Origin of the sequence: Mangrovibacterium marinum (genome assembly GCF_003046625.1) — a bacterium.
In the GTDB taxonomy this organism is placed as follows: domain Bacteria; phylum Bacteroidota; class Bacteroidia; order Bacteroidales; family Prolixibacteraceae; genus Mangrovibacterium; species Mangrovibacterium marinum.
In genome coordinates this window covers 346,029-403,699 of record NZ_QAAD01000001.1, presented here as the reverse complement: position 1 = coordinate 403,699, position 57,671 = coordinate 346,029, and the positions used below count along the sequence as shown (strand labels likewise).

Sequence of the window (57,671 nt, the reverse complement as noted above, 5' to 3'; positions counted from 1 at the left end):
GCCAATCAAAAAGCATCGCTGCTGAGCTCAACGGTTAACGAAGGTTTCACAGGCACTTACATTGGAATGTACGCAAGCTCGAACAAGAAGCAATCGAATAATCACGCCGATTTTGACTGGTTTGATTATAAAGCATTGAGCTAAAGATTTAAAAGCAATGGTAAACAGACTATCTTGCATATTGTTTTTCGCACTGGTTCTCCTGTTGCTCTCCAACAAAACGTTGATTGCCGGAGGACTCGATGACCTGGTTTTGTTTGAAAGAAATGAAGCCGGATTTGTCTTGTCTGATGAAGCTCAGACGGCTCCCATCTTTTTGGGCGAGAGTGAATATGAGGGTGTGAAGTATGTTGCCAACCTTTTCGCGGAGGATTTGAAGCGAATTGGCCTGGCTGAGCCGAAGCTGATCATTGGCGATATTTCAACTGAGAAGAATATTGTATTGATCGGAACTGTTGGGCAAAATCCGGTGCTGGATAAATTGGAGAAATCCGGTAAACTGGATTTGTCGGACCTGCGGGGGCAGTGGGAAAAAAGCCTGGTACAGGTTGTTGAAAATCCCTTCCCCGGAGTTGACAAAGCACTGGTTTTGGCAGGTAGCGATAAGCGCGGAACCATTTATGCCATGCTGAATTTGTCACGTGATATGGGGGTTTCCCCCTGGTACTGGTGGGCCGATGTACCGGTTGATCAGCATTCAGTGGTGTCCATCAATGTCGGTCGTTTTGTAACAGAAAGCCCGAAAGTGAAATACCGTGGAATTTTCCTGAATGACGAAGAGCCTGCTTTGGGAGGCTGGGTGCGCGAGAATTTTGGTGATTTCAATGCCAAATTTTACAGCCATCTGTTTGAACTGATCCTGCGTTTACACGGGAACTACCTTTGGCCGGCCATGTGGGGAAAAGCCTTTTTTGATGACGATCCGGAGAATGGCCGCCTGGCCGACGAACTGGGCATTGTCATTGGAACTTCTCACCACGAGCCGCTTGGCCGGGCACACGACGAATGGCGTCGCTACGGCTCGGGCCCCTGGGACTACAGCAAAAATGCCAAAGTGCTTACCGCGTTTTGGACCAAAGGCATGGAGCGCATGAAGGACTTCGAAACCATTGTAACGGTAGGCATGCGCGGCGACGGTGATGAAGCGATGAGCGAAGGAACGAACATTGCTTTGCTGGAAAAAATCGTTCGCGACCAGCGGAAGATCATCAGTAAAGTAACCGGGAAGAAAGCAGAAGATACACCACAAATGTGGGCCTTGTACAAAGAAGTGCAGGACTACTACGATAAAGGCATGCGCGTGCCTGATGATGTGACATTACTATTGTGTGACGATAACTGGGGCGATGTGCGCAAACTTCCGAACATGGATGCGCCGAAACATCCCGGAGGATACGGCATGTATTATCATTTCGATTATGTTGGCGGGCCCCGAAACTATAAATGGATGAATGTGAGTCAAATCCAACGGGTTTGGGAACAAATGAATCTCACCTACAGCCATGGTGTTGATCGGGTTTGGATTGTGAATGTCGGTGATCTGAAACCGATGGAATACCCGATCAGTTTCTTTCTGGACATGGCCTGGAATCCTGAGCAATTCAATGCGCAAAATCTGTTTCAACATACAGTCGATTGGTGCGCCGAACAGTTTGGAGAAGCCTATGCGGAAGAATCTGCCCGGATCATCGACTTGTACACCAAGTACAACCACCGGGTGACGCCCGAACTGCTGGATGAAAATACCTTCAGCCTGGAAAATTACAATGAATTTGAGCGTGTTCGCAACGATTATCGCGATCTGGCGATGGACGCTTTGCGTTTGTACAACTTGATTCCGATTGAATACAAAGATGCCTTCGACCAGTTGGTGCTGTTCCCGACAAACGCTAGCTCAAACCTATACGAAATGTATTACGCGGTAGCGAAAAACCACCAATTGGCTGAAGCAAATGATCCCGCAGCAAACAATTGGGCCGATGAAGTCCAAAAGTGCTTTGATCGCGATTCTTTGTTGACCGCCCACTACAACCAGCAAATTGCAGGAGGAAAGTGGAATCACCAAATGGATCAGATTCGGATTGGCTACACCTATTGGCAGCAACCTGAGGTGCGCAAAATGCCCGAGGTTTTCCGCGTTGAGGTTCCCGAAATGCCAAATTCGGAGAAAGTTTTTGTTGAGGGCGATGGCTACGTGTCCATCGAGGCGTCGAACTTTCAACAGTCAAAAGGCAGCGACAAAATTCACTGGAACGTGATTCCTGGATTGGGAAGAACCGGCTCGGGCATCACCACTTTTCCGCAAAATGAATATCCGGCCGACACCGATTCAGTTTATCTGAAGTATGCTATCCGGTTTAATACAACCGGAAAGCTGGATGTACATGTATTGGTTTCGCCGAGTCTAAATTTCAATGCCAATAAAGGATTGCGCTATGCCATTTCGATTGATGGTGGCGAAGAGCAAATTGTCAACATCAATGGGGAGTATCGCGGAGAGTTGGGGCAGTGGCAGGCTGAGCGGATTATTGAGAAAACAACAGCACACGAAATAACGACAACCGGAGTGCATCGGTTGCGGATTCGGCTGCTGGAGCCGGGAATCGTGCTTCAAAAAATACTAATCGATTGTGGCGGACTGAAACCAAGTTTCCTGGGTGCGCCGCAAAGTGAACTGAAAAAGCCGGAATAGATGAAACAAAGAAACATTAAAATCTGGATGCTGCTGATTGTGTTGCTTGGGCTGGGTTTGTCAACTCAGGCAGCCGTGAGACTGCCCCGTTTGGTCAGCAATGGCATGGTGCTTCAGCGTGATATGCCTGTTAAGATCTGGGGATGGGCAGATGCGGGAGAACGGGTGAATGTTGAATTCAGAGGACAAAGCTACAAAACGAAAGCGGACAAGCAGGGGAATTGGGCAATAGACCTCGCTGCTAACGCAGCTGGTGGACCGTACTCGCTGAAAGTGAATGAAATTGAACTGACAAATATTTTGATTGGCGATGTGTGGTTGTGCTCGGGGCAATCGAACATGGAATTGCCGATTCGCCGGGTCATGGATTTGTATAAAAATGAAATCAGGAAGGTGGACAACCCGCAAATTCGACTGTTTAAAGTGCCGATGCGCTACATTTTTACCGAAACTAAAACAGATTACGAAGGGGGCGATTGGAAGACAGCGACCGCCGAAAACATACTCGATTTTTCTGCGGTTGCTTATTTTTTTGCAGCCGATTTGTATCAGAAGTATCAGGTGCCGATTGGGCTGGTTAGCTCTGCCGTTGGCGGTTCACCCGCCGAAGCCTGGCTAAGCGAAACAAGCTTGAAGAAATATCCCAACTACTGGCAGACTGCCCAGCAATGCTGCTCCGCAGCTTTTGTTGACAGTGTGAAATCGGCCGATCAAAATCGAATCCGGGAGTGGCATAAGGAGCTGAATAAAAAAGATCAGGGAGTAAATCATTGGTCGACTGGTGACGTTGACGTTTCCGACTGGTCCGAGACTTCCCTGCCCGGTTATTGGAGCGAGCAAAATATCGACTTTAAAAATGGCTCGCTTTGGTTTTGCAAAGAGTTTGAATTGACAGATGACTTGGCGACCGAGGATGCTGTTCTCCGGCTAGGACGAATTATTGATGCGGATTCAGCCTTTGTGAATGGCAAATTCGTCGGAAACATTACTTACCAATATCCACCGCGGATTTACAATGTTCCTGCGTCGGTTCTGAAGCCCGGCAAAAACCAGTTGATGGTTCGGGTGATCAGCCAAAGCGGCAGGGGTGGCTTTATGCCGGATAAACCTTATGCACTGCGGTTTCCGAATGACACGATCGATTTGACCGGACAATGGCATTACCGGATTGGTGCAGAGATGCCGCAGTTGGAATCGCAAACCTTCTTTCAATATAAACCTGGCGGACTTTACAAGGGAATGATCAATCCGGCGCTGAATTACACGCTGAAGGGTGTGATCTGGTATCAGGGCGAATCGAATACGGATCGGCCGGGAGAGTACCGGCAGTTGTTTGGCGATCTGATTCGGGATTGGCGAACGCAATTCCAGCGTCCCGTATTACCCTTCCTGTTTGTGCAGTTAGCCAACCTGGGCGAGCCTCAAAAATTGCCGGCCGAAAGCAATTGGGCGGAATTGCGCGATGCCCAGCGCCGCACGCTTGAGCTACCCAAAACCGGGATGGCTGTCATTTACGACATTGGCGAGTGGAACGATATTCATCCCCTAAATAAAAAAGAGGTGGGGCATCGCTTGTCACTGCTGGCGCAGTCCGTCGCTTATGGAGATAGTAGCGTGGTCTACAGCGGACCGCTTTACCAATCGATGGAAATTGATGATAGCAGCATCGTTCTGACTTTCGCCTCGGTAGGATCTGGTCTATTCACCAATAGTCTCCTTCAGGGATTCCAGATTGCCGGAGAAGATGGCCGGTTTGAATGGGCTCATGCCGTCGTTTTGGATAAAAATACGGTGAAAGTGTCGAATGAAAATGTCCCGCACCCCACTACGGTTCGGTATGGCTGGGCGAATAACCCGGCTGATGCGAACCTGAAAAATAAGGAGGGCCTTCCGGCTTCTCCGTTTACAACGAGCAATTAAAACACAAACCCAATAAACACAAACCTGATGTCAACGAATTCACAAAAAATCTCTGTTTTGGAAAAGATCGGTTACAGCCTTGGTGATCTGGCTGCGAACCTGGTTTTCCAAACCTTAATTACCTATTTAGCCTTTTTCTATACCGATATTTACGGATTGAAAAACAACGATGCCTCCATCATCATGTTATCGGTGGGCTTGGTCGCTGCTTTTCTTTTCAACCCCATTATCGGTGCCATTGCCGACCGTACAAAATCGCGCTGGGGGAAATTTCGGCCCTGGATTTTATTCACCGCTGTTCCGCTTGGGGTGATGGCTTTGCTGGCCTTTTCAACGCCTCATTTTGCCTACAAAGGAAAGCTGATTTATGCAGCTGCAACTTACAGCTTGTTATTGTTGCTTTATGCTTCAAACAACTTGCCTTATTCTGCTTTAAGCGGTGTAATAACCGGCGATATGGGCGAGCGAAACAGTATTTCTTCCTATCGTTTTGCGGCAGTTATGTTTGCTCAATTTTTTGTGCAGGTGTTTATGTTGCCGATTATTGAATTTGCCGGTAAAGGTGACAAAGCTGTAGGGATGGAAACGGTGATGACCTGGTTAGCCATCGTTGGAACGGTAATGTTGCTGATTACTTTCTTCACAACTAAGGAGCGTATTGTTCCTACTGACGAGCAAGCTTCAAGTTTGAAAGAAGATCTTTCGGATTTGATTAGAAACAAACCTTGGTTGATCATGCTGACGGTTACGATTTTGATTTTTGTGACGCTGGCCGTTAAAGGCGGGGCGCACGTGTACTACTTCAATAATTACGTGGACGCCGTAGCCCTCGAAGATTTTATCAGCCCGATATTGGCTGCTTTGTCGGGCATAGGATTAAACTTTTTTGGCAATGACCCTGTTTCTGCGGGCTTCGGTTTATTCAATGCCGGAGGGATCATCTTTATGATGGTTGGAATTGCGCTATCGAAAAAGTTGGCCGACAAATACGGAAAGCGTGATGTTTACATGACCGGACTTTTTATATCCACCTTATTTATTTTGATCTTTTACGTCTTCCCGCCCAAGAGTGTGCTGTTAATGTTCACTTCCCAGATGTTGTATGGACTGTTTTATGGTGTTACCATTCCTGTATTATGGGCTATGATTGCAGATGTGGCTGACTATTCGGAGTGGAAGAACAACCGCCGGGCTACAGCAATCATTTTCTCAGCGATGATGGTAGGATTGAAAGCAGGGCTTTCAATTGGTGGAGCATTGGTTGCCTGGATTTTGGGCTTGTACGGCTACCTGCACCAGGATGCTGTCGCAACAGGACAGGAACTTATTCAGCCGGAATCGGTTGCAACGGGTGTTAAAATGCTGATGAGTGTGTATTCGGCTGTCCCTTTCCTGATCGCATTTACACTGCTTTTCTTCTATGTGATTAATAAGAAGATGGAAGTGCAGATTGAAAAAGAATTGATTGAAAGACGTAAATAGAAAGGACAGAAAAATGAGTAAATACATTTTATACACCGGACTGTTGGCTATTGTCGCTTATTTGGTTGCCTGTACTCCGGCAAAAAAGGTAGAAGAAGTTCCCACTTTGAAGGACGCTTATGCCGGTAAATTTTATATCGGCGCGGCTTTGGATTCAGTTCAGATAAAAGGGAAAGACACGGCTGCAATGCGCGTAGTGAAAGAACAGTTTAACGCGATTGTCCCTGAAAATTGTATGAAAAGTGAGAATATTCAGCCACAGAAAGGCGTGTTCGATTTTATGCTGCCCGATAAATTTGTAGAGTTTGGAGAGCAGAACGGAATGTTTGTTACAGGGCATACGCTGATTTGGCATTCGCAAACTCCTCCCTGGTTATTTGTCGATAGTCTGGGCAATGACATTTCGCGCGAGGAGATGATCGCGCGAATGAAAACGCACATTCAAACAGTTGTTGGTCGCTATAAAGGGCGCATCAAAGGCTGGGATGTGGTGAATGAAGCAATTCTGGATGACGGCTCCTACCGGCAAAGTAAGTTTTATCAAATCGTTGGTGAGGACTTTATTCGGCTGGCTTTTGAATTTGCACACGAAGCTGATCCTGATGCCGAGTTATACTACAACGATTATTCAATGGCAAATCCTGAAAAACGGGACGGTGTTGTTGCCATGGTGAAGAAGTTGCAGCAGGAAGGTGTTCGCATTGATGGAATTGGTATGCAGGCACATATTGGATTGACACAGCCGGATATCAACGAGTTTGAAAAAAGCATCGAAGCATTTAGTGCACTTGGGGTGAAGGTGATGATTACTGAATTGGACCTCACGCTTTTGCCTTTTCCGGATCAGAATGTGGGGGCCGAAGTGTCGGCAAGTTTCGACTATCAGCAGAAAATGGACCCTTATACAGACGGATTACCGGATTCTGTTAATGTTCAGTTTGAACAGCGCTATCTCGATTTTTTCAAACTGTTCTTGAAGCACCAGGATGTGATTTCACGAGTTACGCAATGGGGGGTGAATGATACTCAAAGCTGGCGTAATTACTGGCCAATAGAAGGCCGTACAGACTATCCGCTGTTGTTTGACCGCGATAATAACCCGAAGCCGGTGGTGGCAAAAATTATTGAATTAACAAGAAGCCCCCTCTGACTCCCCCGGAGGGGGAGAAAAAGAATCTGACCCCCTTTTTTTAGACTGGTTCAAATTGAACAGATTATCCGAAAGTCAAGTTGTTAAGAAGTAAAATAAATAATTCAACACTCCTAGTTCCCCTCCGCCGGAGGGGGTAGGGGAGGCTAAAATTTATAAAAATGAAAAAAGCAAGATACCTCGTTCCGCACTTGTACACAGCCGATCCGGCAGTGCATGTATTCAATGGTAAACTGTATATCTACCCTTCACATGATGTTGAATCCGGTATTCCGGAGAACGACAACGGTGATCACTTCGACATGCGTGATTACCACATTTTCTCGATGGAGGACATCGAAGGAGAAGTAACTGATCACGGCGTTGGACTGGCGGTGAAGGATATTCCCTGGGCTGGCCGTCAGCTGTGGGATTGCGATGCTGCGTACAAGGATGGTAAGTATTACATCTATTTCCCGTTGAAGGACCAAACCGATATTTTCCGTATTGGTGTAGCCATAAGTGACAAACCGGAAGGCCCGTTCATTCCGGAAGATGCCCCGATGAAAGGCAGTTACTCGATCGATCCTTGCGTTTTTTGCGATGATGATGGTTCGCATTATATGTACTTTGGTGGTTTGTGGGGCGGGCAGCTCCAGCGCTATCGTGACAATAAAGCATTGGAATGTGCGGCTTTCCCGGCCGATGATGAGCCGGCATTGCCTTCGCGCGTGGTGAAGCTGCGCGACGACATGATGGAGTTCGGTGAAGAGCCACGTGCGCTGGTCATTTTAGATGAAAATGGCGATGTGATCAAAGCAGGCGACAACGATCGTCGTTTCTTCGAAGCTTCCTGGATGCACAAATATCAGGGTAAATATTACTTCTCCTACTCAACCGGTGATACGCATAAATTGTGTTACGCGGTGGGCGACAACCCTTACGGACCGTTCACCTACCAAGGTGTGATTCTTACTCCTGTAGTGGGATGGACGACGCACCATTGTATTGTCGAATTCAAAGGAAAATGGTACCTATTCCATCACGACTGTGTGCCATCGGACGGAAAAACCTGGCTGCGCAGCCTGAAAGTTGTGGAGATGGAATACAACGAAGACGGAACTATAAAAACGATAGACGGAGGAGGCGAATAGGAACTCGGTCCGGATTTTAGAAATATTGTTTTATTGGAGATAAGTGGATCTACGGCTTGGGTCGTTCATCCTGATTTGAAAAAGGGAAATGCCGCTGGTGTTTCCCTTTTTTTGCAACCAGGTATTGAGGTGGTAATTGCGCTGGAATGCTCGCTCTTGTTCGGTCTTTTTAGTGTTCCATTTTCGATAAAACCAGAAAGGTAATGTGCTAAGTGTTGTTCTGATGTCGAAGTATAAAAAGATTCTTAAATCTTTTAAATGCGTCCAACTTTTCAAATTTTAATTTGTTGATTGTTCCTGTTGTTGCGATGCTCAGTCGGTTGAAATGTAACGGAAACGGGACTTAAGCACAGGAACATACTAAACTGGGCAAACGAATTAGACGAAGCAGTTGCTTGAATTGGTAAACTGAATGGTGGAGGGACTTCTGGTTTTTCTATCCTGGAGTTGTTTTTTGTCGACTAAAAATAGAAAGATGGGGTTTACTGTTGACATAGTGGACCTTCGATTTGCAAGAAAAATTGGATTAATGTATGAATTCATCAACTAGAAAGAAAGGGATTGGAATTTTGAAAGGAATGCTGTTCCTGCTCACGGCGGCAATTCTCGGAGGGTGCAAAAAAATGGTTGTACTTGAGCCGAGCGGACCGGTCGGAGAGCAGCAGGCATTTCTGATTAAAGTGGCATTTTTATTAATGCTGATTGTTGTTCTTCCGGTATTTGTCATGGTTATTTGGTTTTCCATTCGTTACCGGGCTTCAAACAAAAAAGCGACCTACAAACCCAAGTGGACGCACTCCAATGCGATTGAAGCCGTGGTGTGGGGAGTACCGGTGGCCATTATTATTGCCTTGGGTTACCTGACCTGGGACAGCACACACAAGCTGAATCCTTACAAACCTTTGGAGTCGGAAAACAAGCCGTTGAAAATCGACGTGATCTCCACCGACAGCGACTGGCTGTTTGTGTATCCGGAGTATAATGTTGCTGTGGCAAACCAATTGGTTTTCCCGGTCAACACGCCGTTGAACTTCCGCCTGACTTCGGGGTCGGTCATGACCTCGTTCTTCATTCCTGCTTTGGGAAGCCAGATGTATGTGATGGCTGGTATGCAAACAAGGCTACACCTGATGGCCAGTGAAGTCGGTGTATTTCGCGGGCACAATATGGAGTACAGCGGTAACGGTTATGCCGGCATGCATTTCAAAGCCATTTCAACCACCGATGCAGGTTTCGAAAACTGGCTGAAAGGCGTAAAGGAAGCGACCGATACCTTAACTGTTGCACGGTTTAAAAAGATCAATGCGATGTTTCATCAGAATCACCCCGTGACCAGCTTTTCGTCGGTTGAGCCGAACCTGTTCAACACCATCATGATGGAGTATATGCAGTGGATGCACACACCGGAGCATGGCGAGATGGAGATGAAACACGGAACCGGGCCGGAAGGGCATAAGCACATACATGGCCATGGGACAATGCATTAATGACGCTGTAAAATTGGAGGAATAAATATATGTTAGGAAAGTTAAGTTGGTCAGATATCCCGTTGCACGATCCGATTATTATGGGCGCCCTGGGTAGCTCAACGATCGGTGCAATAGCGCTTCTTGGCCTTGTAACCTATAAAAAATGGTGGGGATACCTTTGGAATGAATGGTTTACCACAGTCGATCATAAGAAAATTGGGATCATGTACATCATCCTGGCCGGGGTGATGATGTTGCGCGGTTTTGCCGATGCCGTGATGATGCGCGCACAACAGGCCATTGCAGCCGGCGGTAACGAAGGTTACCTGACGTCACATCACTTCGACCAGGTATTCGGCGCGCACGGTACCATCATGATTATTTTCGTGGCCATGCCGTTCATCATTGGCTTGATGAATATTATCGTTCCCCTGCAAATCGGGGCGCGCGATGTAGCCTTTCCGGTGATGAACTCGGTGAGTTTCTACCTCACTGTTGCCGGTGCCGGGCTGATGATGATCTCGTTGGGCGTGGGCGAGTTTGCCAACACCGGATGGACCGGTTTGGCGCCTTTGTTTGAAAAAGAATTTAACCCGGGTGTCGGGGTCGATTACTGGGCCTGGGCCTTCCAGCTCTCCGGTATGGGAACCTTGCTCGGGGGGATCAACTTTGTGGTGACCATCCTGAAAATGCGTGCACCGGGCATGAGCCTGATGAAGATGCCACTTTTCACCTGGACCTCGCTGACCTCAAGTGTTCTCATCATCTTCTCGTTCCCGGTTATTACCGGTGCGCTGACTTTGCTGACGCTCGACCGTTACCTGGGCATGCACTTCTTTACCAACGATATGGGCGGTAACATGATGATGTGGAACAACCTGTTCTGGATGTGGGGTCACCCCGAAGTGTACATCGTTATTCTGCCGGCTTTCGGTATCTTTTCCGAGGTCGTTGCGACCTTCTCAAGTAAACGTCTGTTTGCCTACAAGTCGCTGGTTTGGGCCACCGCTGTGATCATGATCCTTTCGTTCACGGTGTGGTTGCACCACTTCTTTACAATGGGTAACACGGTGAATGTGAATGTATTCTTCGGCATTACGACCATGTTGATTGCCATCCCAACGGGGGTGAAGGTTTACGACTGGCTCTTCACCATGTACCGCGGGCGGATTCGTTTTACCAGCCCGATGTACTGGACGCTCGGCTTCCTGACTGCTTTCGTTATCGGAGGGATGACGGGGGTGCTGATGGCCATTCCGGGGGCTGACTATGTGGTGCACAACTCGGTGTTCCTGGTGGCGCACTACCACAACATGTTGATCCCGGGTGCGCTGTTCGGCTATTTTGCCGGTTTCAGCTACTGGTTCCCGAAAATGTTTGGTTTCAAACTGGATGAGAAATGGGGTAAGCGCGCTTTCTGGGGCTGGATGATCGGCTTCCTGGTCGCCTTTATGCCACTTTACGCGGTTGGTTTCATGGGGATGCCGCGACGAGCTGCACACTACGACGATCTGAGCTGGCAGCCTTATATGATTACGGCCGCAATCGGTACGGCAATCGTCGGACTGGGTATTGCCTGCCAGGTGATTCAGATTGTGGTGAGCATCCGCAAACGCGAATCGCTGGTGGATGCGACTGGCGATGCCTGGGACGGACGCACGCTGGAGTGGGCCACGGCTTCACCGCCGGCTGAGTACAACTTTGCGGTTGTTCCGGTTGTTGGCGACCTGGATGCTTTCTGGGAAATGAAAGAAAACGGAACCGCTTACAAGCACTACCCGGTTTATGCCGACATCCAGATGCCGAAAAATCAACCTTACGGGGTGATCATCGGAGGTTTGGCGCTGGCCTTTGGCTTTGCCATGATCTGGTACATCTGGTGGTTGGCCATCGCCAGTTTGATCGGTATTATCGCGACCATTATTATTTCCGGGTCGAATGACAATGATGGTTACCTGATTCCGGCGTCGGAAGTGAAACGCGTTGAGGACCTGCGTTTCGACCGGATGAAACAGGCTGCTAAAGAAGAAGAGAACGAAAAATCAAGCAAAGAAGAAGTTTATGAGTACAGTGACAAAAACAACTAATATCGCACACGATCACGATCATGGTCACCACGACCAATCGGAAATCAAGTCGTTCGGTTTTTGGGTTTACCTGATGACCGACCTGATCCTGTTTTCGACCTTTTTCGCCACCTTTGCCGTCATCGGTAAAAACTACGCTGGAGGTCCCGGGGCCAAAGAGCTTTTCGAGCTGCCCTTCCTGTTTATCGAAACCATGTTGCTGCTGGTAAGTAGTGTGACTTTCGGTTTCGCGATGATTGCCATGAAACAAGGGAAAAAGCAACAAATGCTGAGCCTGCTGGTTGTTACCGGTTTGCTGGGCGCCGGCTTCCTGGGGATGGAATTGTACGAATTTGTACACATGATCGGCGAAGGCGCAGGCCCCGATCGCAGCGGCTTCCTCTCGGCCTTCTTTACCTTGGTCGGTTTCCACGGCCTGCACGTTACCTTCGGGATCGTGTGGCTGACGGTCATGTTCATCCAAATCGTCAAAATGGGATTCACCACCGGCGTGCAATCGCGCCTGGAACGCCTGAGCTTGTTCTGGCACTTCCTCGACATCGTTTGGGTGGGTGTATTCACCTTCGTTTACCTGTTCGGGTTAATTTAACCCGGTTTTGTTAGTCATTTTAAATTGAAAAGAGATATGTCGAATCATACACATACAGAAGTTGCCGGGGCTGCCCACACGGGCGTGAAGTCGTACATCATTGGCTTTGTGCTGGCCGTGGCCTTCACCCTTATTTCATTTGCCTTTGTGATGATGGAAGAAGTGCCTAAGAAAGTCGCTTTTATCGGCCTTTCCATTGCCGCCTTGATGCAGATGCTGGTGCATTTGCGCTATTTTCTGCACCTGGACAGGTCGAAAGCACAGCGCTGGAATGTTGTTTTCATCGCCTTTACCGCCGTACTGGTCTTTATTTTCGTTGGTGGTACTATTTGGGTGATGGTAACGCTGAACTCGCGCATGATGTAAGATCAACACTTCGTCTGAATTGCTCTGAAGCAATGTCGGTAGTTCCCGGAAATCGCTATTCCGCTCTGCCAGCATTGCTTTTTTATTTTGCGAAGAACTGGATTAAGACAAAGTTTTGAACCACATAGGCACAGTAGGTCACAAGAGCGTATGTTTGTGCGTATCCATCTCCTGGTGTTTATTTGAGCCCTTTGTGAAACTCTGTGTCTAACTCTGTGCCCTCTGTGGTTAGAAAGAAAGACTGGCCACATTAAACCAGAACGATGTGTTCTGTGTGCCTATGTGGTTCACCACAACGAGGACTGCGCTTGATCAATGCCTGGCGAATCGCGAAGCGGTGAAGAGCAGATAGGCCATCAGGGTACAAGCCGCCATGATGGTTCCCATGGGGATCAAGTCGCCGGTGTGAAATACGGCTAACAACGAGCCAACCGCGCCGCTAAAGGCAAAGCGAATAACGCCAATCACAGCATTGGCCGATCCCGAGATCTCGTGAAACTGATTAATAACCAGCGCAACCGTGTTCGAGAAAATTAGTCCCAGGCTGCCAATAAAGGAAACCATCAGCAGAAATACCAGCCACAAGCTTGGTTCGGCCGCGCGTACAGCAAAGAAAAGCAAAAGACCGGAAACCAGCTGAAGAAGCAGCCCGACATGCAGAATCTTGGCCGGCTCGATGGTTTTCACCAGGCGGAAATTCAGGAAGGTGAGCAGTACGTTCATCACTACATTAGCGCCAAAATAAATCGGGAAAAGGCTCACATCAACTTTGAAAAATCCGATGTATAAAAAAGAAGAACCGGTCAAAAAGACGAACATACCCGCTACGGCGAAACTATTGGCCAGCACCAGGGCCACTGCTTTAGGCGAACTGAATATTTTGCGGTACGATCCGATGAGTTGCGTTGCGGTAAGCCGGTGGGTAATATGTTGCGGGTGCCGCGACTCGGGCATAAAAAGGATGAACAGGAAAAAGGTGAGCATCGCCACAGCTGACATAAAGACAAAAATCGATTTCCAGCCCAGGCTCAGTAGCAGGAACGAGCCAATAACCGGAGCGGCCAGGGGCGCCAGCATCATAATCATCCCGATCAGCGACGAGATCCGGGCGACATCCTTGCCTTCAAACCAATCGCGCACAAAAGCCATGTTCACCACCGAGGCAGCGCCACCACCAATGGCTTGTATAAAACGCAAAAGCCATAAGATCCGCACATCGGTTATGAAGATCGCCAGCAAACTGCTGATTGAGAATAGCAGCACACCGCTTAGGGCGACTTTCTTGCGCCCGAACGAATCGGATAGTGGCCCGCCAAAGAACTGACCCACAGCAACCCCAATGAAATAAACCGTCAGCGATACTTCCAGTAGATTAATCGGTACCCCGAAAAAATCGGACATGGCCGGCAGGGCCGGAATATAGGTGTCGGTTGCAAATGGCGAAAGGGAGGTTAGCAGGGCAAGCAAAAAGGTGATTTGGGCAATAAAAAAGCGGTTGTCCCGCGAAATCAAGAATCTCTTCGTCATAAATCAATACGTGTTTACGACACAAAAATAGCAATAACAGACAGTCGTACAGTCGAGTGGCCCTAAACCTTAACGAAATGATGATGTTTTAGTCAAATTGTAGAAAATACAATTAACTCTGTGAAAATTCCTTGCTTTTTCGGAAATTAGCCCGTCAAAAGCATGATAAACTAAAACCAGTTAAACCATTATTCTATGGCCAAAAGCTTATATTTACTCCTTTTGAGTGTGGCTTGTTTATTCCAAAGCTGCACTTCCCAAAACAAAGAACTCATGATTAATCAGGAACTGAACAGTGGATGGCAGTTTGCCGAAAGTGGCACCGATGATTGGCTGCCGGCTATCGTGCCGGGCTGTGTGCACACCGATCTGCTGGCCAACGGCAAGATTGAAGATCCCTTCTACCGGTTGAACGAACGCAAACTGCAATGGATCGATAAAAAGGATTGGGTGTACAAAACCACTTTTGATGCCGATGCGGCCCTGTTGCAACACGACCGGGTGATGCTCGACTTTAAAGGACTGGACACCTATGCCGACATTCGCATCAATGGCGACCTGGTTGATTCAACCGATAACATGTTCCGCGAGTACCAGCTCGATGTAAAGCCTTTCCTGAAAGAAGGCAACAATGAACTGGAAATTACCTTCCGTTCGCCCATCAACGAAGGAATTAAAAAATACGACGCTTATACCTATGTCGTTCCGGTTTCGGCAAACGACCTGGCTGAAATTGGCGAGGTTGAAGGCGGCAAGCGTGTGAGTGTTTTCACCCGCAAGGCCGGTTACCATTTTGGCTGGGACTGGGGTCCCCGCCTGGTGACCAGCGGGATTTGGCGCCCGGTTTACCTGAAGGCCTGGGATGAAGCTAAAATTAACGATCTGCAAATCGTACAACACGAGGTGACGAAGGACAAAGCCACTTTTTCGGCTCTGGTTGAGTTGGATGTTGAGGAAGCCAAACCCGCGACCATCACTGTCCTGGCGGATGGAGTTGAACTTGCTTCTTCCGAATTTGAACTGAGCAAAGGCATCAGCCTGAATAAGCTGGAGTTTGAAATTGCCAACCCGAAGCTGTGGTGGACCAATGGCTTGGGCGAACAACCGCTCTACAACATTACTGCCCGTCTCGATATCGATGGGCAAACAACCGAACTGAGCCACCGCATCGGTATTCGTACGCTGGAGCTGGTTCGCGATCAGGATGAACAAGGCACTTCGTTTTACTTCAAACTAAATGGTGTGCCGGTGTTTATGAAAGGCGCCAACTACATTCCCAACGATGTTTTCCCCTCGCGGGTAACGCACCAGATGTATCAAAACGTGGTGAACACAGCCAAAGAATCGAACATGAACATGCTGCGGGTGTGGGGCGGCGGTATTTACGAGAATGACGAATTTTACGATTTGTGCGACGAAGCCGGGATTTTGGTTTGGCAGGATTTCATGTTTGCCTGCGCCATGTTTCCGGGCAATCCCGAGTTTTTGGATAATGTAAAGGCTGAAGCCGAGGACAATGTGAAGCGCCTGCGCAATCACCCGAGTTTGGGTGTGTGGTGCGGCAACAACGAAATTCTGGCGGCCTGGTTCGACTGGGGCTGGAAAAGGGCTGAGGAAGCCAAAAGTCAGGACAACGCCGATAGCATTTATGCGACCTATCAGAAAATTTTCCACGAAATTTTGCCCGATGCAGTGCAAAAATACGACGCACAACGATCCTACTGGGCATCAAGCCCTTCGTCGGGAACCGGTATCCCGGCCGACCTCAAAAATGGCGACGAGCACTATTGGGGCGTTTGGTGGGGCAAGGAGCCCTTTCCGAACTACGCCACACACATTGCCCGTTTTATGAGTGAGTACGGCTTCCAGTCGTTCCCCGAGCTGAAGTCGGTGAAACAGTACGCTACGCCCGAGGACTACGATATTTTGTCGGAAGTGATGAACTCGCATCAACGCTCGTCAATCGGCAACGAGACTATTGAATACTATATGCTGCAGGACTATAAAAAGCCGAAGGACTTTGAGTCGTTCCTGTACGTGAACCACCTGTTGCAAGCGGAAGGTATTAAGTTTGCCGTCGAAGGGCACCGCCGCGCCATGCCGTATTGCATGGGTAGTTTGTACTGGCAAATCAACGATGTGTGGCCGGTTGCTTCGTGGAGCTCAACCGACTATTACCAGCGCTGGAAAGCCCTGCAATACTATGTGAAGAAAGGTTTTGCCCCGGTTTTGGTATCGCCGTACCTCACGGGCGACCAGTTTAAAGTGGGCGTGGTGAACGACAAGCTGGAAGACATTCAGGCGGAGTTGAAAATGAAGGTGATCGATTTTGACGGCAAAGTGATTTGGGAAGAAAACAAGCCTGTTACGGTAGCAGCCAATTCGTCGGCTGATTACTTCGACGTGAACGAGAAAGCCTTCCTGAAAGATAAGGACAGCAAAAACCAGCTGTTTGTGGTTGAGCTGTACGATGGCGGTCAGTTGTTGTCATCCAACGAGTTTTTCTTCAGCCCGGTAAAAGATCTGAACCTGCCCAAACCAACGGTTGAATCATCAATTGCAGCGGTTGACGGTGGTTACGATATCACGCTGAAATCGGATAAACTGGCCAAGAACCTGTTCCTGACCATCGGCGACGAGGATGGTTTCTTCTCCGATAATTATTTCGATTTGTTCCCCGGCCAGGAGGTGACGGTGCACCTGAAAACAGCCATCTCCAAGGAAACGCTCAACGACGTGTTGACCCTGCAAACACTCGACAGTTCGTATTGATTAAATACCGGATAAAATGGAAAGATCCGATCTTGGGAAGAGGTCGGATCTTTTTTTCTTCTTATTAGTCTTGGCACTACTTCACCCAACCAACTTCAACCACAGAAAGTAAAGAGCGAACAGCGAAAGAACGATGATTCCGAACCACGAGAAGAGTCTCATAAATCGACTCGGCTGGTATTCACTGGAAACATGTGCCGCGGTGACCGCTTTCAGGTTCAGCACGGCTAAAACGGGCGCGGTGATAAACGAGAGCGTGGTGGCAATGTCGACCAGTAATTTCATTTGGTCGGCGAAGACTGAGATGAGCAGCACAGCGCCGGTAATCAGGATAGCCATCCAAAGAAATTTCAGCTTGTTTTCCGACAACTTCGACTCGACTCGTGGGATGAAAACTTCCAAAATCGGCGTTAGCACCCGCGGGTAGGCATCGAGCACCGTCAGCGTGGTACTAAACATGGTGGCAATAGCCGCAACGGCCAAAATCGGGTACGACCAGTTGCCGATGGAGCTGGTGTACAAAGCCAGCAACTGGTTCGAAAACTGCACGCCCCCGTTGGCAAAACTTTCACCCGAATGAAACATCACCAGGGCTCCCAGCCCCAAAAAGGCGAGCGACAACAGGGTGGTGCCGATGTAGCCGATATTAAAGTCGAGCAAGGATTCTTTCAAGCTTGGGCGATAACCGGTGGCTTTCATTTTGGCGAGCGTCCACAGCGAACTCCACACCGAAATGTCGATCGCGGTGGGCATCCAGCCAATCAGGGCAATCAGGAAGGCCACGTTCCCAACTGAAAACTCAAACGGAGCCTGGTTATCGATGACGGTCTGCACATCGCTTTTCAGAAAGGCTGCAATCAGTGCGGTGACGGTGCATAGCGACAGGATGACGACCACAAATTTGATCAGGCGGTCGAGGGTTTTGAAATGACCAATGAGCACGACGACCGCGCAAAGCAACAGCAGTAAAATGGCGAACTGGATGTAGCTCAATGGAGAATGAAAAACCGAGCTGATCAGCCCCACCGTTACGGAAGTGACAGCTGCCTGGATGGTAAACATGGTGCCGATGGTGAGCAGCAGAAACAAGGCAACCACCCATTTGCCCATGCGCCGGTAGCCGTCAATCAGGCTTTCGCCGGTGGCAATGGCATAGCGCGAACCGTATTGAAAAAAGGGGTATTTCAGGATGTTCGCGATAATTACCACGCCAACAAGTTGAAATCCGTAGTCGGCGCCGGCGCGGGTACTCTGTACCAGGTGCGACACGCCAATAGCAGCAGCAGCCCAAATAATTCCGGGGCCAAGGGCTTTCCAAAAGTTTGTTTTCATAAACTGATTTTTCGTTGCTGGGAACTGAACCGCAAAAATGGCGAAAAATTTACGGATGCACCGAAATTGCGCCCGAAGATTCGGTTTTGCCGGAGGGAGCTGTATTTTTTGTTTCAGAACTTTGGCGGCCAAAGCGCCGGCGTTCGCGATATACTTCGTACTTTTGAGTCTTAAATATTGAATGGACTTGACGATGAGTTTGAACGATCTAAAAGTGATTGCCTTTGATGCGGATGACACCTTGTGGGAAAACGAGAATTTCTTCCGCGATGCCGAGAAGGCGTTTTGCAAGGTGATGGCTGAATTTGAAGAACCCGATAAAACCATGAGTGCGTTGTTTCGGGTTGAAATGCAAAATATGGAGCTTTATGGTTATGACATTAAAGCCTTCACCTTGTCGTTGATTGAAACGGCGCTGAAGGTTTCGCAGCAGCAGGTTCGGCCCGAACAGATTGAAGCCATCATTGCCATTGGCAAACAGATGTTGCAAAAGGATGTGATTCTACTGGACGGCATCGTCGATCTGCTGGATAAGCTCTATGGCAAGTACCGTCTGGTGGTGGCTACCAAAGGCGATTTGCTCGACCAGGAACGAAAGCTGAAGAAATCGGGCCTGCTGAAGTATTTTCACCATATCGAAATTATGACCCACAAGCGAGAGGAGAATTACCGCGAATTGCTCAACCACCTGGATATTCCGGCAGAGCAACTGTTGATGGTCGGCAACTCGCTGAAATCGGATGTGCTGCCGGTGATTGAGCTGGGCGGCTATGCGGCTCATATTCCGTATTACACCACTTGGATTTTTGAACAGATGAACCCGGAAGACATTCAAAGTGACCGCTTCTTTGAACTGAAACAAATTCACGACGTTTTGGATTTGTTTGAAAAAGCGGAGGAGTAACATGTAGCGTCTTCCTTTTACCTTTTTACTTGTAATTTTTTGCCTTTAAACTATGGAATACCAAGGAAATATATTGAAGATGCGTGCTGAGTTGGCTGATCCGGTTCAGTACTTTTTTCGCATCGGTGATCAGGAAATCGATATGAACGCCCTTCTGGGCAAATATATCCGCATGCAGTTCGACGGGCAGATCAACTGCATATCATGTGGGAAAAAAACAAAAACTTCGTTCGGCCAGGGATTTTGTTACTCCTGCCTGCAAACAGCCCCCGAGGCGAGCGAAACGGTTATGCGCCCCGAGTTGTCGAAAGCTGAATTTGGCCTGGCCCGCGATCCGGAATGGGCCAAAGAGCACGACCTGATTGACCATTTTGTGTATTTGGCTGTATCGCGCGAGCTAAAGGTTGGTGTTACGCGCCATCATCAGGTGCCAACACGTTGGATCGATCAGGGCGCTTCGTATGCCATTCGCCTGCTAAAAACACCCAACCGCCATATTGCCGGTGTTGCCGAGGTTTTTCTGAAAAAGTATTTCACCGATAAAACCAATTGGCGCGATATGTTGAAAAATCATGTCGCCGAAAACCTGGAGTTAGTTGAAGAAAAGGAGAATGCACTCCGTTTACTGCCCGCCGAACTGCAGCAATATCGGAGTGAACAGGACGAGGTCGTTCATCTCCAGTATCCGGTGCTCGAATATCCATCAAAAATAAGCAGCCTCAGCTTCGACAAGCAGCCCGTTATTGAAGGAAATTTACAGGGGATAAAGGGGCAATATCTGTTGCTGGATGGCGGCCGGGTGCTCAATATCCGCAAGCATAACGGCTATTTTCTGACGCTCACTTTCGAATCGTAGGCTGAAGTTTTGCTTTTATTTCGAATCGAAGCCAGGTGTGGCTGCTTGCTTTCATATTGCAACTGCTTGTTTTAGAGTTCTTTTCTAAAACATTTAATTTTAAGGCGAATAAGGACTTTCGATCTTCCTTGTCAACTTTTTTTTTCGTTTATTTGATTGTTGATTAAGGGGCCCTATAATATTATAGTAACTATGGAAAATATCGATTGGAAAAATATTGGTTTTGGTTATCGAAAAACCAATTTCAATATTCGTTGTTGGTTCAAAGATGGTCAGTGGGGACCATTGGAAGTGAGCGATTCGGAACATATCAATTTACACATGGCCGCGACCTGTTTGCATTACGGACAGGAAGCTTTTGAAGGCCTGAAGGCATTTATGGGAGAAGACGGCAAGGTTCGTGTTTTTCGCATGGAGGAAAATGCCCGCCGGATGCAATCGTCCAGCGAAGGTATTTTGATGGAGAAAGTGCCCGTTGATCTTTTTTGCGATGCTGTTCGTCTGGCCGTGAAAGAAAATATGGAATTTGTGCCTCCTCATGGATCGGGAGCATCCTTATATATTCGTCCTTTGCTGATCGGGACAGCTCCCGAGATCGGAGTAAGACCTTCTCCGGAGTATTTGTTCATCATTTTTGTAATGCCGGTAGGGCCTTATTTTCCCGAAGGATTTAAACCCACCGAGTTGGTGATTTATCGCCAGTTCGACCGGGCAGCACCGCTTGGAACCGGTAAATATAAAGTGGGGGGCAACTACGCCGCCAGTCTTGTTGCCGGTAAAAAAGCCAAAGAGGGGCATTATTCGGCGGTACTTTACCTGGATGCCCGCGAAAAGAAATATATTGATGAATGTGGCCCGGCCAACTTCTTTGCCATTAAAGACAATACTTATATTACTCCAAAATCGGAGTCTATTTTGCCCTCCATTACCAATATGAGTTTGATGCAGCTGGCGGAGGATTTGGGCTTGAAAGTGGAGCGGCGCAGAGTGCCCGTGGAAGAGCTGGAAACCTTCGAAGAAGTTGGCGCCTGCGGAACAGCAGCCGTTATTTCGCCGGTAAAGCGAATTTACGACGAGGATCAGGATAAAGAGTACTTATATGGCTTCGATCCGGGACCCTGGAGCACCAAGCTTTACCACAAACTGCAAGACATCCAATATGGCGACGAAGAAGATGTGCACGGCTGGGTAACCATTATTGAATAACGAATAAAAACAAATGATAAGTGAGCCTCATCCCTGGTGGATGGGGCTTTTTATTTGACATTATGGGGTGTTGCTTTCGACAGAAGCCGAGGGCTTGTGATGGCTGCTGGTGCTGTTTGTTCGATTTAATTAGCTCTTTATTAGTTGTGTTTGAAAATTTATCCGTAAATTGAATAACACTTCTTTTGAAGGTTGTTGCGATAAACAAGAATCTGATAAATGAAATTGCGAATCGAAAACACCAACGTTCATGGCTGTCACTTCCTGTAAATATCATTACGACCCGAACGATCAAATCCTGTATAAGGTTTACACAGGGCCCGTCAGTTTCGAATGTTTGGTCTCGTCCTGGATCGATGCATTTCAGTCGGGAGAGGTTTCCCCGGGAATTAAACGGTATGTAGTCGATTATACGGCCGCCACGCTCGAGATTAAAGTGTCAGAGTACACCAGGGTTGCCCGGTTTTACAAAGAAAATGAGGCTTATTTCGGGGGAGCCCGCATTGCGGCAATTGTCACAACACCGCGGAATATTGTTGTCCCGATCCTGATTGAGACCCAGGATGATGGTTATCACTCTAAGGCATTTACCACACTTGACGCTGCCCGAAAATGGCTCTTAAAATAAAGATCGATTTGATTGTTTCTCTGTCGGAGTCCCCCCGAAAATCCGTAGAAAATGCCTGGTCGCCGCCGTTGATGCAAACACGCCGCCGAAAGTTGGCGTGGTTATTCATTAAGCTTTACAGTAGCCTACCCACCGCGATCGGTTTCGCCCGGCATACCGTGACTTTCACTCAGGGTGCTAATATTTCGGGAAGCTACGATGTAAAACTGCTCAAAAACACTTGTTTTCTACAGCATGAAGCGTTCTATAAATGCCTGAATTATTCTAATTTGACTGGCAATTACTGATATAAAACGCATAATTATGAAGACAAGACATCCTGATCGTGAGATTTTTCCCATTGAAATTTTTGCGGGTACCAACATTCAGGCCAGCCTGCTGAAGAGTATGCTCGACGACGCGAAGATCTATTCGTTTGTGAAAAATGAATACGTTGGTACTTTGGCTCCATGGTATACCGACTCGGGTGGTGTCGGCCCGGTTTCTGTCATGGTGGCGAGTGCCGATGCTGATGAAGCGCGGCTGATCGTCGAAAATTTTGTGAAAAACAGCAAAAGTAAGGAGGTTCATTAACGATTCGTTCTTTGGGAAGTGAAACCGGTGTTCGCCAAATGTTGTTTTGCCCGAAAGTTGCCAGACTATGAATGTGTTTGGAAAAAAGCCATTTCAGCTCTGCTCCGTAACTACAGGCGTATGTTTTTTTGTTCCCCGATTCGCCGGTTTTGACTTCGGTTTGTAACTTTGGACGGATCTAAATAATAAGGTCAGCTTGATTGAGCAGCGCTTCGGATGGAAGGTTTGCTTGATCAAGCTGAATTTTTGATCCCTGTTCAAACGTAAAATATCGAGCAATGAAAAAGTTAGTCGTCTTATCCGGAGCGGGTATGAGTCAGGAGAGTGGCTTGCGCACTTTTCGCGATATGGGTGGTTTATGGGAAGAGTATGATGTGTCGGAGGTTGCCACTCCCGAAGCCTGGGAACGAAATCCGGAGCTGGTGAACCGGTTTTACAACGAGCGGCGCCGACAGCTGCAGGATTGTGAGCCCAACCAGGGACACCGGCTGCTGGCCGAGCTGGAGCATGATTTTGATGTCCATATCATCACGCAGAATGTTGATGATTTGCACGAACGTGCCGGAAGTTCAAAGGTGCTTCACCTGCATGGCGAATTGAAAAAGGTGCGAAGTTCGGTCGATCCGAATCTGATTCTTGAGCTGGATGGCTGGGAGCTGAAACTGGGGCAGAAATGCCCCAAAGGAAGTTTGTTGCGCCCGCATATTGTCTGGTTTGGCGAGGCCGTGCCGGCGATGGATCAGGCCATCGACATTGCCTCGCAGGCTGATCTGTTTTTGGTGATCGGCACCTCGCTGAATGTTTACCCCGCAGCCGGACTGGTGCATTACACGCCATCGGCCTGTCCGCTTTATGTGGTGGATCCGGAACGGCCGCCAATATCGATGAAAGGGGTAACTTTTATCGAGGAGAAGGCCGGTGCCGGCATGGTGAAGCTGAAAAAGTTGTTGGTTGGCCAATAAGGGGCGTGGCTCCTAAAATTGCAGCCACCATACTGCTCAGGCTATAGCCAGCGTGAGCACGCTGACACGCGCATTGCAGCGCGAGAGGATGGCTGTGGCGCATGCTTCGAGTGTGGCGCCGGTGGTCACAACATCGTCGATCAGAATGAGATGCTTGCCCTCAAATTGTTCCGGCTTTTGCAGCTCAAAAATACTTTCCACATTCTGCCATCGTTCCCAGCGCGATTTGCGCGTTTGGGTTGAGCTGTGCGTGCACCTTCTCAGGTTGCTGTTGTTGATCGGTATGCCCAACGATTGCGATAGTCCCACTGCAATATGATAGCTCTGGTTGTAGCCCCGCTTTTTTTCTTTGCGGGGGTGAAGGGGCACCGGGCAAATCAGATCGGCCGAGCTGATCGAGGCATCTTCTTTTAAGCTGGTTCCAAACAGCACGCCGATATATTCGCCAAGCTGCTTTTGTCCGCGATACTTTAGCTCGTGCAGGATTTGTTGGTATTGGCTTCCCTTTTTAAATTCAAAAAACGAACAGCCGCGTTCAATTGGTACTCGGCCGTAGAACAACTGTTCCATCACATTTTCGCGTTGTTTATGGTGGTTGGTGCGGGGCATCTGAAGCAGGCATCGCAAGCAGAGGTATTGTTCGCTTTGGATGAGTTTGCATTGACAAACCACACAGCTTCGCGGAAATATGAGTTCGATAAATTGTTGGGCGCTGTTTTCTAGAATGTTGGTCATACGGTTTTGGGTATGATGGCGAAAAGCTTAAGTTACGAAAAAAACGGATGTCGACAGCAGACAGATTCGATTTACGATCGTTAAAGACGGCTTGCTGCACAGATGATTGTGTATCTTTTGCCGGATGAATTTGTTAACGGTGTGCTAACATTCAATCGTCTTCATTTAACAGATTATTGATTTTTATATCATTTTGAGTTTAAATAGTTTCGGTTGAATGTTTCTATTTTTGAAACTGTTAGCAAGTGGTTTGGCCTTAGTCGCTTACGAAGGCTCCCAAAAAAACTTCTTGTTGATTGGTCTGGAATGATGCTGCCCCGGCAGGTTGTTCGGCATTTTCCTCTTTCCCTTTTCCGATATTCCCGAAGGTTGCTGTTCCCAGGCAACCTTTTTGTTTTTTGCTGAGCCCTTGAAACTTTCGCCCATGTTAAATGCGTCTTCTTAAGCCTCGGTTCCGGAAGTGGTCATCAAATTTTTCCTATATTTGTGCAATTTTTAAAAAATAGGTCAAAATAGGATTCTAATGAGCGATAAATTCCGTGAATACAAGCAATTAGATCTCTCTCAAATCAATAAGGATGTACTGAAGAGATGGGAAGAAGATGATACCTTTCATAAAAGTATTTCAACCCGGGAAGGAAACCCGACTTTTGTTTTTTATGAAGGGCCGCCATCTGCCAACGGAATGCCGGGGATTCACCACGTGATGGCCCGCGCCATTAAGGATACTTTTTGCCGCTACAAAACCATGAAAGGTTTCCGTGTTCACCGCAAAGCCGGTTGGGACACACATGGTTTGCCTGTTGAGCTGAGCGTCGAAAAATCGCTTGGCATCACCAAAGAAGATATCGGTAGCAAAATTACCGTTGAGGAATATAATGCAGCCTGCCGTCGCGAGGTGATGAAATATACCAAAGAGTGGGAACAACTGACCCGCCAAATGGGCTACTGGGTGAATATGGACGATCCGTATATCACTTACGACAATCGTTACATCGAGTCGGTTTGGTGGTTGCTGAAACAGTTGTTCGACAAAGGTTTGCTGTACAAAGGTTACACCATTCAACCTTACTCGCCTGCTGCCGGAACTGGTTTGAGCTCGCACGAGTTGAACCAGCCGGGGTGTTACCGCGATGTGAAAGACACCACCGCGGTTGCACAGTTTTCGGTAATTCGCGACGAGAAATCGGAGTTTTTGTATGAAGGGGTAGACTCACCTCTTTACTTCATGGCCTGGACAACAACACCATGGACCTTACCATCGAACACCGCGCTTTGTGTTGGACCGAAAATCACCTACGTAAAGGTGAAATCGTTCAACCCGTACACCGGCGAACCGATGACTGTGATCCTGGCAAAAGATCTGTTGGCTTCGCATTTCAACCCGAAAAATGCGGAAATTCCGTTTGACGATTACAAGCCCGGCGATAAGAAAATTCCTTACCAAGTGTTGGAAGAATATACAGGAGCCCAGCTGGCCGGTGTAAATTACCAGCAGCTAATTGATTGGGTGAAGCCTGATGGCGATGCGTTCCGCGTAATAACCGGCGATTTTGTAACCACCGAAGACGGTACCGGTATTGTGCACATTGCTCCGACTTTTGGTGCCGATGACGACCGTGTTGCCAAACAAAACGGCATTGCGCCCCTGTTGGTGATCGACAAGGATGGCAAAAAGCAGCCGCTGGTCGATAAAAGAGGCCGTTTCTATACCATTGAAGAAATGGATTCTGCATTTGTTGCATCGAATGTGAATGCCCAATCCTATGGCGAGTGGAGTGGCCGCTATGTGAAAAACGAATACGACGAAACGCTGGACGAAAGTTATTCGACGGTAGATGTTGATCTTTCGGTCATGCTGAAAAAGGATAATAAAGCATTCAAAGTTGAAAAACACGAGCACAGCTATCCGCATTGCTGGCGGACCGACAAACCGGTGTTATACTATCCGCTGGACAGTTGGTTTATCCGCACAACAGCAGTAAAGGATAAGCTAATTGCACTGAATAATACCATTAACTGGAAGCCGCAATCGACTGGTACCGGCCGTTTTGGCAACTGGTTGGAAAACCTGGTTGACTGGAACCTGAGTCGTTCGCGTTTCTGGGGAACACCGCTGCCTATATGGCGTACCGAAGATGGCGCGCAAACCAAATGCTTCGGTTCGGTGGAAGAACTGTTTGCCGAAATTGAGAAGGCTGTGGCTGCCGGTGTAATGGATAAAAACCCGTATGCGGGCTTCGAGCCCGGTCAATACGAGCCAGCCAATTACGATAAAATTGACCTGCACCGTCCGTATGTGGACGACATTGTTCTGTTGGCCGATAACGGCGAAAAAATGTTCCGCGAGCCCGACCTGATCGATGTGTGGTTCGACTCGGGAGCGATGCCTTACGCGCAAAACCATTACCCTTTCGAGAACAAAGAGAAATACCAGCCTGCTGAAGGTCGTGGGGTGTTCCCGGCCGACTTCATTGCCGAAGGTGTGGACCAGACCCGTGGTTGGTTCTTCACCCTGCATGCCATAGCGACGATGATTGATGAGTCGGTTGCTTTCCGCAACATCATCTCAAACGGTCTGGTGCTCGACAAAAACGGCAATAAAATGTCGAAACGTTTGGGGAATGCCGTCGATCCTTTCGACACGATCGAAAAGTATGGCTCCGATCCGCTGCGTTGGTACATGTTGACCAACTCGGCACCGTGGGATAACCTGAAGTTTGATGTGGGTGGTGTTGACGAAGTTCGCCGGAAATTCTTCGGTACATTATATAATACCTATAACTTCTTTGCGCTTTATGCCAATATTGATGGCTTTAGCTTTGAGGAAGACGAAATCGCGGTGGCAGAACGCCCTGAGCTCGACCGCTGGATTATCTCCTTGCTAAACTCCTTGGTTAAAGAGGTTAGTGAAAGCCTGGAAAATTATGAGCCAACCCGCGCCGGTCGGGCAATTTCGGAATTTGTAAACGAGAACCTGAGTAACTGGTTTGTGCGTTTGAGCCGCAAACGTTATTGGGGAGGCGAATACGATAAAGACAAACTTTCGGCTTACCAAACGCTGTACACTTGCCTGGTAACTGTGGCAAAATTAGCGGCACCATTGGCACCTTTCTATTCCGATCAGTTGTATACCGATTTGAATAAACTGACTGGTCTGGAGCCTGACCAAAGCGTGCACCTGGCCGAGTTTCCAACGGCCAACGACGCATTGATCGACAAAGATCTGGAGCAGAAAATGGATATTGCACAGCGTGCTTCGTCTATGATTTTGGGACTGCGCCGTAAAGAGCGACTGAAAGTGCGTCAGCCATTGGCCAAAATTATGGTGCCGGTGTTGAATGGTCGCTTCAAAGAGCAGTTCGAGGCGGTTGAGAATATCATTCTTTCCGAAGTTAACGTGAAAGAAGTGGAATACCTCACCGACACAGCAGGCATTATCAAAAAGAAAATCAAGCCAAACTTCAAGACCCTCGGGCCGAAGTATGGAAAGATTATGAAACAAATTGCAGCTTCGGTAGCGCAGTTCTCACAAACAGACATTGCCGAGCTGGAGAAAAACGAAAACTTTAGCCTGAACGTGGCCGATCAGCAGGTGGAGCTGACTCCTGCCGATGTTGAAATTACAACCGAGGATATCCCCGGCTGGCTGGTGGCAACCGAAGGGGAGCTGACCATTGCATTAGATATTAACATTAGCGATGAGTTGAAACAGGAAGGTATTGCCCGTGAGTTCATCAATAAGATTCAGAATATTCGCAAGGAAAGTGACTTTGAAGTTACCGACCGCATCAATGTGAAAATTATGAAGCATGATTTTTATAATCAGGCAGTTGAGAATTTCAAGGACTATATCGGTAGTCAAACACTTTGCGAAGAATTGCGTTTGGTCGATTCGTTGAAAGATGGAGAAGGACAGTTGGTAGAAATTGATCAGGATGTTGAAGCAGGGATTGTTGTTGAAAAAAACAGATAATTCGGCTGTTTGCTGACCATATAAAGCAGCCGGATATCAAATATATTTTTTAATTTAGGAACCGAATGAGTTGTCATTCGAATACAACTAACGAACTAAAATTTATTGGTATGACTGAGAAAACCAGATATTCGGATGCTGAGTTGGCGGAATTCAAAGATTTGATCTTGACAAAACTTGCAAAAGCACAAAAAGATTACGAATTATATAAGAATTCCATTACGCACAGCGATGGGAACGATACCCAGGATACATCGCCAACATTTAAAGTGTTGGAAGAAGGAGCTGCAACATTGTCGAAGGAGGAAGCCGGAAAGTTGGCTGCCCGACAACTCAAGTTTATTCAGCATTTGCAGGCTGCTTTAATCCGTATCGAGAATAAAACTTTTGGCATCTGCCGCGAAACCGGCAAGCTGATCTCGAAAGAGCGTTTACGCGCGGTACCTCACGCAACATTGAGTATCGAGGCGAAGAACAATCAAAAATAAGAAAGACGAAACACGATACGATTGGGAGATTTATTCTTCCAATCTTTTTTATGAATTAGAAAAATCATGTCAAAACTACAAAAGTCGGTTCTGATTATTGTTGGGGTGCTTGTGATCGACCAGCTCCTGAAATTCTGGATAAAAACCAATATGTATTTGGGAGAAGAATTCTCGGTGATCGGAAACTGGTTTCTCATTCACTTTGTTGAAAATAACGGAATGGCGTTCGGCTTCGAATTTGCCGGAGGTTACGGAAAGATCTTTCTAAGTTTGTTTCGTATAGTGGCCGTGGTCGGTATTGGCTGGTACCTGCTGAAGCTGGTCAAACGCAGCGATATACCGATGGGCTTCATTGCTTGCGTGTCGCTTATTCTGGCCGGCGCTGTCGGAAATATTATCGACAGTGCTTTTTATGGCATCATCTTTAGCGATAGCTACGGGCGCGTTGCCGAGCTTTTTCCCGATGGCGGCGGATATGCTTCCTTCCTGCACGGCAAGGTGGTCGATATGTTTTATTTTCCGCTCATATCGGGGCATTACCCAAGCTGGATCCCCGGAGTAGGAGGGCAGGAATTTTTGTTTTTCCGCCCTGTATTCAATATTGCTGACTCGGCAATTACCGTCGGGATCTTTAGCGTGATCATTTTTTACTGGCGTCTGTTTAGTAAATTGGACCAGGAGCGGTCGAAGGTTACTCCGGAATCCGGAAAAGACAACGACTAAGCTAACGAAACCGCTCGTGAAAGTTGAATTTTTGTTTGTCTTTCTAGTCCGAATGTCGTAAACTTGCAAACCGAAAAAATGACTGAGAAATACAGTCGCTGGATATTTTATTGAAAGCCTATAGCTCAGTTGATTAGAGCATCCCGATTAAAATCGGGAGAGTCGCAGGTTCAGATTATTGGTAGAAGAAACGAAGTATTAGAGATATTTCAGAGCCTATAGCTCAGTTGGTTAGAGCATCCCGATTAAAATCGGGAGAGTCGCAGGTTCAGATTATTGGTAGAAAAAACGAAGTGTTAGAGATATTTCAGAGCCTATAGCTCAGTTGATTAGAGCATCCCGATTAAAATCGGGAGAGTCGCAGGTTCAGATTATTGGTAGAAGAAACGAAGTATTAAAGATATTTCAGGGCCTATAGCTCAGTTGGTTAGAGCACCTGACTCATAATCAGGGAGTCGCTGGTTCAAGCCCAGCTGGGCCCACTTTAAAATTAAGCAGTTACATTAATTTGTAGCTGCTTTTTTATTTTCCGGGGTATCTATTGCCGCGTCGGTGTAGCGCTGCTCGTTTGTGAAGCGAGTAGTTGTCAGCTTGCGGAGCAACTAATGTCCCATTCTTTGTCCCGGAAGTACCGGAAATTAAGTTTGTTTTTTAGTAAATAGACGCTGCGCGAATCGCCATTCTCTGCGATCGTTTCAATCCCATTTCATTAAGTTGTATGAGGAATAAGAGGTAATCTGCATTGCCTTTTATTGTTGTAATTCATTGTGCCGCTGTATTGTTGTGTTTCGACTGTCAGTGTTAAGTGAAAGTGAAATTACAGATAGTTGCACGGTAAATTGATCTTAATTTCAGTTTGACTATTGCTTCTGATGATTATTTATTCGTAACTTGTATGTGCGATTAAGAGTGGAATGCAGGGCAAAATCAGAAAAATTGTGTTTTGTTAATGATTATTACAATTGATTGATAAGGGCTATGCAACCTCGAACTAAAATATACAGGCAGTCGCCGCCGGGGGCGTGTGCTGCCAGTTTATACCGTACTTGTTACAGCACGCAAGGCATTGCTATGGCTTGGCTGATAAGGCGTGTCATGTTGCCAGGCTGCAACCTGCCGAGGGCACACCGGCTATTGCCGGCGGCGGCACTTTATGCTTCTGAGTGTGCGCCGGCGGGGGAGTGGTTTATTCCTCGGGCCACGGTTGTGCAAGGCAGCCATAAGCCAAAGGCAAGTCGCGAAACTCCGCAGGCCGTAAGTCTGGCGCAGTTGCATTCAACCAGCTTCATTTTCCATCATTTTCATCAACTCCCGTATCAGGCATTTCGGGGGAGTCCTCGCATCTATATGCTTCCGGGCGCGGTAACCTAACGATTGATTTTCTGCTCCGGCTCGAAGATCACCCACTTACCATTATGGCCATTTTGGTGTGGGACGAATCAGAACAGACACTACAACTAACAACGAAAAAACCTAAACGATGAATATTGAAACAAAAATACGAACAGCCATAATCGACGATCGCGAGGATAACCTGAATGTGTTGAAGGATTTCCTGAGCTTTTTGCCCAATATCGATTTTGTTGGGGGAGCGAGCCGGTATCCAAAGTCTAAAAAGCTACTACTGGATGAAAAACCGGACCTTGTTTTTCTGGATATTGAGATGCCCGGGAGAAATGGCTTCGAACTGTTGCACGAAGTTCGTGAGCAAGGTTGTACCGACCTGAGCGTTGTTTTTTATACCGCTTACGATCAGTATATGATGCAGGCCCTGCGCGAATCGGCTTTCGACTATCTGTTAAAGCCCTTCACCATGGATGAGCTTAAAGCTGTTGTGGATCGTTATGTGAAAGAACAGGAAAAAAAGAAGACTCAAAAACAGCTTGCAGTGGTGAATACACCCAAGGGAATGCCCGAGATGATTGCCCTGCCCACCAGCACCGGGATTCATTTTGTTGATAAGAACAGTATTGTCATGTTTCAATGCGAGAAAGACGGCCCCAAAGAGAAACCAAACTGGGTCGTGCTGGAGAACGGACAGCAGCGTAACAAGCTCAGGCAGGGCGTTACAGCTCGCGATATTTTGAGCATTGTTGGCACCGAATGTTTTGTGCTGATAAACCAATCCACGATTGTTAATCTGGGTTTCCTGGCTACAATCGAGTTTAAAACCCGGAACTGTTTGCTGGTTCCGCCTTACGATTGGCTCGAGCTCTCGGTGTCGCGCTCGCAGCTATCGGAGCTTCGCAGCCGGTTCGATGTTTTTTAAGGCTAAAAAATACCGTTTGTGCGCCAATTCGAACTGCTTATCCCGCTCAGCTGCGGAATATCGTTTAGGAGCTTTTTTCGGTTTTCACGATCATCGAAAAGCCTCGTTATTTGCTTAAAAACAAACTGTAACGAGCTGTTTGATGACAACAAATTGGAAGTATAAAATTCTGTTGGTTGAGCAGAACCCAACTTTTGCACAGGCTGTTAAGGATACGCTGCAAACCTTTGCCGGTTTGTATGCTTTTGTCGGTGTTCGGTCGAAAAACGAACTGGCGGACCATGCCCGCGAGTCGGATTACGATTTGTTGATGGCCAACGTCGAGCTAATCGACTGGATACGCGACACAGGGCATCTGCAAAGCAAGTTGGTGTGCTTTTACCGGCACCAGGATTTTCTGGATAAACACAAAGCCCTCGATCAAAATTGCCTGAGTGAGTTTGTAAGCGGCCTGCAGGGCAAGCTGCAGGGCATCCCCGCCATTCAACATCTGTTAAAACCTCAAAGTGAGCCAATCTTGCCCCTTTGGACCCTTTCCGGACTCGAACTGGTAAGGGTTAGCGAGGTTGTTTCCTTTCAGCGCGACGCCCAATTTCCCGGCATAAGAAGTAGTTGGTTTGTGTGCCTGAAATCGGGCGACACCAAGCCGCTGCGGCGTAAATCCAAGGCCAAAGATATTCTTTCTTTCCTGGGAAATCAGATGTTTATCCAGGTCAACCAGTCAACCATTCTGAATTTGATGTTTGTGGAAAGTATTGATTATAAGCGCTGCTGTTGCGTGGTGAAGAAGCCTTTTCAACCCACTGCGGTTCGGCTGTCGCGGCGCCGCTTGTCGGGATTAAAGAAACGGTTCGATCGGATTTAAGCCAATACATACTCGATGATGTTCGCTTTAAGTAGAAAAAAATTAAACCAATTATCCCCTAAAAAAAACCGGATATCCTGTTTCCGCTTCCAAATATCGGGTTCAGCCCCTAAAAGCATTTTTCATCCTTTGTCAACTGCTTTTCCTTTGTATAAAATTTTGTAAACAAACTACGTATTAACCAAAATTTTAAGAAAATGAAAAAATCCTTGTTTTTCGTACCAATGTTGGCTGTCATGGTTTTGGCATCCAGTTGTATCAAAAATGATGAATCTGACAGTGTAAGACAGATTCGATTAGCGCAGGCTTCGAAGTTGGAAGCCGAAGCTAGTGCTATCACCACAACAGCGCAGGCAAAAGCTGCTGTTGATGCTGCCGAAGCAGCTTATAAGCAGGCTCAGGCCAACTCCGTGAATGCCGAGGCGGCAAAAAAAGAAGCTGAGGCTGCCGCTCAGGAAGAAGAAACCCGCCACGAAGCGGCTATGAATGCTTTGAAAGAAGAATATTGGGCTGCAAAAACAGAGGCGGCGAAAGCTGAAATTCAGCAGGAAATGGAAGAAGCTGAAGCAACACATGCTGCGAATATGGCAAAGATTGTTGCAGAGGCAGAGAAAAATGCTGCTATTGCACAAAAAGACTTGATTACCCAGCAACAGGCTTTGGAAGAGGCTCAAATGACTTATGAGGAAGTAATGGCGCGTGCTGAAATTGAACATGCCAATACCATGGCTGATATTGAAGCCAATGCTGAAGCTGAAGCTTTACAGAAAATTATCACCGGTTATAACTGGGCGTGGTATACCTGGCAATCGCAAGCTTTAACTGTGAATAGTCTGAAGCGGGATATCCTCCAATTGCAAAATCAATTAGTTAACCAACAGGTTGCTGATTCTTCATCTATTAAAAATTGGGAGTCTAGAATCCAAGATCAAGAAGATTATATTGCTGAGCTGGAGGAAGATTTAGCACATTACCAGGCTATTGCCTCAGATTATTCTGGTATTAACCAACTGATCGCCGATTACGAAGCTGAACTTGAGATCCTGACTCCTCAAAAAGCAGATCAGGAACAAGTAGTTGCTATTAAACGAGCATTGAAAGACGAAGCACAGTATGCAGAAGATAGAGCTTGGAAGGCTAAACATGATTTGGAAGTTGAGCTATATTCTCCTGAAGGCTTGTGGGATCAGATTCAATCGGCCGAGAATGACACTGTTCTCGCATACAATCAGGTTCAGTGGACAGCTTCGCAATTAGAAGTAGCGAAAGGTGATACGACACCAACCGGGGAATATACCAGTGTGGAAGCCGCAGCAAAAGTTGTTAAATTAGAAGGGGATTTGGCTTATTATGAAGCAGAATATGATGCGCAAATTGCGAACTACAACACGCTACTGGGTAAATGGGAAGAAGCTTATCCGACTTACATTTCTGCCCGTGAGGCATATAATGAAGCAGAAGAGGTTTATGATGAAGCAGATGCTGTGTACCAGATGGCTGCAAGTGAATTATATTCAATTAATGACCGGATCGACGCCGTAAATAGCTATATCAATGATTTGAACTACAGTAGCTGGGAGAACTACGATGCCAATAATATGATTTCATCTATCGAAAATTGGATAGAAGGGGCTAACCAAAACCTTGAATATTATCAGGAGAATTTAGAGGATGCAATCGCTTCGTATGAAACGAATATGCCTTATTACGAAATTGCTTACGAGCGAATTGCAACACAAATTACTATTGTTGAGACCCGTTTAGCCGGTGCAGAAACAAAACTAGAACTTTATAAAGCCGCACTTGATGACTGGAGTGAGAAACTTCAGGCAGCATTGGACGAGGAGAATTAGGATTAGTTCCCTTTTGAAGGCAGGGAAGCTTGGTCTTCCCTGCTATTTAAAGAACTGTTTTTAATCATTAAATCCTGATTCGAATGAAGAAAATTGTATTATTATTCACTTTGTTAACAGTTGGATTGACCAGCTTGCAGGCCCAGGAGACCCCTAAGATGGGCCCGCAAAAAGGAACTGTTACCGTTTCGCTGTTGTTGGGTAATGCAAGTACCTACAACACGGGCGAGTGGTTTCAGCTTCCGGCAGCAGGCCAGGAATCCTACACTGTTTATTCGCCTATGGTGAATGGCTACCCAACCAACAACTCGCTGATCAATATGATTGGTGCGGAAGGGAAATGGTTCTTCGCCGACAGCTGGGCTGTGCGCCTGAGTGGTGCCGCCTTGCTAAGCAGCTCCCCTTCGTACGAAGGCATTGCCGGAGTTGACGGTTCCTCTACAATTACAACGATACCGACTTATAACGATGTTCCTGCCCGCGAAGTTTCGGAGGTGATCATCAATGCCGGTGCCGATAAGTATTTTGCAACCCCTAACGAACATTTGTTTTGGTATGTTGCTCCCGTTCTGAATTTTCACTACGCCCGGAAAACAGGTTACGAAGTTTCCGGCGCCGATCCGACTTACGATCCCGGAACAACTCGTTACTCCGAAGCCTGGGGCCTGGGCCTCTCGGCTATTGCCGGAGTAGAGTATTACACCAGCACCGGAATCTTCTTTGGTTTTGAGTTACAGGGCGGAAGTTATATGTACACAAAAAATACCTTACTGCCTCAGGAAGGCCTGGAAACTTTAAGTGCGGACAACCACAACTTTTCGTTTCTCTCGTCTCCCACCGTGAAAATTGGGTTTAAGTTTTAAATCGGCTTTTTAGGTATTCTTTACAGCAAGAAGGCTATTCCGGATCATGGGATAGCCTTTTTTGGTGAAAGTTCCTTCTGCTTTTACCTGAGATCTAATGTACCCACCCTGGCCTCGCGAGGGAGGGAAATTCCGACTTTGTCGGAATGGGAGGGTCAATCTAATTCAAAAGAATCCACTTTCATCGTTGTTGGTGATTCCCTCCGAATCATCTGGGCTTTTCTGAAAGTCCCTTCGGGCGATGTGCCTGCCTGCGCTAGGCTGTTTTTCCAACCGCATCGGGGATGCCTTGAAAGCGGTTCAGCTTGACGCTGAAGCGAAGGCTCACTTTGTAGCAAACCTGTGCTGGTGGAAATTGCCCCACGTCCGGACTGTCTTGTTCATTCTTCTCTTGCTCAATTCGGAGCTTTTGTCCTACCGGACGGGTTTTCATCTTTCAGCAATGGCTTTAGCCATTATATTTGGGTAGCACGCAAGGCAACACGAAGATTCTCCCGTCCCGTATGGGACGGAATTTTCCCGGTCGTCGTTCAGCTACCCAAATTGCATCCCTTCGGGATTGCAGGGAGCTTTTCGTTTGATTTCGGCCTCGAAAAAACCAGGCCAACCGGTTCCCAACCTTTTGGCATTAATCGAACGTCATTCCTAATCGTTGATGGTGTTTTTTGCAATCTACCTGTAGCTTCGGGGTTCTCCCCGCTCTGCCCGCAGAGAGGGGACAGAATTGAATCGATCCGTTCGGATTGGTTCAATTCAGGGGAGAGTAAAAGGGCGTTTGTGTTTTCTGTGAAAGTCTTACCAACCAAAGGTGCTAAGGCGCCATGCCAATAACTGGTTTTGATTAGATGTGGAATGACAACCCGACAACTTGTGACAACCACGACAACGGGAAATCCGAAGCACGTATGTACACAAAGCAGATTCTCCCGTCCCGTACGGGACGGAATTTCGCACTGTCGCCGTTAAGCTACCCAAATTGCATCCCTCCGGGATTACAGGGAGCTTTTCGGTTGATTTCGGCCTCGAAAAAACCAGGCCAACCGGTTCCCAACCTTTTGGCATTAATCGAACGTCATTCCTAATCGTTGATGGTGTTTTTTGCAATCTACCTGTAGCTTCGGGGTTCTCCCCGCTCTGCCCGCAGAGAGGGGACAGAATTGAATCGATCCGTTCGGATTGGTTCAATTCAGGGGAGAGTAAAAGGGCGTTTGTGTTTTCTGTGAAAGTCTTACCAACCAAAGGTGCTAAGGCGCCATGCCAATAACTGGTTTTGATTAGATGTGGAATGACAACCCGACAACTTGTGACAACCACGACAACGGGAAATCCGAAGCACGTATGTACACAAAGCAGATTCTCCCGTCCCGTACGGGACGGAATTTCGCACTGTCGCCGTTCAGCTACCCAAATTGCATCCCTCCGGGATTACAGGGAGCTTTTCGGTTGATTTCGGCCTCTTAAGAAACATCACTCTGTTTCTTTTCTTTATAGCATTTTCGAATGTGAACACTCGAAAAAACCAGGCCAACCGGTTCCCAACCTTTTGGCATTGTTCGTTTACTGTCAATTCCAGTTTGTTTTGATTTCTCCCCGCTCTGCTCGCAGAGAGGGGACAGAATTGAATCGATTCGTTCGGATTGATTTAATTCAGGGGAGAGTAAAGAGGGCGTTTGTGTTTTTTGTAAACATCCCTTCGGGCGATGTGCCTGGCTGCGCTAGGCTGGTTTTCCAACCGCATCGGGGATGCCTTGAGATGTGGAACGATAACCCGACAACTTGCGACAACCACGACAACGGGAATCCACGACAACCCGACAACTTTGGAAAAATACGACAACAGCATGCCCGAAAACCTTTAACTTCCATTGCCGGTTCTGATTCCCCGGAATCATGTCGGTTTGTCGATGACTGCTAAGCCATGGGAATGGTGAAGCTGAAGGTACTGCCTTGGCCAGGCTTGCTGCTAAGCCGGATGTAACCACCGTGTTTTTCAACAAATTCTTTTACCAGGATTAATCCCAGGCCGGTGCCCTTTTCGCCGGCGGTGCCCGGGGTGCTGCTGTTTGTGTCGAATGCAAACAGAGCTGCTTGCTGTTCAGGGCTCATTCCCACGCCCCGGTCGGTGATGGCGATCTCTGCAAACTGGCCGTTGGGCTGACACATCAGGCTAATCAGGCCGTTTTCATTCGAAAACTTAATGGCGTTCGAGAGCAGGTTGCGCAGAATGGTTTTCAGCATATCCGGATCGGCCAGTACCCGGCAGTTCTCCGGGGTCTGAACATCAAAAGCCAGGTTCTTCTGCTGGATGGATGATTCGAATAACTCCCGGCTTTCGCTAATAATGTCGGCAAGCACCAGCTCGCGGGCTTCGAATCGGATGCGCTGTTGCTGTGAGCGCGACCAGTCGAGCAGGTTATTGAGCAGGTTGAAAGCCTCCGTCAGGCTTTGTCGAAAAAGGCCCGCATAGTGGCTTACCACGGTGTAGTTTTTCTGGTTCATCTCTTCAAGCAAAAATTCGCTTAGGCCCAGCGACGTGCCAATGGGGTTTCTTAAATCGTGGGCGATTATCGAGAACAGCCGGTCTTTGGTTTGCACTGCTTCGTGCAAGGCGGCATTTTTCTTCCGGATCTTCCGGTTAACGAGGTAGACTGAGCTGGCAATCAGCACCACAATTAGGACGGCACTTAGCGCAGCCATTCGTGTTATGCGGTGTTGTTTTAGCTGTAGTTTGTTGATGGCATTGGTCTGTTCCAGCTCGGCAATTTGCTCGTTTTTGGCGTCCAGCGCATAAATTGGCTGCAATTGTTCCAGTTTAATATTTACCGCACCGGAAAGCAGCTCGTTCTGAACATCGATTTGTTTTTGTTGCGCTTCAAAGGCCTTGGGTAGGTTTTTCATCTTCAGGTAGGTTTCCGACAGTTTTGCGTAAATGTCGAGTTGCACTTTCTTCTGGTTCGTTTTCAATGCCAGTTCCAGTCCCTCGTGCAGGCTGCTAAGTCCTTGCTGTTGTTTTCCCTGCGCCAGATCGCACAATCCCAGGTATTCGTGAATACGGGTGAGGCTCAGTCGGTCGGCAATCTCCTGTTTCATGCTTAATGCTTTGCTCAGGTAATTACGGGCGGCAACATAATCGCCCCGGGCGTATTCAATCCGTCCAAAATTCAGGTAGGCGTTTGAAATGCCGTATTTCGACTGGTTTTCGGAGAAGATGCGCAGTGCGTGGTCGATCGCCGCAGAGGCCTGGTTCAGATCTCCCGAAGCTAAATCGAGCAGCCCCAGTTGTTCGTAACAGATGGCTAAGCCGCTTTTGTCGCCATTGGAGGCCGCAACCTGCCGGTAGATTTCCAGCGATTCGTTAAAATATTCCCGGGCTTTGGTGCGAAGTTTCAAATCGGCGTAAATTCGCCCCAGCATATAAGCTGCCCAGGCGTTGCCTTCAACAAAGTTGGCTTTCTCGTAATTCAACTTCGATTTGATGATGTATTCAATGGCCCGGTCGTACAATCCGTTTACCCGGTATATATTAGCCATCATGGAATAGCCGGAGCCTACCAGCCTGAAATTTTGCGCTAGCCGGTTGTAATGCAGTGCCTGATTATAGGATTCGAGCGCTTCAATGGCCATTCCTTTATTGTACAGAATTAGCCCCATGTGGTGAAGGAGCTCTCCCTTGTGGCGGTTGGAGCCGGTGCTGTTGGCCAGCACAAGTGCCGAGTCGTAATAGGCTTCGGCCAGTCCCATCTGTTCGTGAACTTGGTTGGTGCGGCCCAGTACAAAAAGAGCGCGTGTTTCCAGTTCTTTGTTGCCGGCTTTGCGGGCCTCTTTTAGTGCCTGTCGCGACAGGTTCAGCGCGCGATCTTTTTCAATGGGTGAAAGTTCCAGGGCCAGCTGAAGTTGGGTTCCAAGGCGCTCACTCCCTTTTTGGCTGGCCAGAGCCAAGGCCAGGCTGTCGGTAAGCTGGTGGTGAGCCAATTCAGCGGCGGCTGTTGTGGCTAAAAGGAACAAACAAATGAAGACTGAAAACAACTTTCGGTTTTTGAATGCTATCATAAACACGCACTTTTAGTTTGTGGAGGTCCGAAAAGGGATTAAAGCTGCAGATCTTCGTGCCCGGAGTTTACGGGTTTCGCCGCAATGGCCGTAGCACTGATGATCGCCTGGACGGTCATTGGCTGGTTATGGGCCGCTGTTTCCCGTATGAGTATGAATGAATGGCCGTCCTCCACGGATTGCAAGATACATTTTTACGCTTTTATTTTTTACTTCCTGTCCTAAAATTGTCGAGCCTGGATGAGTTGAAACGTGGTAATTAAAGCGGATTGGCGCGGGTGGGGCGCCACAGGCCGATCAGAAAGCCGGGGACTTGTTTGGGCGATCTTCGAATGTTTGCGAACACATTTGAGCTCAAATTTGCTGGAAAGGATTTGCGCTTTGGTTATCTTGCGCCTTCGAAATCAAGTTGGATCCAATTTTTGCACATCATGATGAAACATTTGTTGTTATTTATAGCCTTCACACTTGCTGTTGCAGCAAGCCGGGCCGGGACAGTCGTGTCGCCCAACGGAGACTTTCAGCTTTCCTTTTCGCTGAACGGAAAAGGGACGCCTGTTTACGAACTTCGTTATAAGGGCAAAACACTGATTGGCGAAAGTGCGATGGGGGTCGACATTCATGCCGGTTATAATTTGAAGCAAAACTTTGAATTGGTTGCCCAGCAAACCGACTCGAAAGACGAGCTCTGGCAGCCGGTGATGGGCGAGCAAAAGGAAATACGTAACCATTATAACGAGTATTTGGTGCAGCTGAAGCAGGATAGTACCGGCTTTCGGATGGATATCCGTTTTCGGTTGTTCGACGATGGGTTGGGTTTCCGCTACGAATTTCCGGTGCAGCCGATCTTGCGTCATTTCATCATTAAAAAAGAGTACACGCAATTCAAGTTGGGTGAGGATTACAAAGCCTTCTGGATGCCGGGCGACTTCGACTCGAATGAGTACCCGACCAACACATCAAAATTGTCGGAGATTCGGGGCATGATGGACCAGGCGAAGAACGAAGGCTTGGCTTGTCAATCGTTTGCCGACGGTTTGGCTGTGCAAACGCCGCTGATGCTGAAATCGCCCGAGGGTGTTTATGTGAACATTCACGAAGCGGCGCTGGTCAACTACCCGGCGATGGTGCTGAATGTCGACGATAAGGACTTTGTGCTGTCGGCCCAGCTGGCCCCCGATTACGAGGGCAACAAAGCCTATTTGCAAACCGGCTCGGTTTCGCCCTGGCGTACCATTGTGGCCAGCGACGATGCCCGCGATATACTGGCTTCAAACTTAATTTTGAACCTGAACGAGCCCTGCATTTACAGCGATACCTCGTGGATTAAGCCCTGCAAGTACATCGGCGTTTGGTGGGAATATTTCACGGGCGGCGGCTCAACCTGGGCCTACACCGACGAGCTGAATATCCGCATTGGCCAAACCGATTACACGAAATTGAAACCCAACGGCCATCACGGAGCAAATACAGAGCATGTGAAGGAATACATCGACTTTGCCGCGGCCAATGGGTTCGATGCCGTTTTGGTTGAAGGCTGGAACGAAGGCTGGGAAGATAACTGGGCGTATATGAAGGAGCACATTTACAGTTTCACCAAAGCGTATCCCGATTTTGACGTGGAGGAATTGCACCGCTACGCCGCTGCGAAAGGGGTGAAAATTATTATGCACCACGAAACAACCTCGTCGGTGCTTGACTACGAGCGCCAGATGAACGATGCCTTTCAGTTTATGGTTGACCATGGCTACTCGGCCGTGAAGACCGGTTATGTGGGGAAAATCATCCCTCGTGGCGAGCATCACGACGGCCAATGGATGGTAAACCATTACCTGAACGTGGTGAAAACCGCAGCCGACTATAAAATTATGGTGAACTCGCACGAAGCGGTGCGTCCCACCGGGCTTCACCGCACTTACCCGAACTGGATTGCCCAGGAATCGGCGCGCGGCACCGAGTTCGAATCTTTTAACGGCAACCGCCCCGACCACACCACCATTTTGCCATTTACCCGACTGATGGGTGGCCCAATGGACTACACGCCCGGGATTTTTGAAGGCGATTTATCGGTGTACGGCAACAACAAAGCGAAGTTGAGCACAACGCTGACCAAACAGCTGGCCTTGTACGTAACGATGTATAGCCCGCTGCAGATGGCGGCCGACCTGATTGAGAATTACCGAAAATACCCCGATGCTTTCCGGTTTATTAAAGAGGTGGAGGTGGACTGGGACGAAACACACATTCTGGAAGCCGAGCCGGGCGATTATATAACCATTGCCCGCAAAGCCAAAGGCAAGGATGCCTGGTTTGTGGGTGGCATTACCGACGAAAATGCCCGCGAGGCGAAGGTCGATTTCAGCTTCCTGCCCAAAGGCAGAAAATATCGGGCAACAATCTACGCGGATGCTAAGGATGCCGATTATCAGACCAATCCGAAAGCGTATACCATTCGCACGGTGAAGGTGAACAGCAAAACGGTGCTGAAACAAAGACTGGCCCGTAGCGGTGGTTTTGCCATTAGCCTGTTTCCGGCAGACTAAAAACAGCTTTCGGCCTCGTTGTTTGGTATAAAATTTGAATGTGTGAGGATCGATTTTTAAAAACAGGTGGATTTTCAAACGATTTCAATCCCTTAGAAAATCCTTTAAAAGACGAAACAGCTTCACAACATGAAAAAGAACCTTTTACTGCTCGTTGCCTTGTTGCTTACCACCAGTGTGTTTGCCCAAAAAGTTGAATTGAACCAGTTTCGCGTGGGCTTTGCCAGTGTTTACGACACGGGCATGAACAACCCGGGTTACGCGCTGAACGGCATTTACGCCGTGGACGAGCATTGGGAAACGGAAATTGCCTTCACCCATATTTTCAAGAAGAAAAAGCGGGGTAACAACGTGCTCGACTTTAATGCCCGCTATGTTTTTATGCATCCTGCCGACGAGTGGAGCGTTTACGCCTTGGGCGGCATGGGCTTCAACTTTCTGCGTGTCACCGACGATGGCGACGACTTTTACACCGATACGCGCTTGGGGCTAAACCTGGGGCTGGGGGCGAACTATACCATTGACGACAAGCTTAGCCTGGCACCGCAGCTTTGTTACACCATCAGCGAAAACTCCTATTACCGCATTGGCGTGGGGATTCAATATCATTTTTAGATTTCTTCCCGGATAGAAATTGAAACCTTCATGATTCCCGAGGGAATCAGCAACTGGGAGGAAAGTGTAGTCGTTTTCGACCAGGCTGTTGTCTCAAGTTATCGGGTTGTCGTGGTTCTCAGAAGTTATCGGGTTGTCATTCTAAAACGCCATCAACAAAAAAGAAGGTGTTCCGATCAATGCCAAAAGGTTGGGAACCGGTTGGCCTGGTTTTATCGAGTGTTCACATTCGAAAATGCTATAAAGAAAAGAAACAGCGTGATGTTTCTTAAGAGGCCGAAACCAAACGAAAAGCTCCCTGCAATCCCGTAGGGATGCAATTTGGGTAGCTGAACGACGACAGTGGGAAATTCCGTCCCGTACGGGACGGGAGAATCTTCGTGTTGCCTTGCGTGCTACCCAAATATAATGGCTAAAGCCATTGCTGAAAGATGAAAACCCGTCCGGTAGGACAAAAGCTCTTTTTTTGATCAAAGGTAGAAGTTAAAAAGGGCAGATTCTGAAATGACTTTCTGATAGCCTGTTGTCGGGTTGTCGTTCCACATCTAATCAAAACCAGTTATTGGCATGGCGCCTTAGCACCTCTGCGGAGTATGACTTTCAGAAAAAACATACATGATTCCGAGGAATCACCAACAGGGATGAAAGTGGTGGAAGACAGCAGAAGGTATTTAAGAGAAGACGGAAGCTCGCTCGGAGCGGGACCGGCCTACTTTTTATCGATGGTGAGAGGCGAACCGGAAGCTTAGTGAATCCGGGAAGCTCCGCCGACAGAAGGAGATCACCCGGCTGAACTTAGCTTTCGGAAGGCGATACCTGAAGATAAAAATAAGCCTTGCGTTTTCTGTTTCGTCTTTGGGGCAAGCCAAAGATGAAAACCCGTCCGGTAGGACAAAAGCTCCGAATTGAGCAAGAGAAGAAAGAACAAGACAGCTCGGGCTTGGGGCAATTTCCACCACCAACAGGTTTGCTACAAAGTGAGCCTTTGCTTCAGCTTCAAGCTGAATCGCAATTCAAGGCATCCCCGATGCGGTTGGAAACCCGGCCTACCGCAGGCAGGCGCATCACCCGAAGAGGCTTTCACAAAAAAAGGAGAAAGCTGGTTTGGCTTTCTCCCTTGCAATTCAATGTTGATTGATATCTGTTAAAATTACGATTGTTTCATGTGCACATCCACTTGCGGGAACGGGATGGTGACGCCGCCCTGGTCGAGGGCAATTTTGCCTTGTTCGTACACATCGAAATAAACGGCCCAGTAGTTGGCCGGTTCGGTGTAGGGGCGAACAGCCAGGTTTACCGAACTGTCGGCTAGCTCCTTCACCCCGACAAAAGGAGCAGGCTCTTTCATGACCAGCGGGTGTTCGTTCATCACCTTCATTAAAATTTCTTTGGCTCGTTTGATGTTCGATTCGTAGGAGATCCCGAAAGTCATGTCGACGCGGATTTTCCCTTCGGTAACAAAATTGGTGATGTCGCCGTTGGAGATGGCTCCGTTGGGGATGATGATCGTCTTATTTTCGGGCGACAGCAGGATGGTCACAAAAATGTGAATCTCTTTAACAACCCCCAGATGCCCTTGTGCTTTAATCAGGTCGCCAACCTGGTAGGGCTTAAAGATGAGGATCATAACTCCGCCGGCGAAGTTAGCCAGGGTGCCTTGCAGGGCTAAGCCAACGGCCAGGCCGGCAGCACCAAGTACTGCAATGAACGAAGTGGTTTGAATGCCCACCATGCCGGCCACACTGATCAGCAAGAGGGCTTTCAGGCCGAGGTTGGCTAAGCTCGATACAAAGCCGATGAGCGATACATTTACACTTTTCGACGTCATCAGCTTGCGGATCATTCGGGTAAAGCGGTTGATGATCCAAATGCCGACAATTAAGACAATGATTGCCAAAAGCAGTTTGGGTCCGTACACCAGGATTAGTTCCAGCGCTTTGTCGATGAGGTTTTGATAATTTTCCATATTGTGTGGTTTGTGTTGATGAATGATACTGAAAAAGTTACGCTAATATTTGCAAGTTCGCAAATCGGCCGTGTTAAATTGCGAAATGGTTCAGGTCGTTAGGGGGACGAAATTGTTGCACAACAATGGACTGCTCATGCCATGGGGATGAAAATGTTGCACAACAATTGGCCGCTCACGCCATGGGGATGAAATTGTTGCACAACAATTGGCCGCTCACGGCATGGGGACGAAATTGTTGCACAACAATTGGCTGCTCACGGCATGGGGACGAAATTGTTGCACAACAATGGACTGCTCATGCCATGGGGATGAAAATGTTGCACAACAATTGGCCGCTCACGCCATGGGGATGAAATTGTTGCACAACAATTGGCCGCTCACGGCATGGGGACGAAATTGTTGCACAACAATTGGCTGCTCACGGCATGGGGATGAAATTGTTGCACAACAATTGGCTGCTCATGCCATGGGGATGAAAATGTTGCACAACAATTGGCGGCTCACGGCATGGGGATGAAATTGTTGCACAACAATTGGCTGCTCACGCCATGGGGACGAAAATGTTGCACAACAATGGACTGCTCACGCCATGAGCACGAAAAAAACACCTCTGAATTGCGTCCCCACGTCATGGGGACGCAAAAAAGAGTTCTGAATTTCGTCCCCATGCCATGAGGATGAAAAAAAGACTTCTGAATTACGTCCCCACGTCATGAGGACGCAAAAAAGAGTTCTGAATTGCGTCCCCACGCCATGAGCACCGTCTACGATACCAATTGTTTTTCAATTTGAACGCTGAAAGGTGAAAAGCAAACCGGAAAGCTCCCGGCAATCCCGTAGGGATGCAATTTGGGTAGCTTAACGACGACAGTGGAAAATTCCGTCCCGTATGGGACGGGACAATCTTCGTGTTGCCTTGCGTGCTACCCAAATATAATGGCTAAAGCCATTGCTGAAAGATGAAAACCCGTCCGGTAGGACAAAGGATCCGGATTGAGCAAGAGAAGGAATCGAAAAAGCAGTCGGGTATGGAACTACGCTCATCAGCATCAGTTTTCTACGAAATGAGCCGTGGCTCCTTCTTCAAGCTCAATCGCTATTCAAAGCATCACCCAAAGAGACTTTTACAAAAAATAGACATGATTCCGGCGAATCACCAACAGGAATGAAAGTGGTGAGAAGACGGAAGCTCGCTCGGAGCGGGACCGGCCTACTTTTTATCGATGGTGAGAGGCGAACCGGAAGCTTAGTGAATCCGGGAAGTTCCGATCCGGCAGCTGCCGGAAAGGAAATCACCCGGCTGAACTTAGCTTTCGGAAGCTGACACCTGAAGATAAAAATAAGCCTTGCGTTTTCTGTTTCGTCTTTGGGGCAAGCCAAAGATGAAAACCCGTCCGGTAGGACAAAAGATGCGAATTGAGCAAGAGAAGAATGAACAAAACAGTCCGGACTTGGGGCAATTTCCACCAGCACAGGTTTGCTACAAAGTGAGCCTTCGCTTTAGCTTCGAGCTGAACCGCTTTCAAGTTATCCCCGATGCGGTTGGAAACCGGGCCTACCGCAGGCAGGCGCATCACCCAAAGCGATTTTCACAAAAAAGGGGAAAGCCATTCGACCTTCCCCTTTTTTGTGAAATACCGTATTTCGTTTCCAATTATCGAACCGCAGGCACACCGGTTTTGGTGCGCGCCACTTTTAGTATTTTGCCGTTGGCATCGTAGTTCAGGCTATCCACGCAAACGCTGCGGCGGAACGGGCCACCGGTGGGCGTGTCGGCGTTGTGGTAGAAAATATAATCCTGGCCTTTAAAGCTGATGATGGCCTGGTGGTTGGTTGGCGAATTAGCGATGGTGTCGTTAATCACGCCTTGGTATTCCCAGGGGCCGGTAATGCTTTTCGAGCTTGAATATTCGGTCGTCGAGGGGTAATGAGCCGCGTACGAGAAATAGTAGGTGTCGCCCTTTTTGTGAATCCACGGCGCTTCGAAGAAGTTTTTCGCGTCTACGGTTTGCACCGGGCCATCGGTTTCAATCATGTTCTCCTTCAGCTTCACATAGCGGGCTTCGTTCCACGATCCCCAATACATGTACACCTGTCCGTCGTCATCAACATAAACCGCCGGGTCGATATTCAGCACAATGGCATTTTGTGTGGTGTCGCAAATAATTGGGCCGCCCAAAGCGTCTTTGTAGGGGCCCAGCGGATGGTCGGCCACAGCCACGCCAATACCAAAACCTTCGTGGGTGATGGCGGTGGTGTCCTTCAACACCATGGGCACGTACCACCAAAATTTACCGTGGTTTTCCACAACATGTCCGGCAAAAGCATTGTGCGAGGCCCAGTCGAAATCGTCAACAGTCAGTTTTACACCCTGGTTTGTCCAGTGTGCCATGTCGGGGCTCGAAAAAGCATACCATTTGGTCATTCGGAACCCATCCTCTCCCGGAGGAATTTCGTCGGAGCCGGTAAACAGGTACATCGTGTCGTTATACACCAAGGCGCAAGGGTCGGCCGTCAGCGGATCCTGAAATAAGGGGTTTCCACTAAATTCCGGTTTTGGCGACTGGCAGGCAGCCAGCGCTAAAACAGCTGCCGCGGCAAATAGCCGACTTTGTTTTCTCAGATCAATCATGGTTCAATTTGTTTCGTGTTTTGTGCATGTTTAGCCACGGTACGAAAATAGCAAACCCGGGCTTTGGGGGAGAGTACAGATTGTTACAACAGGTGGATGAATACGGAAAAAGAATTCTGTGGGAAGGACAAATTTCTGTCGGTGTTGTTTTGCGGGCGAATAAATCAGTTTGATATTTGGTTGTAAAAGAAGTGTTTGTGGCTTTCGTGTCCGTTGATTGTTGCTTTTTGGTCTGATCTCTTGCGGTTCGATGTCCGTTTTTTATCCTATTATGTCCGATCTCTGCTTTTCTGCATTGCCGGGCCACTTTAATTTTACCTTCGCTTGAAAGGCAGTCAACCGCGCACCCCAACGCGGAACTGTCCTAATCAGCCAAAACCTAATAATCTGCAAAGAAAAGACAGTTGGTCCTTTTCGTTTTTTGATGATTGTATTTTGAAACCAATAGCTAGTTGAATGAGAAAAATTCTTGCGACCATTTTTAGTGTTTTGTTTGTTTTTTGCGCTGTTGCCCAAAAGGTATCTTCGGTTTATGTTGATCGAAAAGGGGTGATGCGCTGGAGCGACAGCCACCGCGAAGCTTCTTTTTTCGGGGTGAATTATACCCTGCCTTTTGCCCATGCTTACCGCGCTGCCGGTTACCTGGGTGTTGACCGCAAAAAAGCCATCGATGAAGATGTGTATCATTTTGCCCGCCTCGGGTTTAACGCTTACCGCATTCATATTTGGGATGTGGAGGTGTCGGATGGCGAGGGAAACCTGCTCGAAAACGATCACCTCGATTTACTCGATTATTTAATCGCCAAACTGAAAGAGCGCAACATCCATCTGGTGCTAACGGCGCAAACCAATTTCGGCAATGGTTATCCGGAGCGCAACCAGCCTACCGGTGGTTTTTCGTACAAATACGATAAATGCGACATTCATTCCAACCCGGAGGCGATTGCTGCGCAGGAGCGCTACATTGCCGGTTTGGTGAAACACGTCAACCCGTACACGGGCAAAGCTTATAAAGACGATCCGATTGTTGTGGGCTTTGAAATTAATAACGAGCCCTGCCATTCGGGAACCAAGGAGCAGGTCCGCGATTATATAAATGGTATGCTGGCCGCGATGAAAGACGCCGGAAGCAGCAAGCCTGTATTTTATAATGTAAGCCACAACGCTTATGTGGTGGAGGCTTATTACGAAACCGACATCCAGGGGACAACCTACCAGTGGTATCCAACCGGTTTGGTGTCGGGGCACACGCAAAAGGGCAACTTTTTACCCAATGTGGCTGAATACCCGATTCCGTTTTCAAACGTGAAAGGCTTTAAAAACAAGGCAAAGCTGGTGTACGAGTTCGACCCGGCCGATTTGCTGTATTCTTATATGTATCCGGCAACGGTGCGTTCGTTTCGCACGGCGGGCTTCCAGTGGATGACACAATTCGCTTACGACCCGATGGAGCTGGCGGCTTACAATACCGAGTATCAAACACATTATTTGAACCTGGCTTATACGCCCGGCAAGGCCATCAGCATGAAAATTGCAGCCGAAGCAGCGCGCACACTTCCACTCCGGCAATCTTACGGAACGTATCCGGCCGACACGCTGTTTGGCGACTTCCGGGTGAGTTACAAAGAAGATTTGAGTGAGCTGAACTCGCCAACCAAATTTTACTATTCCAATAGTACAACAACAAAGCCGGTCAGTCCGAACAGTCTGACAGCCGTTTCCGGAGTTGGCCGTTCGCCGCTGGTAAACTACGAAGGCACCGGCGCTTACTTCCTCGATCAGCTGGAAGATGGCCTGTGGCGGCTGGAGCTGATGCCCGATGCGGTGCAGGCGAGCGATCCTTTTGCCAAGCCATCGCTCCGTAAAGAGGTGATGCGCATTTATTGGGGCGCCTGGAATATGAGCCTGAACCTGCCCGACTTGGGAAAATCGTTCAGCATAAAACAACTGGATTCGAATAAAATACGAAACACACAAACAACAAACGGGACAATCAATCAACTGGAGCCGGGTGTATACCTGTTGCAGCGCGATGGAGTGAAGGCAGTTAAAGAGTGGGATGCTACAACGACCTGGAATGAGATTAAACTGGGTGAGTTTGTAGCTCCTAAGCCTTCATCTGTCAATTTCACAGTTCGTCACCAGGCCGCGAAAATTACGGAGGCAGGCAAACCTTTAACGATTGCCGCTGTTGTCGCCGGAAATCAGTTTCCCGATTCTGTGTTGATTTATACCGACCAAGTTTCGTTCTGGAGTTCCGACAACCCCTATTATAAATTGAAACGGGTGAACGGTTATACTTATCAGGTTGAAGTGCCCGGCGAGGATGTGCATGGCGCCCGCTTCAACTATAACATTGTTGTTTTTAGCGATGGCCAAAAGCAAACTTATCCGGCCAATGTGGCCCGCAGTCCGCTGGATTGGGATTATACCGCCGATCAGTTTTACCGCACCCGCGTCGTTGAAGCGCAAAAGCCAATCGAGCTGTTTAGCGTGAAGGAGGATGGCGACGGGCTTCAAGCTTATATGTTGCCGGAGTGGGCTTCGTTGCAGCGCCGCATGGTGGAGCACTCGCCGATCGAAAAAATTACGGAGCGTTTTTCATTTAAGTCAGACAAGGAGCAGCCCGAACTGTACCTGCGCAAATACATTGCTGATGATGTGGCGAACCGGAAAGAACGGCTGGCTGCAGCTTCAAGCTTGTGCATCCAGGTCAATGACGCTCCGGCCGGCTTGAAAGCGGGTTTTGTGACCGCCGATGGATTCACTTACCGCACGGATTGCCCGGCGGCAGAAAACGGCGTTGTTCGCATTGCGCTGAAGGATTTGCAACAAGGCCGCACTGCCTTGCTGCCCATTGCTTACCCGGTGTTTATGAAGCCCTATTTCAGCCCGGAAATCGATCTTCCTTTTCCTGTTGAATCGATTGAATTTCTGGAGTTGATGGTTGCCGGGGAAAAAGGAAAAACAAGTGAATTGGAAATCGGATCAATATGGATCGAATAGAAAATAAGAACCAAAACCAAATAAGAAGTAGCATTTTAAAAAAGGATTAAAAACCTATAGTTATGAATTGTAAGTATTTAAAATCTAGCTTGACGGCTATTGTGTTGGTGCTCGGCGTTTTGTTGGGCGTAAGCACTACTGCCTGGGCGCAACAACCCGGCAAAAGAACGATTACGGGTACGGTTGTCGATGAAACGAATCAGCCGTTACCTGGGGTAACAATTATTGTTGAAGGTACAACCACCGGTACTATTACCGACTTTGATGGTAATTACAGTATCGTGCTGACCGAAGAAGCCGAAAATCTGCAGTTTTCCTACATCGGCTATCAGTCGCAAACGGTGCCTGTTCCGCAAGCCAATCAGTTGAATGTACAGCTGTTGGCGGATACCCAGGAGATCAGCGACGTGGTGGTGGTTGGTTACGGGGTGCAGCGTAAAAGCGACCTCACCGGATCGATTACCAGTGTTGGTACCGACGACTTTAACAGTGGGCTGATCAGTTCGCCTGAACAGCTGATTAACGGTAAAGTGTCGGGTGTGCAAATTATGCAGAACAGTGGTTCGCCAACTTCGGGAAGTACCATTCGTATTCGTGGCGGCGCCTCGCTGAATGCCAGCAACGATCCCTTGATCGTGTTGGACGGTGTGCCCCTGGAAAGCGGCGGTATCAGTGGTAACTCAAGCAACTTCCTGAGCTTGATCAACCCCAACGACATTGAAAATATGACCATCCTGAAAGATGCGGCTTCAACGGCCATCTACGGTTCGCGTGCATCCAACGGGGTGATCCTGATTACAACCAAGAAAGGTTCTACGACAAAAGGTATCCAGGTGAATTTCTCGACCACCAACTCGGTGCAAACAAAAACGCAGATGCCGGATATGTTATCGCGCAGTCAGTATGTTGATGTGATGACCAGTCGCGGATCGGATGAGCAAAAAGCATTGATTGGTGACTACAGCACCGACTGGTACGATCAAATTTACCAGGCAGCTTTTGGTACCGATAACAACCTCAGCCTTTCGACCCGGGTAGCCAAGAATACGCCGATGCGTGTTTCGCTGGGCTACTACAACCAGGACGGCATCCTGAAAAGCGACAATGCCGAACGGTTAACCGGAAGTGTTTCTGTTTCACCCTCGTTTTTGGATGATAACCTGAAATTCAACCTGAGTGCCAAAGGGGCACACAACAACAACACCTTTGCACAAACCAGCGCCATCTGGGCGGCTTCAATCTTCAACCCAACGCTTCCTGTTTATTCGGGAACCGATGCTTTTGGCGGCTACGACGAAGCCATCGACAATGGTGGCAACCCGGTGAACGGGGGCGTGCGCAACCCGCTCGGATTGATTGAGCAATACAATTCGACCAGTAAAGTTGACCGCGTGATCGGGAATATCGACATGGATTATAAATTCAGTTTCCTGCCCGAGCTGAAGTTTCACGCCACAGCCGGTTACGACTATGCCAAAGGGAAAGGGAATATTTATGTGCCTGCTGAGGCCGCTCAATATTACACCACCGGTGGCCGCGACTATGCCTATGGCCCGCAGAAGAATACGAACCGTTTGTTGACGACTTATTTCAACTACAATAAATATTACGATGCCCTGAAAAGTAGCGTTGAAGCCACTTTGGGTTACGACTACCAGTACTGGAAAAGCACCACCCCGCTTTACCAGGAACTGAACACGGCCGGCGAAGTTCAGAGCACGAGCGCGGCCACCGATCAACGGCACGCGATGGTGTCGTACTACGGACGTTTGAACTATGGCTACGATGGCCGCTTTATGGTGACAGCCAGTTTGCGGCGCGACGGTACCTCGCGCTTTAGCGACGACAACCGCTGGGGTACCTTCCCCTCGGTAGCCCTGGCCTGGCGCATGGATCAGGAGTCGTTCCTGATGGACAATCCCGTGCTGAGCACCTTGAAACTGCGTTTGAGCTATGGGATCACCGGTCAGCAGGAAGGAATTGGCAACTACAACTACCTGCCGGTGTACACCTACAGCCAGGAGGGTGCTGAGGTTCAGTACGGCGATCAATGGTACTACACCTACCGCCCCGAGGCTTACGTTTCGGATTTGAAATGGGAAACAACCAAATCGTGGAATGCCGGTTTCGACTTCGGTTTTATGGATAACCGCATCAGTGGTACCTTCGATTTCTACACCCGCCAAACCGAAGATTTGCTGGCAACGGTTCCGGCTGCTGCGGGTACCAACTTCGACAAAAACATCCTGACAAACGTTGGTAATGTGGACAGTCATGGTATTGAAATAACCTTGAACGCATCGCCCATTCAATCTAAAAATTTAAACTGGGATGTGAGCTTCAACATGAGCTGGCAAAAAATGGAAGTGAAAAACCTGTCGCTGATTGAAGGCGGTTCGACAACCAACACCCTGGTGGGGCCAAGCATCGACAGCTACCAGTTTCAGGTGCTGAGCGAAGGCTACGAACCTTACATGTTCTACCTGTACCACCAGTTGTACGATGCCGAAACAGGCAAACCCATTGAAGGCGCTTATGCCGATTTGAACAACGACGGCCAGATCAACTCAAGCGATTTGTATCGTTACCACTCACCGGCGCCCGATTTCATTCTCGGCTTCAGCTCGTCGTTGAATTACAAAAAATGGACGATGAACATGAGCTTCCGCGCCAATATCGGCAACTACGTGTATAACGGCATGGCCATGAACACCGGCGCCTGGAGCACGGTAAGTTATAACTCGTACCAGCTGAATAATTTGTCGACAAGCTTCCTGGAAACCGGCTTCAACAGCCGCCAGTATTTGTCGGACTACTATGTTGAGAATGCTTCGTTCCTGAAAATGGACAACCTGACGCTGACTTACAACTTTGGCAAGATTTGGGATACCTGCAACCTGAACATCAACGGGATGGTGCAAAACGTATTTACCATCACCAATTATTCGGGTGTTGATCCGGAAGTTCCCAACGGAATGGATATGAACTTCTACCCCCGTCCGCGCACATTCTCATTGGGGTTAGGCCTTAATTTCTAATCGTTTAAATTGAATAGAAACATGAAAAAAATATATTTCTGCATACTGGCTGTAAGTACGTTGTTATTTACATCCTGCGAAAAAGACCTGGATCAGTATCCGCATACCGAAACCACCTCGGAGAGTGTTTACACCACGGCCGATAACTACAAAGCGGTGTTGGGCAAACTTTACACCTCGTTTACAACAACCGGACAGGAAAAGGGTGGTGGCAACAGCGACCTTTCGAGCAATAACGGGCAGGACTACATGCGCTGTTATTTCAATCTTCAGGAGGTCGGAACCGACGAGGTGGCTTCTACCTGGCTGGAAGGCGACAAAGTGATTGACCTGACTTACCTGTCGTGGGACGCCAACGATCCCTGGGTGTCGGATATGTATTACCGCATCTACTACACCATTGCCATGACGAATGAATTTTTGCGCAATGCCACGGACGATAAAATTGCCGGCTTTACGGAAGAAGAACAAGCTAATATTGTGCATTATCGCGCCGAGGCACGTTTCATCCGGGCTTTGACCTACTACCATGCCCTGGATTTGTTCCGCAATATTCCGTTTGTAACCGAAGATGACCCGGTAGGCGCTTATGCTCCTCCGCGCTACACGTCGAGCCAAATCTTTGCTTATATCGAATCGGAATTGAAGGATATTGAAGACGATTTGTTGAGCCGTACCGAGCTCGAATATGGTCGCGCACCGAAAGCTGCCGCCTGGACATTGCTGGCCAAGCTGTACCTGAATGCTGAAGTGTACATTGGCGAGGATCACTACACTGATTGCATCACCTACTGCAACAAGGTAATTGCCGATGGTTATTCGCTGGAAGGCGATTTTCAAAAGCTTTTTAATGCCGATAACCACTTGCGTACCAACGAAATTATTTTCCCGCTTCCGGTGGATGCCGAGAGCACGGTGTCGTGGGGAGCGACAACCTACCTGATTTGTGGCGAAGTTAGTAATACCTCGGATTACCAGGATCCGGCGGCTTACGGGGTAACCAGCGGCTGGGGCATGTTCCGCGTGCGTGGCGAGCTGCCGGCTTTGTTTGATGAAACCGATGGCCGTAACCTGTTTTTTACCGAAGGACAAACACAGTACCTGGACGAGGTTGACAACCAGAGCTACGGCTATTTTATGAGCAAGTGGACCAACCTGACCGATGGCGGCGAAGTGGCTTCGAACACGGTGGATGGTGGTGTCGATACCGATTTTCCCTTGTTCCGTCTGGCTGATGTGTACCTGATGTTGGCCGAGAGCGTTATTCGCGGTGGCAGCGGCAGTTCTTCGGCCGTAGCGCTGGATTTGTTGAATGAACTGAGGGCCCGTGCTTACGGCGACAACTACGAAACCGATGGCAAACTTGCAGCATCGGATCTGACACTGAACTTCATTTTGGATGAACGTGCCCGCGAGTTGGCCTGGGAATGTACCCGTCGGACCGACCTGATCCGTTTCGGAAAATTCACCACCGATTCGTACATCTGGCAATGGAAAGGTGGCGTGAAAGATGGAAAAGCGGTGGATAGCAAATTCAACTATTACCCCATTCCAACTTCGGACCTGACCGCCAACCCGAATTTATATAACAAAGAATATTGATTCGCCTAACTAAAGAAGATATGAAAATGAAAACCATAAAACATTTTTTAATAGCGATCCTGTCAATCGCAGCTTTCACGGGCTGCGAGAAAGACGGCGACCTGATTACCTTATCGGGGCTTGAGCAAAGCGAACTGATGGCCACCGAATCAACGGTTGTATTAACGCAGGAAACCAGTGCCGAGCATGCTTTATCGCTGGCCTGGACCACCAGCACCCTGACGGTGAGCAACCCCAACATGTCGGCTCCCAATGTACTGTCAACAACCCTTCAGGTTTCGGCAACGGAAGATTTTTCCGGAACAATCCAGGAATCTGTTGAGGACAACCTTTCGCACACCTATACCGGTGCGCAGCTCAACACCGTTGCTAAAAACCTGGGAGCAACCCCGGGGGAAGCAACAGCAGTTTATTTCCGTTTAGCAGCCTCGGTGGGCGACAATATGGAGCCGGTGTACAGTAATGTGGTAACGGTGAATATTACGACCTACGAAATTGATATGAGCATTGGCTTTATCCTGGACTCAGAGCAGCAAGCAACTGGTGTGACACTTTACTCAGCCGACTCGGATGGTCAATATCTTGGTTTCATGGGCGCAACCTCCTGGTATAACTTCTTCCTGAAAGAAGGTGACGGAACGATTTGGGGTAACGACGCGGTTAGCGGAACGGCCTTTGAAACTTCGTCGGACGACGGAAGCTGGAACTGTTGGTTCCCCGGCCTGGGCGGTTGTTACTATGTGGATTTCAACACCAACAAAAAGAACTGGGCAGCCACTTATATCCCGACCCTCACGCTGACTGGAGATTTGACAGGCGAAATGACTTTCGACCGTCCGAATAATAAATGGACCTACTTGTTTACGGCCACCAGCACGTCGATGACGATTCAAATTGCAGGAAACGGTAAACTGTTCAACCTTTCAACCGGTGCAGGCGACGGCACAGATGCGGTTGCTGAGGATCAGCCAGTGGCCTTCGTGATGAATGGCGATCAGCTGGAACTGGCTTCTGCGGGCAGCGATCTTACAATCACGGTGCCTCAGGCCGGCGAATATACCCTCACGCTCGACCTAAGCAATCCAACGGCATGGACCCTTGAGGCTGTTGAAGGTTCGGAAGAACCTGTTGTGGTCAACCCATACATTTACCTGCCGGGTGTTGACGATGGCACCTCCGGCAACTGGACCTTCGACAATGCGTTGTCCTTGTACAACGAGGATGCTTTGGCTTATGCCGGTGTGGTGAATGTGAATTCGCTTTGGGGTTACACTATTAATATTGAAAAAGACAACTGGGATGATAAGTACACGTTGGCTTCAGGCGATGGAACTTCGGGAACGCTGGTTTTCCAGGGCGCGGATAATATTCCTGCACCAACGGCCGGCTTGTACCTGGTTGATGTTTCACTGAGCGGGTTAACCTACAACCTGACAACTTTGGGCAATGAGATCTGGGTTGTTGGACTGGATGATAAATGGGAGTTTGACGTGCCCCTGACTGCTACCGGAACTGCCGGCGAATATTCAGGGCAAATTACCTTTGCCGGAGCATCGCCATGGGGCTTCAAGATTCTTTTGGCCTTTGACGATTGGGATCATTATTATGGTGGGTCCAACGGTGAATTGTACTACCAAGGAGGCAACATCACTGATGATGCCAGCCTGGCGGCCGGAACATACACCATGACGGTTAACCTGATTGACGGAACGTACAGCATTACACAGTGATAACCATAAAGGTCACCGTCTGTTATCGGGCTGTGACCTGTTTTTCAAAATACAGAAAGAAAAAGTTATGAAACGAAATAAGATTGTTTTACTGGCAGCAATGGTGTTGGCGCTGTTTGTTGCCTGCGATGATGAACCGCAACTGCAAACACCCCTACCAGAGCCGGAGTACGATATGACCGGTTTTGCAAAAGGGGCCGACGTGAGCTGGCTGACCGAAATGGAAAGCGACGGCGTGCTTTTTTACGACGCCAACGGCAAACAGACGGAATGTATGCACCTGTTGCGCGATTTGGGTATGAACTCGATTCGCTTGCGTGTTTGGGTTGATCCGGCGGATGGCTGGTGCAACAAACAGGATGTTTTGGTGAAAGCCTGGAGAGCCCAACAATTGGGCATGCGGATTATGATCGACTTTCACTACAGCGACAGCTGGGCCGATCCGGGCAAACAAAACAAACCTGCTGCCTGGGAAGACCTCAGTTTCGATGATTTGAAAACTGCTGTGGCCGATCATACAACCGAAGTGCTGACGCTGCTGCAGGAAAACAACATCGCTCCGGAATGGGTGCAGGTAGGTAACGAAACCGGAAACGGGATGCTTTGGGACGAAGGCAAAGCTTCGGAAAACATGGCGCAATATGCGGCTTTGAATAATGCTGGTTATGATGCTGTGAAAGCGGTTTTCCCCGACGCACTGGTGATCGTTCACCTGCAAAACGGTTACGACAATTCGCATTACCGTTGGTTGTTCGACGGGTTGGAAGCGAACGGCGGCAAATGGGATGTGATCGGTATGTCCTTGTATCCTACAGCGGATAATTGGGAAACGCTGACAGATGAGACGATAACGAATATGAACGACATGATTAGCCGTTACGAAACCCAGGTGATGGTGTGCGAAACCGGCATGCCCTGGGACGATGCAGAGACTTCTTACGCATTTTTGAGTAACTTGATCGCCCAATGTAAAGCAATTGCAGACGATCAGTGTTTGGGCGTGTTGTACTGGGAACCGCAAGCGTACAGTGGGTGGAACGCCTACACCCTGGGAGCTTTCGACGAA

At 48.3% G+C, this 57,671-nt stretch carries 38 protein-coding genes and 1 tRNA gene (2 of these 39 cut by a window edge); 32 read left to right on the top strand and 7 right to left on the bottom strand.

Annotated elements, in window-relative coordinates; translation table 11 throughout:
- The 10 genes from C8N47_RS01585 to cyoD all read left to right on the top strand — a co-directional run.
- On the top strand, nucleotides 1-144 hold the 3' portion of the coding sequence (locus tag C8N47_RS01585) for a glycoside hydrolase family 43 protein (protein ID WP_107820756.1). 1,437 nt of this gene lie to the left of the window's left edge; 144 of the gene's 1,581 nt are visible here — the last part of the coding sequence; the start codon falls outside the window, past its left edge; its stop codon occupies nucleotides 142-144.
- Nucleotides 145-181: 37 nt separating this feature from the next.
- Nucleotides 182-2,692 (top strand): glycosyl hydrolase 115 family protein, encoded by a 2,511-nt coding sequence (locus tag C8N47_RS01580; protein ID WP_211316001.1) that lies wholly within the window; start codon nucleotides 182-184, stop codon nucleotides 2,690-2,692.
- Nucleotides 2,693-4,612 (top strand): sialate O-acetylesterase, encoded by a 1,920-nt coding sequence (locus tag C8N47_RS01575; protein ID WP_107820754.1) that lies wholly within the window; start codon nucleotides 2,693-2,695, stop codon nucleotides 4,610-4,612.
- Nucleotides 4,613-4,639: 27 nt separating this feature from the next.
- Nucleotides 4,640-6,094 (top strand): MFS transporter, encoded by a 1,455-nt coding sequence (locus C8N47_RS01570; protein WP_107820753.1) that lies wholly within the window; start codon nucleotides 4,640-4,642, stop codon nucleotides 6,092-6,094.
- Between the two features lie 13 nt (nucleotides 6,095-6,107).
- Nucleotides 6,108-7,244: an endo-1,4-beta-xylanase gene (locus tag C8N47_RS01565; RefSeq protein ID WP_107820752.1), complete on the top strand. Its 1,137-nt coding sequence runs from the start codon at nucleotides 6,108-6,110 to the stop codon at nucleotides 7,242-7,244.
- A 161-nt stretch (nucleotides 7,245-7,405) separates the two neighbouring features.
- Nucleotides 7,406-8,377 carry a glycoside hydrolase family 43 protein gene (locus tag C8N47_RS01560; protein ID WP_107820751.1) on the top strand — a complete coding sequence of 324 codons (972 nt, stop codon included), beginning with the start codon at nucleotides 7,406-7,408 and terminating at the stop codon, nucleotides 8,375-8,377.
- A 533-nt stretch (nucleotides 8,378-8,910) separates the two neighbouring features.
- Entirely contained in the window at nucleotides 8,911-9,864 is a 954-nt protein-coding gene (gene cyoA / locus C8N47_RS01555) for a ubiquinol oxidase subunit II (RefSeq protein WP_320168271.1), read from the top strand.
- A gap of 29 nt (nucleotides 9,865-9,893) precedes the next feature.
- Nucleotides 9,894-11,933, top strand: a complete 2,040-nt coding sequence (gene cyoB / locus C8N47_RS01550; protein WP_107820750.1) for a cytochrome o ubiquinol oxidase subunit I — start codon at nucleotides 9,894-9,896, stop codon at nucleotides 11,931-11,933.
- Nucleotides 11,908-12,522, top strand: coding sequence for a cytochrome o ubiquinol oxidase subunit III (gene cyoC / locus C8N47_RS01545; protein ID WP_107820749.1), 615 nt, complete (start codon nucleotides 11,908-11,910; stop codon nucleotides 12,520-12,522). Before cyoB ends, cyoC begins: the two co-directional genes overlap by 26 nt.
- Before the next feature lie 36 nt (nucleotides 12,523-12,558).
- Nucleotides 12,559-12,888: a cytochrome o ubiquinol oxidase subunit IV gene (gene cyoD, locus C8N47_RS01540; protein ID WP_107820748.1), complete on the top strand. Its 330-nt coding sequence runs from the start codon at nucleotides 12,559-12,561 to the stop codon at nucleotides 12,886-12,888.
- A gap of 312 nt (nucleotides 12,889-13,200) precedes the next feature.
- Here the strand turns inward: cyoD and C8N47_RS01535 are convergent, their stop codons facing one another.
- Nucleotides 13,201-14,415, bottom strand: coding sequence for a multidrug effflux MFS transporter (locus tag C8N47_RS01535; protein WP_107820747.1), 1,215 nt, complete (start codon nucleotides 14,413-14,415; stop codon nucleotides 13,201-13,203).
- A gap of 273 nt (nucleotides 14,416-14,688) precedes the next feature.
- Here C8N47_RS01535 and C8N47_RS01530 point away from each other — a divergent pair, with 273 nt between their 5' ends.
- Nucleotides 14,689-17,187, top strand: coding sequence for a beta-mannosidase (locus tag C8N47_RS01530; protein WP_170111255.1), 2,499 nt, complete (start codon nucleotides 14,689-14,691; stop codon nucleotides 17,185-17,187).
- Nucleotides 17,188-17,268: 81 nt separating this feature from the next.
- On the opposite strand, the gene C8N47_RS01525 is transcribed toward C8N47_RS01530, so the two are convergent.
- Entirely contained in the window at nucleotides 17,269-18,519 is a 1,251-nt protein-coding gene (locus C8N47_RS01525; protein WP_107820745.1) for an Nramp family divalent metal transporter, read from the bottom strand.
- Nucleotides 18,520-18,712: 193 nt separating this feature from the next.
- On the opposite strand from C8N47_RS01525, the gene C8N47_RS01520 reads away from it, so the two are divergent.
- The 6 genes from C8N47_RS01520 (at nucleotide 18,713) to C8N47_RS01490 (ending at nucleotide 23,648) form a co-directional block, all read left to right on the top strand.
- Nucleotides 18,713-19,423, top strand: coding sequence for an HAD family hydrolase (locus C8N47_RS01520; RefSeq protein ID WP_107820744.1), 711 nt, complete (start codon nucleotides 18,713-18,715; stop codon nucleotides 19,421-19,423).
- A 52-nt stretch (nucleotides 19,424-19,475) separates the two neighbouring features.
- The gene (locus tag C8N47_RS01515) at nucleotides 19,476-20,279 is read left to right on the top strand and encodes a DUF2797 domain-containing protein (RefSeq protein WP_107820743.1); all 804 of its coding nucleotides are present in this window, start codon (nucleotides 19,476-19,478) and stop codon (nucleotides 20,277-20,279) included.
- A gap of 192 nt (nucleotides 20,280-20,471) precedes the next feature.
- Nucleotides 20,472-21,485 carry a branched-chain amino acid aminotransferase gene (locus C8N47_RS01510; RefSeq protein WP_107820742.1) on the top strand — a complete coding sequence of 338 codons (1,014 nt, stop codon included), beginning with the start codon at nucleotides 20,472-20,474 and terminating at the stop codon, nucleotides 21,483-21,485.
- 250 nt (nucleotides 21,486-21,735) lie between these two features.
- Nucleotides 21,736-22,113 carry a hypothetical protein gene (locus C8N47_RS01505; RefSeq protein WP_107820741.1) on the top strand — a complete coding sequence of 126 codons (378 nt, stop codon included), beginning with the start codon at nucleotides 21,736-21,738 and terminating at the stop codon, nucleotides 22,111-22,113.
- Nucleotides 22,114-22,416: 303 nt separating this feature from the next.
- The gene (locus C8N47_RS01495) at nucleotides 22,417-22,686 is read left to right on the top strand and encodes a putative signal transducing protein (RefSeq protein ID WP_107820739.1); all 270 of its coding nucleotides are present in this window, start codon (nucleotides 22,417-22,419) and stop codon (nucleotides 22,684-22,686) included.
- Between the two features lie 278 nt (nucleotides 22,687-22,964).
- Nucleotides 22,965-23,648, top strand: a complete 684-nt coding sequence (locus tag C8N47_RS01490; protein ID WP_107820738.1) for an SIR2 family NAD-dependent protein deacylase — start codon at nucleotides 22,965-22,967, stop codon at nucleotides 23,646-23,648.
- A 36-nt stretch (nucleotides 23,649-23,684) separates the two neighbouring features.
- Here the strand turns inward: C8N47_RS01490 and C8N47_RS01485 are convergent, their stop codons facing one another.
- Nucleotides 23,685-24,383: a ComF family protein gene (locus tag C8N47_RS01485; RefSeq protein WP_107820737.1), complete on the bottom strand. Its 699-nt coding sequence runs from the start codon at nucleotides 24,381-24,383 to the stop codon at nucleotides 23,685-23,687.
- A 523-nt stretch (nucleotides 24,384-24,906) separates the two neighbouring features.
- Here C8N47_RS01485 and ileS point away from each other — a divergent pair.
- The 8 genes from ileS to C8N47_RS01440 all read left to right on the top strand — a co-directional run bounded on the left by ileS (nucleotide 24,907) and on the right by C8N47_RS01440 (nucleotide 35,420).
- Complete coding sequence (gene ileS / locus C8N47_RS01480) at nucleotides 24,907-28,359, top strand: isoleucine--tRNA ligase (protein WP_107820736.1); 3,453 nt, start codon at nucleotides 24,907-24,909, stop codon at nucleotides 28,357-28,359.
- 110 nt (nucleotides 28,360-28,469) lie between these two features.
- The gene (locus C8N47_RS01475) at nucleotides 28,470-28,847 is read left to right on the top strand and encodes a TraR/DksA family transcriptional regulator (protein WP_107820735.1); all 378 of its coding nucleotides are present in this window, start codon (nucleotides 28,470-28,472) and stop codon (nucleotides 28,845-28,847) included.
- Between the two features lie 66 nt (nucleotides 28,848-28,913).
- Entirely contained in the window at nucleotides 28,914-29,570 is a 657-nt protein-coding gene (locus C8N47_RS01470) for a lipoprotein signal peptidase (RefSeq protein ID WP_107820734.1), read from the top strand.
- A gap of 408 nt (nucleotides 29,571-29,978) precedes the next feature.
- Nucleotides 29,979-30,052 (top strand) — tRNA-Ile (locus tag C8N47_RS01465).
- A gap of 998 nt (nucleotides 30,053-31,050) precedes the next feature.
- Nucleotides 31,051-31,839, top strand: a complete 789-nt coding sequence (locus tag C8N47_RS01455; RefSeq protein WP_107820732.1) for a LytR/AlgR family response regulator transcription factor — start codon at nucleotides 31,051-31,053, stop codon at nucleotides 31,837-31,839.
- A 142-nt stretch (nucleotides 31,840-31,981) separates the two neighbouring features.
- Entirely contained in the window at nucleotides 31,982-32,704 is a 723-nt protein-coding gene (locus C8N47_RS01450; protein WP_107820731.1) for a LytTR family DNA-binding domain-containing protein, read from the top strand.
- 197 nt (nucleotides 32,705-32,901) lie between these two features.
- Nucleotides 32,902-34,557 carry a hypothetical protein gene (locus C8N47_RS01445; protein WP_146161404.1) on the top strand — a complete coding sequence of 552 codons (1,656 nt, stop codon included), beginning with the start codon at nucleotides 32,902-32,904 and terminating at the stop codon, nucleotides 34,555-34,557.
- Between the two features lie 83 nt (nucleotides 34,558-34,640).
- Nucleotides 34,641-35,420 (top strand): BT1926 family outer membrane beta-barrel protein, encoded by a 780-nt coding sequence (locus tag C8N47_RS01440; protein ID WP_107820729.1) that lies wholly within the window; start codon nucleotides 34,641-34,643, stop codon nucleotides 35,418-35,420.
- Between the two features lie 256 nt (nucleotides 35,421-35,676).
- On the opposite strand, the gene C8N47_RS18735 is transcribed toward C8N47_RS01440, so the two are convergent.
- Nucleotides 35,677-35,853: a hypothetical protein gene (locus C8N47_RS18735; RefSeq protein ID WP_170111254.1), complete on the bottom strand. Its 177-nt coding sequence runs from the start codon at nucleotides 35,851-35,853 to the stop codon at nucleotides 35,677-35,679.
- A gap of 1,478 nt (nucleotides 35,854-37,331) precedes the next feature.
- A complete protein-coding gene (locus C8N47_RS01430) occupies nucleotides 37,332-39,470 on the bottom strand; it encodes an ATP-binding protein (RefSeq protein ID WP_107820727.1) in 2,139 nt (712 codons plus the stop codon).
- A gap of 431 nt (nucleotides 39,471-39,901) precedes the next feature.
- Between C8N47_RS01430 and C8N47_RS01425 the strand changes: the two genes are divergently transcribed.
- A complete protein-coding gene (locus C8N47_RS01425) occupies nucleotides 39,902-42,013 on the top strand; it encodes a glycoside hydrolase family 97 protein (protein WP_245915648.1) in 2,112 nt (703 codons plus the stop codon).
- 129 nt (nucleotides 42,014-42,142) lie between these two features.
- A complete protein-coding gene (locus C8N47_RS01420; RefSeq protein ID WP_107820726.1) occupies nucleotides 42,143-42,628 on the top strand; it encodes an outer membrane beta-barrel protein in 486 nt (161 codons plus the stop codon).
- A 1,150-nt stretch (nucleotides 42,629-43,778) separates the two neighbouring features.
- On the opposite strand, the gene C8N47_RS01405 is transcribed toward C8N47_RS01420, so the two are convergent.
- A complete protein-coding gene (locus C8N47_RS01405; protein WP_107820723.1) occupies nucleotides 43,779-44,594 on the bottom strand; it encodes a mechanosensitive ion channel family protein in 816 nt (271 codons plus the stop codon).
- Nucleotides 44,595-46,251: 1,657 nt separating this feature from the next.
- A complete protein-coding gene (locus C8N47_RS01390) occupies nucleotides 46,252-47,229 on the bottom strand; it encodes a glycoside hydrolase family 43 protein (RefSeq protein WP_107820720.1) in 978 nt (325 codons plus the stop codon).
- A gap of 456 nt (nucleotides 47,230-47,685) precedes the next feature.
- Between C8N47_RS01390 and C8N47_RS01385 the strand changes: the two genes are divergently transcribed.
- From C8N47_RS01385 to C8N47_RS01365, 5 genes are all read left to right on the top strand, one after another.
- On the top strand, nucleotides 47,686-50,235 hold the full coding sequence (locus tag C8N47_RS01385; protein WP_107820719.1) for a glycoside hydrolase 5 family protein: 2,550 nt from the start codon (nucleotides 47,686-47,688) through the stop codon (nucleotides 50,233-50,235).
- A 62-nt stretch (nucleotides 50,236-50,297) separates the two neighbouring features.
- Entirely contained in the window at nucleotides 50,298-53,273 is a 2,976-nt protein-coding gene (locus C8N47_RS01380) for a SusC/RagA family TonB-linked outer membrane protein (RefSeq protein WP_107820718.1), read from the top strand.
- A gap of 21 nt (nucleotides 53,274-53,294) precedes the next feature.
- Nucleotides 53,295-54,875, top strand: coding sequence for a RagB/SusD family nutrient uptake outer membrane protein (locus C8N47_RS01375; RefSeq protein ID WP_107820717.1), 1,581 nt, complete (start codon nucleotides 53,295-53,297; stop codon nucleotides 54,873-54,875).
- 26 nt (nucleotides 54,876-54,901) lie between these two features.
- Nucleotides 54,902-56,605, top strand: coding sequence for a DUF5114 domain-containing protein (locus C8N47_RS01370; RefSeq protein ID WP_107820815.1), 1,704 nt, complete (start codon nucleotides 54,902-54,904; stop codon nucleotides 56,603-56,605).
- Nucleotides 56,606-56,672: 67 nt separating this feature from the next.
- Nucleotides 56,673-57,671 carry the 5' portion of a glycoside hydrolase family 53 protein gene (locus C8N47_RS01365; RefSeq protein WP_107820716.1) on the top strand. 42 nt of this gene lie beyond the right edge of the window, so 999 of the gene's 1,041 nt are visible here — the first part of the coding sequence; the start codon lies at nucleotides 56,673-56,675; its stop codon lies beyond the right edge, outside the window.

Bases quoted from the DNA above. Each gene is read 5' to 3' on its own strand.
- C8N47_RS01525 (WP_107820745.1), bottom strand. From the start codon at position 18,519: ATGAAAACAAACTTTTGGAAAGCCCTTGGCCCCGGAATTATTTGGGCT.
- C8N47_RS01455 (WP_107820732.1), top strand. From the start codon at position 31,051: ATGAATATTGAAACAAAAATACGAACAGCCATAATCGACGATCGCGAG.
- C8N47_RS01445 (WP_146161404.1), top strand. From the start codon at position 32,902: ATGAAAAAATCCTTGTTTTTCGTACCAATGTTGGCTGTCATGGTTTTG.
- C8N47_RS01530 (WP_170111255.1), top strand. From the start codon at position 14,689: ATGATTAATCAGGAACTGAACAGTGGATGGCAGTTTGCCGAAAGTGGC.
- C8N47_RS01490 (WP_107820738.1), top strand. From the start codon at position 22,965: ATGAAAAAGTTAGTCGTCTTATCCGGAGCGGGTATGAGTCAGGAGAGT.
- C8N47_RS01385 (WP_107820719.1), top strand. From the start codon at position 47,686: ATGAGAAAAATTCTTGCGACCATTTTTAGTGTTTTGTTTGTTTTTTGC.
- C8N47_RS01375 (WP_107820717.1), top strand. From the start codon at position 53,295: ATGAAAAAAATATATTTCTGCATACTGGCTGTAAGTACGTTGTTATTT.
- C8N47_RS01570 (WP_107820753.1), top strand. From the start codon at position 4,640: ATGTCAACGAATTCACAAAAAATCTCTGTTTTGGAAAAGATCGGTTAC.
- C8N47_RS01505 (WP_107820741.1), top strand. From the start codon at position 21,736: ATGGCTGTCACTTCCTGTAAATATCATTACGACCCGAACGATCAAATC.
- C8N47_RS01520 (WP_107820744.1), top strand. From the start codon at position 18,713: ATGAGTTTGAACGATCTAAAAGTGATTGCCTTTGATGCGGATGACACC.
- C8N47_RS01475 (WP_107820735.1), top strand. From the start codon at position 28,470: ATGACTGAGAAAACCAGATATTCGGATGCTGAGTTGGCGGAATTCAAA.
- C8N47_RS01425 (WP_245915648.1), top strand. From the start codon at position 39,902: ATGATGAAACATTTGTTGTTATTTATAGCCTTCACACTTGCTGTTGCA.
- C8N47_RS01370 (WP_107820815.1), top strand. From the start codon at position 54,902: ATGAAAACCATAAAACATTTTTTAATAGCGATCCTGTCAATCGCAGCT.
- C8N47_RS01535 (WP_107820747.1), bottom strand. From the start codon at position 14,415: ATGACGAAGAGATTCTTGATTTCGCGGGACAACCGCTTTTTTATTGCC.
- C8N47_RS01510 (WP_107820742.1), top strand. From the start codon at position 20,472: ATGGAAAATATCGATTGGAAAAATATTGGTTTTGGTTATCGAAAAACC.
- C8N47_RS18735 (WP_170111254.1), bottom strand. From the start codon at position 35,853: ATGAAAACCCGTCCGGTAGGACAAAAGCTCCGAATTGAGCAAGAGAAG.
- cyoB (WP_107820750.1), top strand. From the start codon at position 9,894: ATGTTAGGAAAGTTAAGTTGGTCAGATATCCCGTTGCACGATCCGATT.
- C8N47_RS01565 (WP_107820752.1), top strand. From the start codon at position 6,108: ATGAGTAAATACATTTTATACACCGGACTGTTGGCTATTGTCGCTTAT.
- cyoC (WP_107820749.1), top strand. From the start codon at position 11,908: ATGAGTACAGTGACAAAAACAACTAATATCGCACACGATCACGATCAT.
- C8N47_RS01420 (WP_107820726.1), top strand. From the start codon at position 42,143: ATGAAAAAGAACCTTTTACTGCTCGTTGCCTTGTTGCTTACCACCAGT.
- C8N47_RS01430 (WP_107820727.1), bottom strand. From the start codon at position 39,470: ATGATAGCATTCAAAAACCGAAAGTTGTTTTCAGTCTTCATTTGTTTG.
- cyoA (WP_320168271.1), top strand. From the start codon at position 8,911: ATGAATTCATCAACTAGAAAGAAAGGGATTGGAATTTTGAAAGGAATG.
- C8N47_RS01495 (WP_107820739.1), top strand. From the start codon at position 22,417: ATGAAGACAAGACATCCTGATCGTGAGATTTTTCCCATTGAAATTTTT.
- C8N47_RS01575 (WP_107820754.1), top strand. From the start codon at position 2,693: ATGAAACAAAGAAACATTAAAATCTGGATGCTGCTGATTGTGTTGCTT.
- C8N47_RS01560 (WP_107820751.1), top strand. From the start codon at position 7,406: ATGAAAAAAGCAAGATACCTCGTTCCGCACTTGTACACAGCCGATCCG.
- ileS (WP_107820736.1), top strand. From the start codon at position 24,907: ATGAGCGATAAATTCCGTGAATACAAGCAATTAGATCTCTCTCAAATC.
- C8N47_RS01405 (WP_107820723.1), bottom strand. From the start codon at position 44,594: ATGGAAAATTATCAAAACCTCATCGACAAAGCGCTGGAACTAATCCTG.
- C8N47_RS01390 (WP_107820720.1), bottom strand. From the start codon at position 47,229: ATGATTGATCTGAGAAAACAAAGTCGGCTATTTGCCGCGGCAGCTGTT.
- C8N47_RS01440 (WP_107820729.1), top strand. From the start codon at position 34,641: ATGAAGAAAATTGTATTATTATTCACTTTGTTAACAGTTGGATTGACC.
- C8N47_RS01485 (WP_107820737.1), bottom strand. From the start codon at position 24,383: ATGACCAACATTCTAGAAAACAGCGCCCAACAATTTATCGAACTCATA.
- C8N47_RS01380 (WP_107820718.1), top strand. From the start codon at position 50,298: ATGAATTGTAAGTATTTAAAATCTAGCTTGACGGCTATTGTGTTGGTG.
- C8N47_RS01450 (WP_107820731.1), top strand. From the start codon at position 31,982: ATGACAACAAATTGGAAGTATAAAATTCTGTTGGTTGAGCAGAACCCA.
- cyoD (WP_107820748.1), top strand. From the start codon at position 12,559: ATGTCGAATCATACACATACAGAAGTTGCCGGGGCTGCCCACACGGGC.
- C8N47_RS01470 (WP_107820734.1), top strand. From the start codon at position 28,914: ATGTCAAAACTACAAAAGTCGGTTCTGATTATTGTTGGGGTGCTTGTG.
- C8N47_RS01515 (WP_107820743.1), top strand. From the start codon at position 19,476: ATGGAATACCAAGGAAATATATTGAAGATGCGTGCTGAGTTGGCTGAT.